The sequence below is a fragment of the Streptomyces sp. NPDC093097 genome, assembly GCF_044754325.1.
Classification (GTDB): domain Bacteria; phylum Actinomycetota; class Actinomycetes; order Streptomycetales; family Streptomycetaceae; genus Streptomyces.
This window is the reverse complement of record NZ_JBIVOW010000023.1, coordinates 1-57,671: the sequence shown is the minus strand read 5'-3', so window position 1 is coordinate 57,671 and position 57,671 is coordinate 1. Positions and strand designations below refer to the sequence as shown.

The 57,671-nt window shown below is 74.9% G+C and carries 32 protein-coding genes (1 of these 32 running past the window's edge); 29 read left to right on the top strand and 3 right to left on the bottom strand.

Annotation, left to right across the window (positions count from 1 at the left end; all coding sequences use genetic code 11):
- From ACIQE0_RS31080 to ACIQE0_RS31045, 8 genes are all read left to right on the top strand, one after another.
- Positions 1–796, top strand: partial view of an aminoglycoside phosphotransferase family protein gene (locus tag ACIQE0_RS31080; protein WP_402338570.1) — the 3' portion only. The gene continues 107 nt to the left of window position 1, outside the view; 796 of the gene's 903 nt are visible here — the last part of the coding sequence; its start codon lies beyond the left edge, outside the window; the stop codon is at positions 794–796.
- 206 nt (positions 797–1,002) lie between these two features.
- Positions 1,003–1,470, top strand: a complete 468-nt coding sequence (locus ACIQE0_RS31075) for a hypothetical protein (protein WP_402338568.1) — start codon at positions 1,003–1,005, stop codon at positions 1,468–1,470.
- A gap of 257 nt (positions 1,471–1,727) precedes the next feature.
- Positions 1,728–2,387 (top strand): class I SAM-dependent methyltransferase, encoded by a 660-nt coding sequence (locus tag ACIQE0_RS31070; RefSeq protein ID WP_402338566.1) that lies wholly within the window; start codon positions 1,728–1,730, stop codon positions 2,385–2,387.
- 530 nt (positions 2,388–2,917) lie between these two features.
- Positions 2,918–4,330, top strand: a complete 1,413-nt coding sequence (locus ACIQE0_RS31065; protein WP_402338564.1) for an amidase — start codon at positions 2,918–2,920, stop codon at positions 4,328–4,330.
- Positions 4,331–4,500: 170 nt separating this feature from the next.
- Positions 4,501–5,946: an argininosuccinate synthase gene (gene argG, locus ACIQE0_RS31060; RefSeq protein ID WP_402338562.1), complete on the top strand. Its 1,446-nt coding sequence runs from the start codon at positions 4,501–4,503 to the stop codon at positions 5,944–5,946.
- Between the two features lie 199 nt (positions 5,947–6,145).
- Positions 6,146–6,796 (top strand): class I SAM-dependent DNA methyltransferase, encoded by a 651-nt coding sequence (locus tag ACIQE0_RS31055; RefSeq protein WP_402338560.1) that lies wholly within the window; start codon positions 6,146–6,148, stop codon positions 6,794–6,796.
- Positions 6,797–7,130: 334 nt separating this feature from the next.
- Positions 7,131–9,512: a molybdopterin cofactor-binding domain-containing protein gene (locus ACIQE0_RS31050; protein WP_402338558.1), complete on the top strand. Its 2,382-nt coding sequence runs from the start codon at positions 7,131–7,133 to the stop codon at positions 9,510–9,512.
- Between the two features lie 103 nt (positions 9,513–9,615).
- Positions 9,616–10,092, top strand: a complete 477-nt coding sequence (locus ACIQE0_RS31045) for a (2Fe-2S)-binding protein (protein WP_402338556.1) — start codon at positions 9,616–9,618, stop codon at positions 10,090–10,092.
- Positions 10,093–10,256: 164 nt separating this feature from the next.
- Here the strand turns inward: ACIQE0_RS31045 and ACIQE0_RS31040 are convergent, their stop codons facing one another.
- Together ACIQE0_RS31040 and ACIQE0_RS31035 are read right to left on the bottom strand one after the other, a co-directional pair.
- On the bottom strand, positions 10,257–10,607 hold the full coding sequence (locus ACIQE0_RS31040; RefSeq protein ID WP_366332092.1) for a metalloregulator ArsR/SmtB family transcription factor: 351 nt from the start codon (positions 10,605–10,607) through the stop codon (positions 10,257–10,259).
- A 310-nt stretch (positions 10,608–10,917) separates the two neighbouring features.
- Positions 10,918–11,559 (bottom strand): hypothetical protein, encoded by a 642-nt coding sequence (locus tag ACIQE0_RS31035; protein WP_366332093.1) that lies wholly within the window; start codon positions 11,557–11,559, stop codon positions 10,918–10,920.
- Positions 11,560–12,031: 472 nt separating this feature from the next.
- Here ACIQE0_RS31035 and ACIQE0_RS31030 point away from each other — a divergent pair, with 472 nt between their 5' ends.
- The 3 genes from ACIQE0_RS31030 to ACIQE0_RS31020 all read left to right on the top strand — a co-directional run bounded on the left by ACIQE0_RS31030 (position 12,032) and on the right by ACIQE0_RS31020 (position 16,285).
- A complete protein-coding gene (locus ACIQE0_RS31030; protein ID WP_402338554.1) occupies positions 12,032–12,568 on the top strand; it encodes an ATP-binding protein in 537 nt (178 codons plus the stop codon).
- Between the two features lie 80 nt (positions 12,569–12,648).
- Complete coding sequence (locus tag ACIQE0_RS31025; RefSeq protein ID WP_366332095.1) at positions 12,649–12,828, top strand: DUF6126 family protein; 180 nt, start codon at positions 12,649–12,651, stop codon at positions 12,826–12,828.
- A 466-nt stretch (positions 12,829–13,294) separates the two neighbouring features.
- Entirely contained in the window at positions 13,295–16,285 is a 2,991-nt protein-coding gene (locus ACIQE0_RS31020) for a BTAD domain-containing putative transcriptional regulator (protein ID WP_366332096.1), read from the top strand.
- An 80-nt stretch (positions 16,286–16,365) separates the two neighbouring features.
- Here the strand turns inward: ACIQE0_RS31020 and ACIQE0_RS31015 are convergent, their stop codons facing one another.
- Positions 16,366–16,548: a hypothetical protein gene (locus tag ACIQE0_RS31015; protein WP_402338551.1), complete on the bottom strand. Its 183-nt coding sequence runs from the start codon at positions 16,546–16,548 to the stop codon at positions 16,366–16,368.
- 444 nt (positions 16,549–16,992) lie between these two features.
- On the opposite strand from ACIQE0_RS31015, the gene ACIQE0_RS31010 reads away from it, so the two are divergent.
- The 18 genes from ACIQE0_RS31010 to ACIQE0_RS30925 all read left to right on the top strand — a co-directional run.
- On the top strand, positions 16,993–18,024 hold the full coding sequence (locus ACIQE0_RS31010; RefSeq protein ID WP_402338549.1) for a BTAD domain-containing putative transcriptional regulator: 1,032 nt from the start codon (positions 16,993–16,995) through the stop codon (positions 18,022–18,024).
- 310 nt (positions 18,025–18,334) lie between these two features.
- A complete protein-coding gene (locus ACIQE0_RS31005) occupies positions 18,335–21,112 on the top strand; it encodes a penicillin acylase family protein (RefSeq protein ID WP_402338547.1) in 2,778 nt (925 codons plus the stop codon).
- A gap of 491 nt (positions 21,113–21,603) precedes the next feature.
- Entirely contained in the window at positions 21,604–22,662 is a 1,059-nt protein-coding gene (locus ACIQE0_RS31000) for a ketoacyl-ACP synthase III family protein (protein ID WP_402338545.1), read from the top strand.
- Complete coding sequence (locus ACIQE0_RS30995) at positions 22,659–24,230, top strand: class I adenylate-forming enzyme family protein (RefSeq protein WP_402338543.1); 1,572 nt, start codon at positions 22,659–22,661, stop codon at positions 24,228–24,230. The genes ACIQE0_RS31000 and ACIQE0_RS30995 overlap by 4 nt, the downstream gene beginning before the upstream one ends.
- Positions 24,220–25,563, top strand: coding sequence for a type III PLP-dependent enzyme (locus ACIQE0_RS30990; RefSeq protein WP_402338541.1), 1,344 nt, complete (start codon positions 24,220–24,222; stop codon positions 25,561–25,563). The genes ACIQE0_RS30995 and ACIQE0_RS30990 overlap by 11 nt, the downstream gene beginning before the upstream one ends.
- Before the next feature lie 5 nt (positions 25,564–25,568).
- A complete protein-coding gene (locus ACIQE0_RS30985) occupies positions 25,569–25,838 on the top strand; it encodes a phosphopantetheine-binding protein (RefSeq protein WP_366332103.1) in 270 nt (89 codons plus the stop codon).
- 37 nt (positions 25,839–25,875) lie between these two features.
- Positions 25,876–26,868, top strand: a complete 993-nt coding sequence (locus tag ACIQE0_RS30980; protein ID WP_366332104.1) for a clavaminate synthase family protein — start codon at positions 25,876–25,878, stop codon at positions 26,866–26,868.
- A gap of 198 nt (positions 26,869–27,066) precedes the next feature.
- The gene (locus tag ACIQE0_RS30975; RefSeq protein WP_402338539.1) at positions 27,067–28,260 is read left to right on the top strand and encodes a hypothetical protein; all 1,194 of its coding nucleotides are present in this window, start codon (positions 27,067–27,069) and stop codon (positions 28,258–28,260) included.
- Between the two features lie 264 nt (positions 28,261–28,524).
- Positions 28,525–28,749: an MbtH family NRPS accessory protein gene (locus tag ACIQE0_RS30970; protein WP_366332106.1), complete on the top strand. Its 225-nt coding sequence runs from the start codon at positions 28,525–28,527 to the stop codon at positions 28,747–28,749.
- Positions 28,750–28,868: 119 nt separating this feature from the next.
- Positions 28,869–34,277 (top strand): amino acid adenylation domain-containing protein, encoded by a 5,409-nt coding sequence (locus tag ACIQE0_RS30965; RefSeq protein ID WP_402338537.1) that lies wholly within the window; start codon positions 28,869–28,871, stop codon positions 34,275–34,277.
- Complete coding sequence (locus ACIQE0_RS30960; RefSeq protein WP_402338535.1) at positions 34,277–35,632, top strand: cysteate synthase; 1,356 nt, start codon at positions 34,277–34,279, stop codon at positions 35,630–35,632. The genes ACIQE0_RS30965 and ACIQE0_RS30960 overlap by 1 nt, the downstream gene beginning before the upstream one ends.
- On the top strand, positions 35,629–39,000 hold the full coding sequence (locus ACIQE0_RS30955; protein WP_402338532.1) for an amino acid adenylation domain-containing protein: 3,372 nt from the start codon (positions 35,629–35,631) through the stop codon (positions 38,998–39,000). Before ACIQE0_RS30960 ends, ACIQE0_RS30955 begins: the two co-directional genes overlap by 4 nt.
- A complete protein-coding gene (gene glyA, locus ACIQE0_RS30950; RefSeq protein ID WP_402338529.1) occupies positions 38,997–40,355 on the top strand; it encodes a serine hydroxymethyltransferase in 1,359 nt (452 codons plus the stop codon). Before ACIQE0_RS30955 ends, glyA begins: the two co-directional genes overlap by 4 nt.
- A gap of 33 nt (positions 40,356–40,388) precedes the next feature.
- Positions 40,389–44,951, top strand: a complete 4,563-nt coding sequence (locus ACIQE0_RS30945; protein WP_402338526.1) for an amino acid adenylation domain-containing protein — start codon at positions 40,389–40,391, stop codon at positions 44,949–44,951.
- A 71-nt stretch (positions 44,952–45,022) separates the two neighbouring features.
- Complete coding sequence (locus tag ACIQE0_RS30940; protein WP_402338524.1) at positions 45,023–51,415, top strand: amino acid adenylation domain-containing protein; 6,393 nt, start codon at positions 45,023–45,025, stop codon at positions 51,413–51,415.
- 57 nt (positions 51,416–51,472) lie between these two features.
- Positions 51,473–52,573, top strand: coding sequence for a capreomycidine synthase (gene vioD, locus ACIQE0_RS30935; RefSeq protein WP_402338522.1), 1,101 nt, complete (start codon positions 51,473–51,475; stop codon positions 52,571–52,573).
- 125 nt (positions 52,574–52,698) lie between these two features.
- The gene (gene gntD, locus ACIQE0_RS30930) at positions 52,699–53,730 is read left to right on the top strand and encodes a guanitoxin biosynthesis L-enduracididine beta-hydroxylase GntD (protein WP_402338519.1); all 1,032 of its coding nucleotides are present in this window, start codon (positions 52,699–52,701) and stop codon (positions 53,728–53,730) included.
- Positions 53,731–53,820: 90 nt separating this feature from the next.
- Positions 53,821–57,671, top strand: a 3,851-nt coding sequence (locus ACIQE0_RS30925; RefSeq protein ID WP_402338516.1) for an amino acid adenylation domain-containing protein, incomplete at its 3' end; no start/stop codon positions are given.

Sequence of the window (57,671 nt, the reverse complement as noted above, 5' to 3'; positions counted from 1 at the left end):
GTTCCCGTCCGGCGGCACGGTCAACGCCATGTACCGGCTGGGCGACGACATGGTCGTCCGGCTGCCGCTGGTGCAAGGGGGCGTGGCGGACATGTCGTCGGAGCGGGAGTGGCTGCCCCGTCTGGCGTCGCGGTTGCCTGTGGCGATCCCGGCGGTGCTGGGGGCCGGCGAGCCCGCCGAGGGGTATCCGTGGCCGTGGTCGGTCTACCGGTGGTTGGCCGGGGAGACGCCTCGGGTGGCGGCGCTGGTCGAGCCGGTTTCGCTGGCCGAGGATCTGGCCGCGTTCGTGGCGGCGATGCGGCGCGTCGCCCTGCCCGGGGCGCCGCCGGCCCACCGCGGCGGGCCGCTCACCTCGCTGGACGCCTTGACCCGCGCGGCGATCGAGGAACTGCGGGGGATCTCGGAGGAGGGGATCGACTGCGACGCCGCCGTGGCGGTGTGGGACGAGGCGGTCCGGGCCCCGGGGTGGGACGGACCGCCGGTGTGGCTGCACGCCGATCTGATGCCGGGCAATCTGCTGGTGGCCGGCGGCCGGCTGGTCTCGGTGATCGACTTCGGGTGCACGGGGGTGGGCGATCCGGCCTGCGATCTTTTCCCGGCGTGGAATCTGCTTCCGGCCGATGCCAGGCATGCCTTCCGCAGGGCGCTCGACGTGGACGACGCGACCTGGCAGCGCGGCCGGGCGCGGACGCTGTCCCAGGCCCTGATCGCGCTGCCGTACTATCGGAGGACCAACCCTGCAATGGCGCACAACGCCCGGCACGTCGTCCGGGCGGTGTTGTTGGGAGAGAACTGAGATTGCCGGCGCGGGCCGCACAGCGCGGCCGGAGCGTCGGGATCCCGGCGGCCCGTCGCCTGCTGACCGGCTGCCCGGCCGACCGCCCGCGCCCGGTCCTCCTGTCTGTGAGGCGCCCCACCGCAACCACATCACCGTCCGTGTGCGTCTTTGCCGACAGCAGCACTCCGCAGTCAGCAATCAGCACGACAGAAAGCCCGGCAGCCATGCCCCCTCAGCCCCGTCGCGTCTCCCGCGGCAGCCTCTACCTCGCGGCGAGCGGACTGTTCCTGGCCTGCCTCATGGTCGGCGGCGGGTTGTGGCTCAAGTACCACACCGGGTGGCTCAATCGGATGGACGGCGGGAACGCCTGGGCCCTGACCTACGAGGCCGATGCCGTCGGTGGCGAAGGTCACGCCTCGGCCGTGCGCTACCGGTTCAACCTGGACAGGTACGAGGAGCCGCACCGCTTCGGGCGGGTCGGCCGCACCCAGCTGCCGTGGAGCAAGCACGTCCTGGTCAACACCGGTCAGCCGGCCCTGGTGGAGGTCGACCCGGAAGGCGACACGGTCGCCACGTGCCGGATCCTGCTCGACGACGTCCGCGTGGTCGCCGAGGGCCGCTCCCCCGCCCCCGGCCGCCCCGCCGTGTGCCACGTGACCACCAGCAGCACACCGGAGAAGTGGCCACGCTGAGTAAGGACGGCGGGAGACCGGCAGCCGAGGACGTCAGCCCGGCGCACTCGCGCCCCGGGTCCGGCGCACGAGGGGAAAGACGCAGACGCTGCTGCAGGCCCGCTGACGACAGCACGCCCGACGGCACCTGCTCCGCCGGTCGGCTCGCGGCGGAGGCGCGGCTCGACAGCGCCGACGCCGAGGAGTTCCCGCCGGCCGGCGGGTGGTGGGCCCGCTGACGGGTGTGTCCTCGGGCGGGTTCCTCTAGAGTCGCCGGCATGTCTGAGCCTTCCTACCTCGCCGCGGTCCGGGAGTCGTACGACACCGTCGCCGGCGCTTATGCGGAACTGGTCAAGAAGCCGGCGGAGTTGGATCCGCTCTCGCGTGCGACGCTGGCCGCGTTCGCCGAGGTGGTGCGGAGGTCCGAGCGGGGGCCGGTCGCGGATCTGGGGTGCGGGCCCGGGTACCTCACGGCGCATCTGGCGGAGCTGGGGCTGTCCGCCTTCGGCGTCGATCTGTCCCCGAAGATGGTCGAGTTGGCCCGCCACGCCCATCCGGGCCTGGACTTCGCCGTGGGGTCGATGACCGCGCTGGCGCTCCCGGACGACGGGCTCGGCGGCATCCTGGCCTACTACTCCACCCATCACACGCCGCCGGACTCCCTGCCCGTGGTGTACGCCGAATTCCATCGCACCCTGGCGCCCGGCGGTCATCTGATGCTGGCCGGGCACGTGGGAGAGCACGAGCATCTCCGTCCGACCCAGGCGTTCGGCGGCCATCCGGTGTCCTACGAGTCCCATCTGCTGCCGTTGGAACGGATCGTGGAGCTGTTGGAGCGGGCCGGGTTCGTCGTCACCGCGCGCCTGGTGCAGCCACCGGGCACGGGCGCCAAGAGGACGGTCGGCACGTGTCTGGCCCGGAAGCCGGAGCGGGCATGAACGTCCGGGCGACCGGCCGCGCCGCCGATCGTGGCGAAATGCGGTGCGCCGAGGGCGAGTTGGAGGCGGAGGTCAGGCCGGCACCGCCTCGGCGGACCGCTTCTTGATGCCGTCGCGGTGCGGACGTGCGCCCGCTCGCCACTCGCCCACCGACGCGCTCGCCCACCATGGCGAGCATCTTCCGCCCGGTACGGAAGCGGCGTTGGCCCGCGCCCGTCGAGAGGCCGGTTGGCGTCGCGGCATCGCGCGAGGGCGGGCACGCCCCTCCATGCCGCCGGCGGCGAACGCGCACGCCTCCGCTACACCCTGAGGCCGCCGCTTCGCGCGGTCCGCCTGCCTGGCGTGGGCGCCCCTCACCACCCTCGTAGTAATGCGCTTGCATCGCTTCCCTGTTTAGGATGTGATGCAAGCGCATCGAAACAAACGGGCAGCCGGCACCATGGCCCGACGCGGCGTGGCACGGCATGGAACGAAGAAGGGGGCAGGGGTGCGCGCTCATTGCAGGGCGGAGCGAGCAGCCCGGCGACGCGATGAACACTGAACTGTGGAAGCTGAACGCGACCGCGCTGGGCGTCGCCGTCGCCCGCGGCGAGGTCCAGGCGGCCGAGGTGGTGGAGAGCCACCTGGAGCGCATCGCGGCGGTGAACCCGGCCGTGAACGCTGTCACCCAGCTCATGGCGGACAGCGCCCGCGAAGCCGCGCGCGCAACCGACCGGCGCCGCGCGGCCGGAGAGCGCCTCGGCCCGCTGGCCGGAGTGCCCTTCACCGTCAAGGAGAACATCCATGTGGCGGGGTGGGCGACCACGCACGGCGTGCGGAAGTTCCGCGATCATGTGGCCGAGGCCGACTCCCCGCCGGTGCGCCGGCTCCGTGCCGCGGGAGCGATCCCGATCGGCCACGCCAACATGCCCGACCTGGCGATCTCCTCGGACCCGGCGAGCCAGCTGTACGGCAGGACGTACAACCCCTGGGACCGGTCGAAGACCCCGGGCGCGAGCAGCAGCGGCGACGGGGTCGCGGTGGCGGTCGGCATGGCGGCGCTCGGCCTCGGCAACGACTCGGGCGGCTCGGTGCGCATGCCCGCGGCCTTCAACGGAGTGGCGGCACTGAAGCCGAGCCACGGCCGCTTCGCCGCCGACCACCGCGTCATGGGCCAGGAGCCGATGCTGGCCTCCCAACTCATCCCCGTCGACGGCCCTATCGCCCGCTCGGTCGACGACCTGCGCGCGGCCTACGAGGCGCTGGCGGGCGCGGACCCGGAGGACCCGCGGGCGGTCTCGGTACCCGCATACGGACCCCGCCCCGCCGGGCCCCTCAAGGTCGGCGTCGTGGCCGACCCGGCCGGGGCCGGTGTCCACCCCGAGATCCGTGCCGCCGTCGACGAGGCCGCCACCGCGCTGGAGCAGGCGGGCTACGCCGTGGAGGAGGTGCAACTGCCCCGGCTGATGGAGACGTTGGAGTGCTACGGCACGCTCATCATGACCGAGTTCGGCGTGAAGTGGCCGCGCATCAGGCAGTTGCTCAGCGAGAAGGGCGCCCAGCACCTCGACCTGTTCATGGAACGCACCCCGCACACCGAGCTCGCCGAGTTCCTCCGGCAGACCGGCGTCCGGCTCGGCATCCAACGTGACTGGGCCGAGCTGCTGGAGACCCACCCGCTGCTCCTCGGGGCCACCTGCCCCCAGCCCGTACCCGGGGCCGATCTGCTCCCCGACGACACCGACGCCGAGAGCCACGCCCAGATGATGCTGGCGGGAGCCCTGTGCACGGTGACCTCGCTGGTCGGTGTGCCCGCGGTGAGCGTGCCCACCGGGTTCGCGGACGGCATGCCACAGGGCGTCCAGCTCATCGGTCAGATGTACCGCGAGGACCGGTGCCTGGAGGCGGCCGAGGTGATCGAGGGGCACTTCGGCGTGCTCGCCCCCATCGACCCGCGCCCGTAGCCCGAGCCGGCACCGGCGTCCGCCCTGGCGACGGGGCAGGGCGGACACCGGCCCCGTGACCGGCCCGAGAACGCCGCGGATTCCGCCCCCGCAGCCTCGGCCGACCCCCGTCACCGGGGCGCCACATCCCCGCGTTGCATGAACATGCGTGATGATGCATACTTTTCCTCATGTCAAAGGTCCTCACCTCCCTTCCCGGCGGCGAACGCGTCGGAATCGCCTTCTCCGGCGGCCTCGACACCTCGGTCGCCGTCGCGTGGATGCGCGACAAGGGCGCCATCCCGTGCACCTACACCGCCGACATCGGCCAGTACGACGAGTCCGACATCGCCTCGGTGCCGGGCCGCGCCAAGACCTACGGCGCCGAGATCGCGCGCCTGGTCGACTGCCGCGCGGCGCTGGTCGAGGAGGGTCTGGCCGCGCTCACCTGCGGGGCGTTCCACATCCGCTCCGGCGGGCGGGCGTACTTCAACACCACGCCGCTCGGCCGGGCCGTCACGGGCACGCTCCTGGTCCGGGCCATGCTGGAGGACGACGTCCAGATCTGGGGCGACGGCTCCACCTTCAAGGGCAACGACATCGAGCGGTTCTACCGGTACGGCCTGCTGGCCAACCCCAACCTGCGGATCTACAAGCCCTGGCTCGACGCGGACTTCGTGACCGAGCTGGGCGGCCGCAAGGAAATGTCGGAGTGGCTGCTCGCCCACGACCTGCCCTACCGCGACAGCACCGAGAAGGCGTACTCCACCGACGCCAACATCTGGGGCGCCACCCACGAGGCCAAGACCCTGGAGCACCTGGACAACGGTGTGGAGACCGTGGACCCGATCATGGGCGTGCGGTTCTGGGACCCGCACGTCGAGATCCTCACCGAGGACGTGACGATCGGCTTCGAGCAGGGCCGACCGGTCACGATCAACGGCAAGACGTTCGCCTCCGCCGTCGACCTGGTCATGGAGGCCAACGCGGTCGGCGGCCGGCACGGCATGGGCATGTCGGACCAGATCGAGAACCGGATCATCGAGGCCAAGAGCCGCGGCATCTACGAGGCGCCCGGTATGGCCCTGCTCCACGCCGCGTACGAGCGCCTGGTCAACGCGATCCACAATGAGGACACCCTCGCCCAGTACCACAACGAGGGTCGGCGCCTGGGCCGGCTGATGTACGAGGGCCGCTGGCTGGACCCGCAGGCCCTGATGGTGCGCGAGTCGCTCCAGCGCTGGGTCGGCGCCGCCGTCACCGGCGAGGTCACCCTGCGGCTGCGGCGCGGCGAGGACTACTCGGTCCTCGACACCACCGGCCCGGCGTTCAGCTACCACCCGGACAAGCTGTCCATGGAGCGCACCGAGGACTCGGCGTTCGGCCCGGTGGACCGGATCGGCCAGCTCACCATGCGCAACCTCGACATCGCCGACTCCCGCGCCAAGCTGGAGCAGTACGCCGGGATCGGCCTGATCGGCACCGCCAACCCCGCCATCGGTGCCGCCCAGGCGGCCGCGACCGGGCTGATCGGCGCCATGCCGGAGGGCGGCGCCGAGGCCATCGCCTCCCGCGGCGTGGTCTCCGGCAACGACGAGCTGCTGGACCGTGCCGCGATGGAGTCCGGCACGGACTGACGGTCCCGAGCGCGGAGGGCCGGCTCGATGCCTTGGGCGTCGAGCCGGCCCTTTCCGCTGTGCCGGAGCACGAGAACGGCGGTGACCAGGCCGATCCGGTCACCGGTCGGCCGGCTCCGCCCTCCCTGCCTGACGGGCACGGAACGGCCGACGGGAGAGGTGACGACAGGGCATCGGACACGTCCTAAGGTCCTCGCTTGTGACGGAAACTTCCTCGTACCTCGGCGTGACTGCGGATGCCTACGACGCCATCGCCGTCGTCTATGCCGATTTCGCCCGCAATGAGCTTGACGGCCTTCCCCTGGATCGCGCGGTGCTCGCCGCGTTCGCCGAACTGGTGCGGGCCGGTGACCCCGGTGCCGTCGCCGAGTTGGGGTGCGGTCCCGGGCGCGTGACCGCGCATCTGCGCGATCTGGGGCTGGACGTCTTCGGCGTCGATCTGTCGCCGGTGATGATCGATCTCGCCCGCGAGACCTACCCGGACCTGCGGTTCGAGGTCGGTTCCATGGACGCCCTGGACCTGGCCGACGGCGCACTCCAAGGCATCGTGTCCTGGTACTCGGTGATCCACACCCCGCCTCGGGAACTGCCGCCGTACTTCGATGAGTTCCGGCGGACACTCGCGCCCGGCGGTCACCTCCTGCTCGCGTTCTTCGAGGCGGAGGGCGGGCCGGTCGCACCGTTCGACCACAAGGTGGCGACGGCCTACCGGTGGCCGGTCGACGACCTCGCGGAGCTGGCCGGCCAGGCGGGATTCGTCGAGGTCGGCCGGATGCTGCGCGAGCCGCGCGAGGGGGAACGGTTCCGTCGGGGCCATCTGCTGATGCGCAAGGGCGACCAGGTCGGATAACCGTCCGCCTGTGGTGGGGTGTTGGGCACGTCGCAAGTGGGGCCCGACGCCTGGGGCGAAGGTGACGGTTCGTCGTGCGGTGACAGTTCGCCACGCGGTGAACCGTCACCCCCGCGCCCTGGAGCATGGGAAGTCCTGCGGCATTTAACGACGTTGGCCGCGTTGGCCGCGTTGGCGGTTTGTCGATGGCGTTGGTGGCGTTGGTGGCGTTTGCCTGGCCAGTCATCAGGGGCCTGGGAGGGTGAGGGCGGAGCCGCCGGACCCAGAGTTTTGTCGTGAGCATGCTTTCGCTACCATCCGGTACGCCGATCAATGAAGCTCCGCGAAGGGACAGATGATGGACGCGCACGATCGTCTGCCGCAGGAGCATGTCGAGAGAGCCGCGCCAGGCACCCACGACGCCCCAGGCACCCCGCGCGCCGAAGGCGGGATCGGCCGACGGCGGTTCCTCGGCTACGTGCTGGCCGCGCCGACCCTCGCGGTGGCCGCCCAACTCGGTGAAGCGACCGCGGGGGCCACCCCGGCGCAGGCCGCGGCCCCCGCGCTTCCCGAAGTGACCGAGATCTTCGACCTCAACGACGTGCTCACCGCCGCGGCGCTGCCGACGTCCGGCCTCCTCACCATCCATCTGCACGCCGACGGCACGGCCTCGTTCGCGCTGCCGCGTGCCGAGGTGGGCCAGGGCATCACCACCTCCACCGCGATGCTGATCGCCGAGGAGCTGGATCTGCCGCTGGAGAAGATCCAGGTCACCCTCGCGGACGCGCGCCCTGAACTGATCTTCAATCAGCTCACCGGCGCCTCCAACACCACCATCTCCACGTACACGCCGGTCCGCGTCGCCGCCGCGATCGCCAAGAAGCGCCTCCTGGAGGCCGCCGCCGACCTGCTCGGCGCCGAGATCTCCACGCTGACCAGCAAGGCGGGGGTGATCAGCGCCCCGAACGGCCGGAGCGCGACCTACGGTTCGCTCGCGGAGAAGGCCGCGAGCGGGAAGACCCTGAAGATCGCCACCGACCTCAAGCCGGCCTCCGAGTTCTCGGTCATCGGCACCTCGCGCAAGCGGGTCGACGCGCTGGCGAGCGTGACGGGCCGCAAGCAGTTCGCCATGGACGTGCAGGTGCCGGGCGCGGCGCCGACCATGGTGTGCCGGCCGCCCACGATCAACGGCACGGTGCGGTCCGTGGAGAACCTCGCGGCGGTGCGGGCGATGCCCGGCGTCACCGATGTCGCGACCATCTCGACGGGCGTGGCGGTGCGCGCACGGACCTTCGGGCAGTGCATCGACGCGGTGCGTGCGCTCAAGGTGTCCTGGGGTCCCGGCACGGCGGAGCGGGCGTCCGACGACACGGTGCTGCGTGAGCTGAAGGCGGCGGAAATCCCGCTTGCGATACCGAAGTTGGACCCGTTGGCCAAGACGGTCGAGGGCACCTTCACCTTCCACTTCGCCAGCAACAGCGCGCTGGAGCCCAACTGCGCGGTGGCCGATGTGCGGTCGGGCGGCGCCGAGATATGGGGCTCCCTGAAGTCGCCGATCGTCGCCCAGGAGAAGATCGCGGCGAAGCTGGGCCTGCTGCCGAGCGCGATCACGGTCCATGTCACCGAGGGCGGCGGCTCGTTCGGCCGCAAGCTGTTCTCCGATGCCGCACTGGAGGCCGCCGAGATCTCCAAGGCGATGGGCAAGCCGGTCAAGCTCATGTGGCACCGCACCGACGAGTTCCGGCAGGGGCGCACGCATCCGATGGCCACCTCGCGCGTCCGTGCGTCGTTCGCGCACGACAAGGTGCTCACCTACGAACAGCGGCACACCTCGGTGTCCACCGACTTCGGCCACGGACTGGGCGAGATCATCACCGCGTCGGCCGCCAAGCTGCCCGTGGGCGACCTCACCTTCTCCGAGACGATCTTCACGCTCACCCAGCAGTCGCCCTACCGCCTCGGGCTCACCACCCAGCTCCTCAACGAAGTGGACAAGGGCTTCAACACGGGCAGCATGCGCAACATCTACTCGCCCAACATCCGGTGCGCGCAGGAGCTCGTCATCGACCGGATCGCGGACGAGATGGGCAAGGACCGCCTCGCACTGCGGCAGCAGCTCATCAAGAACGACCAGGCAAAGGCCGTACTGGACAAGGTCGCCGAAGTCGGTGACTGGGGACGGAAGTTGCCGGCCGGTATGGCGCAGGGCATCGCCGTGCACCCCGAGTACCACGCGGTCGTCGCGGTGCTCGCCGAGATCGACTGCCGTCCGCAGACCACCGGGCGGCACGTCCCCGACGCCTACACCGGGCCGCGCGTCACCAAGGTCGTCTGCGCCGTCGACGTCGGTCTCGCCGTCAACCCGAAGGGCCTTGAGGCCCAGATGATGGGCGGGATCATGGACGGCATCGCCATCACCCTCTCCTCGGGCCTGCACCTCAAGGACGGAGCGTTCCTGGAGGGCAGTTGGGACAACTACTTCTACACCCGCCAGTGGAACACCCCGCCCGAGCTGGAGATCGTGGTGATGCCGCCGACCAGCGACAAGCCCGGCGGTGCGGGGGAACTGGCCGTCGGTGCCGCCTCGGCCGCGGTCGCCTGCGCGTACGGCGCGGCCACCGGCACCATGCCGACGACCTTCCCCCTCAACCATTCCGGCCCGCTCGGCTTCGAGCCGCTGCCGACCGTCCCCCCGATCCCGCAATCGCCGACCGACGGCCTGGACCGCGCCTACTAGCGCCGCGGCAGGCGACGTTCGCCCGCGACGGGGCGAACGTCACCTGTTGCGGGCACTAGCAACGGCCTGCGAGAAAGGGCCTACCAGAGCGCAAGGAGCGACCGTGCCCGAACACACCTTCATCCTCAACGGCAAGCCCGTCACGGTGGACGTCGAGGACGATGTGCGGCTGCTGTGGGTGCTGCGCGACGTCCTGGGCGTCACCGGGCCGAAGTACGGCTGCGGCCTGGGCGTCTGCCAGGCATGCACCAGCCACATCAACGGCAAGGCGTTCAACCCTTGTTCCGTCCCGGTCAAGAGCGTCGCGGCGGACGACGAGGTCACCACGATCGAGGGCCTGCCGGCCATCGTCGGCAAGGACCTGCACCCCATGCAGGAGGCCTGGCTGGAGTACGACGTCGCCCAGTGCGGCTACTGCCAGCCGGGCCAGATCATGGCCGCGGTGGCCAAGGTCAAGCAGGCCCGGGCCGCCGGCAAGGAGATCACCGAGGCCGATCTGGACGAGATCCGCAACGTCTGCCGCTGCGGCACCTACCACCGCATCCGCGAGGCGATCATGGAGGGCGCGAAGCACTTCTGAGGCATCGGGCCAGGGCGGCTCCGTGTGCACCAGTGGTGCGCGGTGCCGCCCACGGCCCCTGATCGCCCCGCACCGCCGCTCCGTCCGCCGCGGGAGGCGGCCGTCCCCCGTCCGCAGAGCGCTGTCCGGACTTCCGGGAGACGGCCGCCGGTCGGGGGCCGCCGTCACGTCGGCGGTTTCGGCTCCTGCGCTCTGTCCTGGAGGTCGGCGAGCAGTTCCGCCTGCCCGGCCAGTACGCCGGACAGGATCGTCCGGGCCACCTTCAGCAGTTCGGCCACGTGCGGGCTGGTCAGCGAGTAGTAGACGGTCGAGCCCTGCTTGCGGGTGGTGACCAGGTTCATCCGGCGGAGCACGGCCAGCTGCTGGGAGAGGTTCGCCGGTTCGACGCCCACCTCGGGCAGCATCTCGGCCACCGCGTGCTCGCGCTCGCTCAGCAGCTCCAGGACGCGGATGCGTACGGGGTGCCCGAGCGTTTTGAAGAACTCGGCCTTCAACCGGTACAGCGGCGTACTCATCGAGCCGTCGCCCCCTCGGGCTGCCGACCCGGCACCACCGGTCGGACTTGCGTGCATCGCGCCCACCCACTCGTGAAGATCATGTGGCCCATCCTCGCGTGCGGAACCGGGCCGAACCACACCCGGGGGACCGGCCCGCTGCCTCCCGTAGTAAAGATCTCAACGATTGCGGGCGTCGGGAAGTCCGGAGGGCGCATGGGGCGGGAGAACCTGCGGAGGCCGCTTGCCCGCTCCCAGGCCGCGGAGCGGGAAGTCGCTGTTCGGCCGGGCCCGTCTGGTGTGCGGTCGCCCCTGCGGGCCCGTGCCGGACTCAGGTGTTCACGGTGTGGAGGTACGACGCGTCGGCGTCGCTGCCCGTCGCGCCCTGCCAGACCAGAACGCGCAAGGGGTGGCCGTTGACCTTGGAAGCGCCGTTCCGCGCCGCGCGGTGGGCCACGTCCAGCTCCTTCACGAAGCGGCGCTCGGCGATCTGCTCGCCCTCGTCGACCGGGCGCCACAGGCCGAGGGAGTCTTCCACGTCGAGTCGCCAGGTGTACCGGACGTAGCGACTGAGGACGTCGTAGACGCGTGCGGGTGCGAGGCCGATGGCCTGGGCGATCGCCGGCGCCCGCATGCCCCGGTGCGCCGCCTGGAGGATCACGGCCGGGGTGGCGGCGACGGCGGCCTCGCCGGCGACGCGCAGCACCCGCACGTCGTAGAGTTCGAGCTCGTCGGCGAGCCGGTCCAGGTGGGTCTGCAGGAGCTCGGGGTCATGGCGCCGCTTCTCGTAGTTCTCGGCGATCCACCGCACATGGCCCAGCGGGTCGTCGCTCTCGTCGGGGTTGCCGCCGGCTTCGATGATCGCGGCCCGGCGGTCCCGCGCGTACTGGTCGAATGCGTCTATCACCCGTGCCATCAGGCGGTCGGTCGGCGCGGTGGATGGCACTCTGGCGGTGTCGAGCTGGTCGGCCATGCAGGCGATGCTACGGCCTGTCCTGCTGGCATATGGGGGGAATGTGGCGGTGTCGGCGCCACGGAAGTGGGCGGCGTCGACGCGCACTTGACGCCCCCGGGTCGACTCCGGCCAACTCTCCTTGCCCGTAGGGGAGTTACGGGGGCCCGGCGCCCGCGGGCGCGCCCCGCACGTCAAGGCCCTCACGGGGCGCCTCCCCCTCATGCTGTTGACTCCCGTGCGGCCGGGCCCGGCGCATCGGCCGACCGGTGACCGCAGTCGATCCACCGGGCGGCGGCAGCGACGGCCGGGGGCGCCGGCGTGCGCGCCGGATGCGCACGAGCCCCTGCCCCCGAAGCCACCGATCCTGCCCTCGATGTCATGGCCGCCCTCCCCCGGCGCCCCTCCCCCTCGGCGACCCACCCCCTAGACTGGGGGCACACTTGCAGAGTTCTTTAATTCGCTAGTTGTTGCAATTATCAATCGTTCAAGCGTGGAGGTAGAGCGCGCCGGTGAGGACGTCATGATCCACGCGGAGTGGTTTCCGCCGTGGCGCAGGCCGCGCGATCCGGCCACCGCCGGTGCGGACGCCCGGCCGCCGGAGCGGCGGGATGTGTTCACGGTGGTCGCGGGCCCCGGGGCGGTGCTCCGCGCCCGGGAGGAGACGGCGGCACGATTGGCCCGGTGCGGGATCGCCACCGGCTCGGCGCTCTCGGACGCGGCGCTGCTGGTGGTGAGCGAGCTGGTGGCCAATGTCCTCCGGCACACCGCCGACCGGTCGCCCACCGCGGATGTCATGGTCGAGACGGGTTCCGGGCAGCTGGTCGTGGCGGTGGCCGACCGGGACCCCCGGCTCCCGGCGATCGAGACGGCGACGCCCGGGACGGGGTTGGGTACCGTGGTCGAGCTGACCGCCTGGTACGACGGCGACCTCAGCGTGGAGCCCGACTGGGCCGGCCAGGGCAAGCGGGTCCTGGCCAGCTTCCGCATCCCCGAGGCCGATGCCCGGCCGGGCACGGAAATCCGGTGAGGCGCGAGGGCGCCCCCGCGGGCACACCCGGCTCACCACGCCATCGAGTCCCGATACCAGCAGACCCCAGGAGTACAGCGATGTCCGATGCCCCGACCGATCACCAGCCACCTTCCGCACCGTCGTTCGGCGGCGGGATGTCCGAGCAGGGGAAGGAACGGGGCGCCTCCTGGCGGGTGTTCATCTACATCGCCGGAAGCCACCTGCTGTTGGCGTTCATGGCGCTGCTGTTCTACCTCGGCAGCCACGCCGGCAAGTAGGCGGACGGAACGGGCGTACGTCGGCCGTGACCCCTGCGCCCCCTCGGGCCGGGGATGGTCAGGTCACGCTCCCGGGCCGGCGCCCCGTCCCCCACCGTGCCGCCCGCCCCGCCACGGGGACAGGCTCACGACGCAACAGAGCCGTAACAGCACGGGGTGCGAAGGGAGTTGGCCGCGCTGCCATGGCGGAGCGTCGGCGCACCGGGTGCGCCACCGTCTGTGGCGCACCCGTGGCGGGGGGTGATCCGGTCCGGGTCGGGTGACTTCTCGCAGGTCCATGCGCTGTGGGACGGTGGCGCGCGGGCTTTGGCGCAGGTGACCATCCGGTATCGCGCCGGGCTCGCGTCCTGGGCGATGCCCTGCCACTTGGTGTGATATATCGAGCCTTGACCGTTGCGGCTGTCGGGGGGCGTCCACACCGGTGGCACAACCAGTGGGGGCCAGTCGCGGAAGGAAAACGGGACCTATGGGGGAGGACATCCGGTTCACCGTGCTCGGAGCCGTACGGGTCGTCCGGGACGGGGGTGTTCTGACCACCGGGTCGCCGCAGCAGCAGGCGCTGCTGGCCGCGCTGCTGCTGCGGGCCGGGCGGGCCGCGCCCGCGCATGAGCTGATCGCCGCCGTCTGGGGCGAGGAGGCGCCGGACTCCGCGCTGTCGAGCCTGCGCACCTACGCCTGGCGGCTGCGCCAGATCCTGGAGGAGGACCGTTCCGCGCCCAAGGTCCTGGTGTCGCTGCGCGACGGCTACCAGCTGCTGGTGCCGCGCGGGTCGGTGGACGCGCTGTATGCCGAGGAGTTGGCGGCAGGTGCGGCGCGGGCCCGGTCGGGGGGTCAGGAGGAGGAGTGCGGGAGGCTGCTCGTCGAGGCGCTGGGCCTGTGGCGGGGCGAGCCGCTGGCGGGGGTGCCGGGGCCGTTCGCCGATCAGCAGCGTTCGCGGCTGACCGCGCTGCGGCTCACGTTGATGGAGGAGCGTTTCGCGCACGACCTCCGGGAGGGCCGGCATGCGCTCGTCATCCCGGATCTCATCAGCTTCACCCATGAACACCCGCTCCAGGAGCGGCCGTACGGCTTCCTCATACGGGCGCTGTACGCGACGGGGCGGCAGGCCGACGCGCTCGCGGCGTTCGACCGGGCCCGCCGGGTCCTGGCCGAGGAGCTGGGGATCGACCCGGGGCCCGAACTGACCGCGCTCCACGAGCGCGTCCTGGCGAACGACCCGCTGCTGATGGGCCAGGTGGCCGGCGTCGGGGGGCAGGCCGCCGACGGCGCCGGGCCCGAGCCGGAGGCGCCCGTGGAGGCGCCCAAGGAGATGCCCGCGCCCACCCGGCCGGCCCAGCTGCCCGCCGACATCCCCGACTTCATCGGCCGCACCGATCAGATCCAGGCCCTCTACCGGGCCCTCACCGACCCCGGCCGGCCGTCCCTGGCGGTGGTGTCGGTCACCGGCATGGGCGGCATCGGCAAGAGCACCCTGGCCCTCCAGGTCGCCCATCAGGCCAAGCCCGAGTTCCCCGGCGGCCAGCTCTACGCGGACCTGCGCGGCAACGGCCTGGAGCCCGCCGACCCGGGAGCGGTGCTCGGCAGCTTCCTCACGGCGCTGGGCGTGCCCGGTCCGGTCCTGCCCGCCTCGACCGAGGACCGCGCGCTGCTGTTCCGCACGACCCTCGACGGGCGCCGGCTCCTGGTCGTGCTGGACAACGCCCGTGACACCGCGCAGATCAGGCCGCTGCTGCCGGGTTCCGCCGACTGCGGCGTGATCATCACCAGCCGGGCCATGCTCTCCGGGCTGTCCACCACCATCCAGAGCGACCTGGACGTCTTCGACACCGCCGAGGCGCTGGCCCTGCTGCGGGCGATCGTCGGAGCGGAGCGCATCGACGAGGAACCCGAGGCCGCCGCCGAACTGGTCGCCCTGTGCGGCCATCTCCCGCTCGCCGTGCGCATCGTGGCGGCGCGGCTCGCGGCCCGGCCCAGGTGGCGGGTGGCGACGATGACCGGCCGCCTGGCGGACGAGCGGCTGCGGATCGGCGAGTTGCGCGCCGGCGACCTGGCCGTGGCGGCCGCCTTCGAACTGGGCTACCGCCAGCTGCCGCGGCCGCAGGCGCGGGCGTTCCGGCTGCTGGCGCCGGTGGCCCGGCAGGGCATCGGGACGGCCGCCGCAGCGGCGGCGCTGGGCCTGGACGCGTACGACGCCGAGGAGTTGCTGGAGTCGCTGGTCGACGCGGCCATGCTGGAGGCGCCGCTGCCCGGCCGCTACCGCTACCACGACCTGGTGCGTTCCTTCGCGCTCCAACTCGTGGTGTCCGAGCAGCCGGAAGCCGAGTGCGCGGAGGGCGACGAAGGGGGCGCGGCGCTGGGGCAGGTCCTGGACTACCTGCTGGACGGGGCGTGTTCGGCGTTCCAGACGATGGTGCCCGGGGACCCGGTCGGCGCGATCCTCGGCGGCCGGCCCGCGTCGGGGCCGCGCTTCGCCGCGCTCGCCGAGGCGCGCGCCTGGGTGGCGGAGGAGTTCGACTGCGCGGCCAACGCGGCGGCGCTGGCCGCGCAGAGCCCCGCGGGCAGCGAACCGAGGATCCTGCGCACCGCGAGCGATCTCCTGGTCGCCCTCAGTCCCTTCGGGCGGGAGATCCCGTATCTGCAACTGGCCGTCGCCGCCCGCAAGGTGGCCGACACCGCGGCGGCGCGCGGTGACGACCAGGCCGAGGCGCGGGCCCGCTTCGTGTGCGGCAACGCGGCCCTCCAGTACACCCAGCTCGCGGAGGCGGAGCTGCACACCCGGCTGGCGACCGAGGCGTGCCGGCGGGCCGGGGACGAGATCATCCTGCGGCAGATCCTCAACGACCGGGGCCTGATCGCCCAGTGGCAGTGGCGCTTCACGGACGCGGTGGACTTCTACGACCGTGCGATAGAGCTGGCCCGGCGACTGGGGCACCGCTCGGGCGAGCTGGCCACCGAACTGAACGCCGCGCAGGCCCGGTTGCGCAGCGGCCGGGCCACCGAGGCGGTGGGGGTGTGCGAGGCCGCCCTGGACCGGCTGCGCGCGCAGCAGGACCCGCACGGGACCTCGTACGCCTGGTACGTCCACGGGATGGCGCTGCACGAGCTGGGGCGGCACGCGGACGCCGTCGCGAGCTACACCGCGTGCCTGGGGGTCTGTGCCGCGGCCCGGCTGCGGGGGCGGGAGGCGCAGGCGCGGTTCCGGCTCTCCGAGAGCCTGCGGGACCTGGGCAGGTACGACGAGGCGCTGGCGGAGGCGAAGCGGGCGCTGGCGCTGAGCGAGGAGCTGGGTGCGCAGCGGGAGCGCGGGCACTGCCTGCTCGCCCTGGCCCGCGCACTGGCCGCGACCGGTGACGGCGCGACGGCGTCGGCCCGGGCCCGCCAGGCCCATGAGGTGTTCACCGCCCTCGGGCTGCCCGACGCCGGCCTGGCCGAGGATCTGGTGCGGTCGCTCGGCTAGGGCAGGTGAGCGGCCCGGCGACGGGGGACACCGGGCCGCTCGGTCTGTGAAGCCGCCCTCGGCGGGCGGCGGGGGCCGGTTCAGCCCTGGCTGTTCCACTCGGACGGCGGGATCGTGTGGCCGGCGCGGGCGGAGACGGTGCGCTGCGACGACGGAGCCTCGCCGGGCGAGACGGCCACCGAGAACAGCGAGGCGGCGGCGCACCCGACGGTGACCAGGATCGCGGCCTTGCGCAGGATCAGGGACTTGGTGGATCGCTTCATGAGATGCCGTCCGCTCCGTGGTTCGTTGCCTGGGTGGGGAGAGCGCCGGTCCCGTTCGTGGCGGTTTCGGCTCGCTCGACAACTACCTTGGTCCAGGCCGATCTACAGCGGATATATGCGGGATAAGTGGCTCCCCGCCCGTTCCCGTCAGGCGTGAAGAGCCTGCGTATATGTGTCCCGTGCAGCATTCCTTTCAGGTGGTGGCCGGCCCCGGCCCCGCCGCACGACGTCGAAGACGCGAACCAAGGGAGTGGCATGGACGGTGGCGAACCGGTGTCCGGCTTCGGGGAACCGCTCGGGCTTTGGGCACGAGCGGACCGGACCGGCCCTTCGGCGCCCGGCCGGTCACATGACATGGGCACCGCAACCGCACCGCCCCGGCCCGCACTCCCCCGACTCTCCTCACACCACCACGCGATGGACCCCGGCCCGGCGGAGGTTGCCATGACTCCCTCTCTCCCTCTCTCCTTCTCGACCGCCCACCCGGCCGGCCTCAGCTTCGAACTGCTGGGTGAGGTCCGGGGCTGGCGGGACGGCGCGGAGATCCCGCTCGGCGCGCCGCGCCAGCGCGCCCTGCTCGCCGTCCTGCTGCTGCGCGCGGGCTCGCCCGTCAGCCGTGATCACCTGATCGACGGGATCTGGGGCGACGCCGCCGTGACGGACGGCCCCAACCTGGTGCAGGCCTACATCTCCAAGCTGCGCAGGCTCTTCGAGCCCGACCGGGCGCCGCGCACCGCCGGCGGCGTGCTCACCCGGATCGGCGCCTCCTACCGGCTCTCCATCGGCCCCGAGCAGTACGACCTCGGCCGGTTCGAGCGGTCGGTGGCCGAGGCCCGGGAACGGCGGGCAGCCGGCCAGCCCCAGGCCGCCGAACGCATGTTGACCGCCGCCCTGGCCGCCTGGCCCGGCCCCGCGCTCACCGGCGTGACCGGTCCGCTGCTCGACGTCGAACGCGCCCGGCTCGCGGAGCTGCGGCTGGCGGTCGTCGAGGAGCACGCCGAGCTCGCGCTCCAACTCGGCGGCCACGCCCGGCTGGTGCCCCACCTCTTCGTCCTCACCGCCGAACACCCCTACCGCGAACGGCTCTGGGCGCTGCTCATGATCGCGCTCTACCGCGGCAGCCGGCAGGCCGACGCACTGGCCGCCTACCAGCGGGCCCGCCACACCCTGATGGAGAACCTGGGTCTGGTACCCGGGCCGGAACTGCGCCGGGTCGAGGAGGCGATCCTCGCCGGACGCCCCGATCCGCTCGCGCTCGCCGCCCCTGCCGAGTCGGCCGGCGCCGCCTCGGGCCACGACGGACCGGGCGACGGCGGGCTCGGCGGCGTACCGGCCGGGCCGCACGACGCGGCCGCCGATGCGGCGCCCGCGCGCCCGCGGCTGACCCTGGTCGGCTCGGTGCCGGCCACCGGGCCCGTCCCGCGTGCCGCCGCCGGCGGCCCCTGGGCCGACGGAGCGGCCCGCCCGGCCCGCTGAGGCGGCGGCCCGAGCACCGCCGAACCGCCGGGCCATCGGACCGCCCCAGGGGCGGGTGGCTGCAACTCCCCCGTCCCAGAGGTCCGTTGACCGCCGCGCGGCGGCACCACGGCGCCTCTCCGCGGCCTGCCCTCCCCCCTCCTCTCCCCCGCCATCGTGCGCCGCGCCTTCGCGGCCGCGTACGGCGGGACCCGGCCCTGTCGTGACCCTCCCGTGTCTGCCGCCCGGCCCGCCCTCCGGGCGGACAACGGGAGTTCGACGACAGGGCCTGGCCATGCCCGGAATCCCGTCGAGACAAGGAAGCGCCCCCATGACAGCCCAGACCGATCCGGTCCCGCCGGACGATCCCCGTCCGGCCCCCGAAGCGGAGACCGGCGGCCGGCCCGCGGCCGGGCCCGCCCCGCAGGCCGAGACCCCGACCGCCCCCGCGGCCGCCGACGGCGACCCGCCCGCGCCCACGTCACGCAGCCGGCGCCGGCGCGTGCTGCGGATCCTCAAGCGCACCGCGGTGACCCTCACCGCGCTGGTCCTGCTGGCCGCCGGCAGCCTGGCCGGTTACGCGTACTGGACGGTGCAGCGCTCGCTGCCGCAGCTGTCCGGCAGCGTCAAGGTGCCCGGTCTGCGGGGCGAGGCGCGGATCGTCCGGGACGCCTCCGGCATCCCGCAGATCTACGCCGACACCGCGCACGACCTGTTCCTGGCCGAGGGCTATGCCCAGGCCCAGGACCGGTTCTGGCAGATGGACACCCAGCGGCACGTCACCGCCGGCCGGTTGGCCGAGATGTTCGGCCCGGGCCAGGTGCAGACCGACAAGGTGGCGCGGACCTTCGGCTGGTACCGCGTGGCCGAGCGGGAGGTGGCCATGCTGTCACCGCAGACCCGGCAGTATCTGCGGGCCTTCTCGGACGGGGTGAACGCCTATCTCGCCGAGCACCAGGGCGCCGAGCTGTCGGTGGAGTACCCGGTGCTCGGCTTCGTCTCCGGCGACTACCGGCCCGAGCCGTGGACCCCGGCCGACTCGGTCTCCTGGCTCAAGACCATGGCCTGGAACCTCAACACCGGCATGATCGACCAGTTCCAGCACGCGATGCTGGCGGCCCGGCTGCCGGCCGGCACGGCCGACGACCTCTTCCCCGGCTACGACTACCGGCGCTGGTCGCCGATCGTCCCGGACCGCTCCCCCGCGACCACGGCCTCGGCCCGGCCGCCGTTCGCGGCCTCCCCGGCGCCCGCCGCCGCGCCCGCCGCGCCGTCCGGCGGTGCCCCGTCCGGCGGCGCCGGCGCGGCGGCGCCCGCCCTCCCCGCCGGAGCCGCCACCGCGCTGGCCGACAGCGCGGCGGTGCGCACCGTGCTGGCCTCCGTCCTCGGCCCCCAGGGCACCGGTATCGGCTCCAACTCCTGGGTGGTGGCCGGCAGTCGCACCACCACCGGGAAGCCGCTGCTGGAGAACGACCCGCATCTGACCCCGTCGCTCCCGGGCGTCTGGTACCAGGTCGGTCTGCACTGCACCCGCACCGGCCCGGAATGCCCCTATGACGTCAGCGGCTTCACCTTCGCCGGTATGCCGGGCGTGGTGATCGGCCACAACGCGGACATCGCGTGGGGCTTCACGGACCTGGGCGCCGCCGACTCGGACCTGTTCGTGGAGAAGGTCAGCGGTTCCCGCTACGCGTACCAGGGCAAGCAGCTGCCGCTGACCGTCCGCCGGGAGCAGATCAAGGTGGCCGGTGGCCGTCCGGTCGACCTGACCGTCCGCTCGACCCGGCACGGTCCGCTGATCTCGGACGTGCTCAAGTCCGCCGACGAAGTGGCCGGCAAGGGCACGGAGCCGGGCGTTCCGCCGCCCGGCGCGCGGGACGGCTACGCGGTGGCGATGCAGTGGACCGCGCTCGACCCGGCGCCCACCGTGAACGCCCTCTTCGCCCTGGACCGGGCCAAGGACTGGAAGGACTTCCGGGCCGCCGCCGCGGACTTCGCCTCCCCGGTGCAGAACATGATCTACGCGGACACCGCCGGCAACATCGGCTACCAGACGCCGGGCCGCATCCCCGTCCGCAAGGCCGGGGACGGCCGCCACCCGGTGCCGGGCTGGACCGGGGGCTACGACTGGACCGGCTACCTGCCCTTCGACCAGCTGCCCACGAGCCTCAACCCGCCCGAGGGCTACATCGTGACCGCCAACAACGCGGTGGTCGGCCCCCGTTACCCGCATCTGATCGGCAGCGACTGGGGCACCGGCTACCGCAGCCAGCGGATCGCCGAGCTGATCCAGCGGGCCGGCAAACTGGACGTCGCGGCGATGGAACGGATCACCCAGGACACCTGGAACGGCAACGCCGCCACCCTCGTGCCCCATCTGCTCAGGGTGAAGGTCGGCGCCCAGGCCGCGTCGGCCCAGGACCTGCTGCGTGACTGGGACTTCGCCCAGGGCGCCGACTCGGCACCGGCCGCCTACTTCAACGCGGTCTGGCGCGAGCTGCTGAAGGAGGCGTTCACCGACCGGCTGAGCAAGGCCGGGGTCAAGGGCTATGCCTATCCGGACGGCGGCGGTCGGTGGTTCGACGTGGTCCGCGGGCTGCTGGACAAGCCGGACAGCCTCTGGTGGACCAGTGCCACCGACCCGTCCGTCCGCGGCCGGGACGCGATGCTGCGCCGGGCGATGGAGCGGGCCGCCGCCGACCTGCACAAGCGGCTCGGCGACGCGCCGCGGAAGTGGCGCTGGGGTGCCCTGCACACCCTGACGCCGGAGAACCCGACCCTGGGCACCGCCGGCCCGGCCCCGTTGCGGTGGCTGCTCAACGCCGACCCGGTCGGCGTCGGCGGCGGCACCGACGCGGTGGAGGCCAACGGCTGGGATCCGCAGAAGGGCTTCGAGGTGATCTGGGTGCCCTCGATGCGGATGGTGGTGGACCTGGCGGACTTCGAGCGCTCCCGCTGGATCAATCTGACCGGCGCCTCCGGCCATGCCACCGCGGACACCTACACCGACCAGATCGAGCTCTGGGCCAAGGGCGGCAGTCTGCCCTGGCCGTACAAGGCGGCGGCGGTGGACACGGCGGCTCGCGACCGTCTGCGCCTGACCTCCTGAGTCCGTCCCGGTTCCGTCCCGGGGGTTCTTCTCCTGGTGCCCGGCCCCGCCTCTGCGGCGGGTCCGGGCACCGTCGCGTGCGTCGCCGGGACGCCGGGATGACGGGATGACGGGATGACGGGATGACGGGCGGCCGCGCACGCGACGGACCGCGCCGGGCCCACCGCGCCGGTGGGCCGCGGCCGTTGCGGTGGCATCAGACGGGCTTCAGTCCGGCTTCAGTCGGCCGCCAGTGGATCGTCAGCGGGCCGTCGGCAGGGGCTCCGCGGCCGGCCAGCCGCGGGTCAGTGCGCTGCCGTGCCCCCGTCAGCCGGCCGTCAGCCGGGCGCCGGTGTGCGGTCAGCCGGGCTTCCGTCCGGCGTCAGGCGGCGGGCAGTGCGGCACCGACGGGGTGTCAGTGGAGGGCAACCGCGCGGCAGGCGGCGAGCGGAAGCATCGTCACCGACAGTCGCCCCCTGACGTCCTGCCACGGGGCCGGAGATCGGAGAGACATGCGCTGGGAGCAGGTGTACCTGGCCGGCACGGGTACCTGGTTGGCCGACCGCGCGGACGCCGCGGCGGCGGTCGCGGCCGGTGCGTACGACGCCGAGGAACACGCCGCCAACCAGATCCACTCGGTCAGCTCGGTCACGGCCGGCGGGCCGGACGACCTGCCCGCCCCGGAGATGGCGGTCCGCGCGGCCCGCACCGCGCTCCGCCGGGCCGGCCGGGCGGCGGAGCGGGTCGGCACCGTCTTCCACAGCTATCTGTGGTTCCAGGGCGCCGAGTTGTGGCCGGCCGCCGCCTACGTGGCACAGCACACGGTCGGCTCGGCGGTGCCCGCCTTCGACCTGTTGCAGCAGTGCAACGCCGGACTGGCCGGGCTGGAGCTGGCCGCCCGGCAGCTCCAGGCGCGGCGGCCCGGTGCGGACGAGGCGGTGCTGCTCACCACGGCCGACCGCTTCACACCGCCGGCCTTCGACCGCTGGCGGGCCGAGCGGGGCATGGTCTACGGCGACGGCGGCACCGCGCTGGTGCTGAGTTCCTCACCCGAGGGCGCGGCCGGCCGGCTGCTGGCCACCGCGACCCGGGTGGACAACTCGCTGGAGGGCCTGGCCCGGGGCGAGGGGTTCCGTTCCGGTCCCGAAGAGGCCGACCGGCCGGTGGACCTGGGGGCGCGGGCCGAGGAGTACTTCCGCGCGCACCGCAATCTGCGGGCCGCGACGCTGCGCACGGCGGAGGTGGCGGCCGAGTCGATCCGGGCCGCGCTGGACGATGCCGACACCTCCAGGGAGCGCATCGACCGGGTGGTGCTCAACGCCACCGGAAACCAGCGGTTGCGCTGGCAGTTGGAGCACCAGTTGGGCGTCGAGGAGAAGTTCTCCAACTGGGAGTTCTGCCGCGAGGTGGGGCACCTGGGTGCCGGGGACCACTTCGCCGGACTGAACGAGCTGCTGGAGACCGGCGAGGTCGCCGAGGGCGACCGGGTGCTGCTGGTCGGCGGCGGCACCGGCTACAGCTGCACCAGCGCGGTCGTCGAGATCACCGACGCCTCGGACTGGTGCGCATGAGCACCGCGGTGCCGACCGGATCGGACATGGCCCGTTCCGCGGACCCGTCGGACGACGACACCCTCGTCGTCGATCTGCTGGACGCGGCCGCCGCGGCCCGCCCCGCCGCGACCGCCGTGCGGGATGACGGCGGCGCCTGGAGCTACGCCGAACTGGCCGACGCCAGCCGGACGGTGGCCGCCTGGCTGCGCGGGCCCGGGGGCGTCGCGCCGGGTGACCGGGTGGTCCTGCGGCTGGGCAACCGGCGGGAGTTCGTCGCGCTGTACTACGGCGTGCTGCGCGCCGGGGCCGTCGCGGTGCCGCTGAACCCGGAGATGAAGCCCTTCGTGCTGCGCGGGGTGCTGGCCGATGCCGCGCCCGCCGTGGTGGTGCTCGACCCGTCCGAGGCGGAGGCGGTCCGCGCGGCGGTCGCCGCCTGCGGCGCCCGGCCGGCCGGGCCCGCCGAACTCCTGGCGTCGGATGGGCACTTGGCCGGCCGTGTCGCGGAGACCGGTTCCGGCCGTGCGCCGGACGAACGCCCGTCGGCCGGGGCGGTCGCCCAGCTGATCTACACCTCCGGCAGCACCTCCGCGCCCAAGGGCGTGGTCTGCACCCATCGCCAGGTGGTCTTCGCCGCCCGCGCGATCGCCCGCCGGCTCGCCTACCGGCCCGACGACGTGGTCCTCGCCGCGCTGCCGCTCTCCTTCGACTACGGCCTCTACCAGCTTCTGCTGGCCGCCCTCGGCGGTGCCGAGGTGGTGCTGGCGGACGCGGCCGCGCCGGTGCGGGTGCTGACCGTGCTGCGCGAGTGCCGGGCCACCGTGGTGCCGGTGGTGCCGTCGCTGGCGGAGATGCTGTGCCGGCTCGTGGCCCGCGGTACGCCGCCGGGGCACGTCCGGCTGTTCACCAACACCGGTGCGGCGCTGGCCGGTTCGACGAGCCGGGCGCTGCGCGCCGGGTTCCCGGGCGCGGCCGTGGTGGCCATGTACGGGATCACCGAGTGCAAGCGGGTCACGATCGCGGAGCCGGACGTCGACCGCGAGCGCCCCGGCTCGGTGGGCCGGGCCCTGGACGGCACCACCGTGGACGTGCTCGACGAGCAGGGCCGGGCGCTGCCGCCGGGCGCGGTGGGCGAGATCGTCGTCGGTGGGCCGCATGTGATGGCCGGCTACTGGAACGCGCCCGAACTCACCGCCCGCCGCTACCGCCTGGACCCGCGCACCGGGCGGGTCCGGCTGCACACCGGTGACCACGGCCGGCTGGACGCGGACGGCCATCTCTACTTCACCGGGCGCCGCGACGACCAGTTCAAGCGGCGCGGGGTGCGGATGGGCACGCCGGAGATCGAGGCCGCCGCGCTGGACGTGCCGGGCGTGCGGGCCGCGGCCGCGCTGCCGCCGAGGGACGGGCTCGATCTGCGGCTGGTCGTCACCGGCGAGGACCGGCTGTCCGCGCACCGGGTGATCGAGGGCCTGGCGCAGCGGCTGGAGGCGGCGAAGGTGCCGGCCTCCTGCCGGGTCCTGGCCCGGATGCCGCTCACCCCCAACGGCAAGATCGACCGGAAGGCGCTGGAGACCGATGCGCACTGACCCGCCCCCCACCGGACCGGCCGCGGCGCCCGGGACCCCCGGGGAACCACCGCCCGCCGAGGACCTGTTGGCCGCCGAGCTGGTGCGCCGCTACGGCAGCCCGCTGTACGTCTACGACCTGGCCCGGGTCGAACGGGCCGCCGCCGACCTGCGCGCGGCCCTGCCCGAGGGCGCCCACCTGTACTACTCGCTCAAGGCGAACCCGCACCCGAAGCTGGTCCGCACCCTGCGGCTGGCCGGCTGCCGGCCGGAGATCTGCTCGACCGGTGAGCTCGCCGCCGTGCTGGAAGCCGGTTTCGACGGTGCCGACTGCCTCTACGGCGGGCCGGGCAAGACCGCCGAGGAACTGGGCGAGGCGCTGGCCGCGGGGGTGCGCACCTTCTCCGTCGAGTCGCCGGCGGATCTGCGCCGGGTCGGCGCCCAGGCCCGGGCCCGGGGCGTGACGGCGCGCTGTCTGCTGCGGATCAACGGCGCGGGGGCGGGTGCGGGCGTCGGTCTGCGGATGACCGGTGGTGCCTCCCAGTTCGGTCACGACATCGCGGACGGCCTGCCCGACCTCGCGGAATTCACCGTGGACGGCACCGAGTTGCACGGGCTGCACTTCTTCCCGCTGACCAACGCCGCCGATCCGCAGGGGCTGCTCGCCGAGGCGGTCGCCTCGATCCGTACCGCCGCCGCGCTGGAGGCCCACTGGGGCCTGCCGTTGCGGATGCTCGACCTCGGCGGCGGCTTCGCCTGCCCGTACGCGGCGCCGGGCGAGCGGCCGCGCTACGACGCGTTGCGCGAGCCGCTGACGGCCGCGCTGGATGCGCATCTGCCGGGCTGGCGGGGGCGGTTGGAGCTGGCCTTCGAGTCCGGCCGGTATCTGGTCGGCGACAGCGGGCGGCTGGTCTGCACCGTCACCGAGGTCAAGGAGAGCCGCGGCACCACGTACGGCGTGCTGGACAGCGGGATCAACCACCTCGGCGGGCTCTCCGGGGTCGGCCGGCTGCCGTCGCTGCGCGCCGAACCGCTGCGCCTGGCGGACCCCGGCGCCGGGGACGAGGCCGACGGAACCCGCCGGGTGGCCCTGGTCGGTCCGCTGTGCACGCCCGCCGATGTGATCCGCCGGGCCGCCGAGGCCGTGCCGCCGCGGCCCGGCGCGCTGCTGTCCGTGCCCAACGTCGGTGCGTACGGCGCCACCGCGAGCCTGCTCGGCTTCCTCAGCCGCCCGGCCCCGGCCGAGATCACGGTGCGGGACGGCCGGGTGGTCGGCGCCGACCGGCTGGCCCTCCGGCGCGAGCCGCTGCCCGACCACGACCACGACCCCGCTGTACACGAAGCAAGGAGCTGAACACCGTGACCACACACGACCGTTGGGACGAGCGCTACGAGACCGTCCTGGCCGGCCTGCTGCCCCGGCTCGCCGAGGAGCGGCCGCTGTCCGCCGACTGCGGGCTGCGGGCCGCCGGGCTGGACTCGATGGCGATCGTCGAGCTGCTGGTGCAGCTGGAGGACGCCTACCAGGTGGCCCTTCCCGATGAGGAGTTGGGCCCCGAGGCGTTCGAGACCGTCGGCAGCCTGTGGGCCGTGGTCGCCCGGCAGCTGGCCGCGGCCGCCCCGCACTGACCGCCCGACCCGACCGCTTCGAGAAAGGCTGGCACCCGTGCCGGTTTCCCTGGACATCACCCTCTCACCGCCGGACCTGGTCCTGACCGGGGCCGAGACGGCCGCTGCCGAACGGGTCGCCGGGCAGCTGAGCGACCGGCCGCCGGCCCTGGTCGACGAGCCCGCCTGGGTGGCCTCGGCCCGCGACCTCTGGGAGGACCTGCCGGTCCGGCTGCGCCGTACCCTGCGGGCCTTCCGCCGCGACCCCGGACCGGGTGGCGCGCTGCTGGTGCGCGGGCTGCCGGTCGCCGCGCCCGCGCTGGGCGGCACGCCGCTGGCCGAGGGCTCGGTGCAGCGCACCGCCACCGTGCCGGCCTCGATGCTGGTGCTCGCCGCCTGCGGGCTGGGCGACCCGGCCGCGTTCCGGCCGGAGAAGACCGGTGCGCTGGTGCAGGACGTCGTCCCGGTGCCCGGACGGGAGGAGTTCCAGGGCAACGCGGGCTCGGTGCTGCTCACCTTCCACACCGAGAACGCCTTCCATCCGCACCGGCCGGACTTCGTCATGCTGCTCTGTCTGCGTGCCGACCCGGACGGGCGGGCCGGGCTGCGCACCGCCTGCGTGCGCGAGGTGCTGCCGCTGCTGGACGAGCGGACCCGGGCGGTGCTGCGCCTGCCGGAGTTCCGCACCGCGCCGCCGCCGTCGTTCGGCGCCGCCGACGGCCCCGCGGCGCCGCACCCGGTGCTCACCGGCGCGCCCGAGGACCCGGACCTGCGGGTCGACCTGGCCGCCACCGAGCCGCTGACCGACCGGGCCGCGGCCGCACTGGCCGAGCTCCAACGGCTCTTCGAACGCACCGCCAGGACAGCCGTGTTGGAGCCGGGTGATCTGGCCGTCGTCGACAACCGGATCACCGTGCACGGGCGCACCGCGTTCAGCCCGCGCTTCGACGGCACCGACCGCTGGCTCCAGCGCACCTTCGCCCTCGCCGACCTGCGCCGCTCGCGCGCCCACCGGGCGGGCGACGGCTATGTGCTGGCCGATCCGGCCTAGGGACTGTCGTCACCTCCCGTCTGCCGTCCGGCGTCCGGCGTCCGGCACGCCGAGAGCACGCAACGGCCCCCTCCCGCGGCTGATCCGCCGCATCCCCGCAGCCTGGCCGCCGCGGCCTTCGGGTCCGCGCCGGCCAGGCTGCGCCGTCCTGCCCGCCGGGCCGGTTCCGGCCCGGCCGCCCACCGAACGGAGCGCCCCGTGACCACAGCCCTCTCCCCGGCCCGCGCCGCCGAGCCCGCACCCGCCGACGACCCGGCCGGCACGCCCGGCGTCGGCGGACCCAGTCTGGCCGCCGCCCGGCCGGACCCGGACGACCTGGATCCGCGCCGCGCCCTGCGCGAAGTGGCGCGCTGGCAGCGCGGCGACCGGGACGCCGCCCGCTTCCCGTACCGGGCGGTGCTCGGCCACTACCGGGCCGTCGGCAAGAACGCGGTCGGCGAGGAGGTACTGACGGCCCTGCGCGCGGTCGAGCCGGCCCCGGCCCAGGCCGCCGAACCGGCCGCGCGGCTGCTCGGTGACTGGCTGCCGCAGGTGGTGGACGGCCGGCAGGGCGACTACGACAGCTATCTGGGCAGTCCGGTCTACGCCTCGCTGACCGAGGCCGGCGCGCGCACGCAGGAGGTGCTGACCGCGCTGCTGGCCGATGTGGTGGAGATCGAGAGCGCCACCCTGGCCGACGTCCCGGCCGGTCTGGCCCGGACCCGGGCGGCCGTGCGCGCCCTCACCGCGGTGGCCGGGCTCCCGGCCGCGTACGGCACGGCGGCCGCGCCGGGGGCCGCGGACGAGGTGGCCGACCTCGTCCGCGCCGCGGCGGAGGCGGTCGCCGCGGCGCGGGACGCGGTCCCGGCGGGGGTGCTGCGGGCGGTGGAGCTGACGCTGACGCCGACCACCCGGAGCCACGACGAGCAGATGTTCATCCGGGTGATCCAGATATTCGAGGCGGTCTTCTCCGCGGTGGGCCGCGCCGTGCAGGTGGCCACCGAGGCGGTGGCCGCCGGCCAGACGGACCTGGCGCGCGGGTTGCTGGAAGGCGCGACCCGGCAGGTGGCCGGGACGTCCGGGGTGTTCCGGGTGCTGACCACCATGCCCAAGGACGCCTTCGCGGTGATCCGGGCCAACACCGACGGGCGCAGCGCGGTCCAGTCCCGGAGCTACCGGACGGTCGAGCGGTCCTGTCCAACGCTGCACCTCACCGTGCAGCGCGGCGACCTTCCCGCGGACGGACTCCGGTCCGCCATGCGGGAGTTGGACACCGCCTGGTGTGCGATGAAGCGCACCCACTGGGGCATCACGGTGAAGATCATCGGCGCGGTGCGCGGTACCGGCGGCACCGCCGGCGCTGCCTACCTCCGCGAGGCCGCCGAGGCCCGCCTCTTCCCCGCGCTCGACTGACGTCACCGCGCCGGCCGGCGGCTTCAGTCGGCGTTCAGTGAGCCGTCAGTACGGCGCCGGTGGGGCACCGGAGGCCCGTCCGCGTCCGCCCAGCCCGGGGCCAGGACGGACCCAGGACCGGCCCAGACCCCGGTCAGGGCGTGCCCAGGGCGCGGTCAGCGCGGAACGACAGCATCGAAGACAGCTCGGCCGGGCGCGTACGGCCCGCGTCGGGCGGCGGCAGGACCCGCCGCCGTAATCCATCCATCGAATCGGAGCGCAGTGATGAGCAGCGAGGACACCACCGTCTACCAGGTCGTCGTCAACCACGAGGAGCAGTACTCGATCTGGCCGGCCGACCGGGAGCTGCCGGCCGGCTGGCGTGCCGAGGGCACCCAGGGCGAGAAGGCGCAGTGCCTGGCCCATATCGACGAGGTGTGGACCGACATGCGGCCGCTGAGCCTGCGCCGGGCGATGGAGCAGCAGGCCGCCGAGGCCGCCGCCGGCTGACCGCGGGCGCCTGAGCAACACGGCCGCCGCACCGGAACCGCCGGGGCCGGCGGGCAGCGCCCCGGCGACGGCGGCGGCAGGAACAGGGCATCGGACACCGAACGGTGAGGGAAGAACGCGTGGACCCGCGACTTGAGCATCAGGACTGGATCTCGGCGATCGCCGCCACCGCGGCGGCGGATCCGGACCGTACGGCCTTTACGTTCTCCGGGAAGGAGGACGCCCCGGCCGAGCACTTGAGCTACGGACAGCTCGACCGGCGGGCCCGGGCCGTCGCCGCCCGGCTGCAACGGCGCGGTCTGACCGACCGTCCGGTGCTGCTGCTCCAGCCGCCCGGCCTGGACTACGTGGTCTCCTTCGTCGGCTGCCTGTACGCGCGGGCGGTCGCGGTGCCGGTGTACCCGCCCAACCGCCGGCCCCGTTCGCTGGAGCGGCTGGTCGACATCGTCGCGGACTGCGGGGCGACGGTGGCGCTCACCACCGCCGCCGTCCGGGACCGGCTGCTGCCCGACGACCCGGACGGCGCGGTGATGGACGTGCTGCGGCTGCTGGCGACCGACCGGGTGCCCGAGGAGGAGGCGGAGGGCTGGGTGCGTCCGGAGGTGGGCGCGGAGACCGTGGCGTTCCTCCAGTACACCTCCGGCTCCACCTCGGCGCCGCGCGGCGTGGTGCTGACGCACGGCAACCTGCTGCACAACTCGGCACTGATCCAGCGGGCGTTCCGCACCACCGGCAGCACCCGCGGGATGTCCTGGCTGCCGCTCTTCCACGACATGGGTCTGATCGGCGGCATGCTCCAGCCGCTGTACTACGCCGGCTCCTGTGCGCTGATGGCGCCCACCGCGTTCGCCCAGGACCCGCTGCGCTGGCTGCGCGAGATCAGCCGCACCCGGGCCACGGTGAGCGGCGGCCCCAACTTCGCCTACGACCTGTGTGCCGACCTGGCCACCCCCGAGGTGCTGGCCCAACTCGACCTGAGCAGTTGGGAGGTGGCGTTCAACGGTGCCGAGCCGGTGCGCGCCGAGACCTTCCGGCGCTTCGCCGCCGCCTACGCCCCGGCGGGTTTCCGGGCCGAGGCCCTCACCCCGTGCTACGGGTTGGCGGAGGCCACGCTGATCGTCTCCTGCAAGCCGCACGGCACCGCCCCGGCCCGCTACGCGGCCCCGAACGCGCTGCTCGCCGGCGTCTGTGACGGGACGGTCGGGACCGAAGAGGCGGACGGGACCACCGAGTTGGTGAGCAGCGGGCGTCCGGACGACTCCCAGCGGCTGGAGATCGTCGACCCGGTCACCCGCCGGCCGGTGCCCGCCGGCGCGATCGGCGAGATCTGGCTCTCCGGCCCGAGCGTGGCCCAGGGCTACTGGAACCGGCCCGAACGCAGCGCGGCGACCTTCGGCGCCCGCCTCGCCGCCGACGGGAGCGGCGACGACGCCGGCGGGGAGGCCGCCGAGTCCGGCCCGGCCTTCCTGCGCACCGGTGACCTGGGGCTGCTCCGCGAGGGCGAGTTGTACGTCACCGGGCGGCTCAAGGACCTGATCGTCATCCGCGGCCGCAACCACTACCCGCAGGACATCGAGCAGACCGTCACCGCCGTCCACCCCGCGCTGCGCGCCAACTGCGGCGCGGCCGTCCAGGTCGAACTGGCCGGCGCGGCCGAGCTGGTGATCGTCCAGGAGGTGGCCCGCGACCACCAGGACAGCGACCTGCCGGCGCTGGCCCGCGCGGTGCGCGAGGCCGTCGCCGAGGCGCACGGGGTACGGCCGGCGGCGGTGGTGCTGATCCGCGCCGCGACGCTGCCGCGCACCTCCAGCGGCAAGGTGCAGCGCCATGTGTGCGCCGCCTCCTACCGCGCCGGCGAGCTCACCGCGCTGGCGCACAGCGGCCGTCCGCAGGGGGCCGCGGCGCAGCCCTCGGTGGCGTTGGACGCCGCGGCGCTGCGGGCGGCCGACCCGGCCGAGCGCCCCGCGCTGCTGCTGGCCGCGCTGCGCGCGCTGCTCGCCGCCCGGCTCGGGCTGGCCGAGGAGGACCTCGCGCCCGAGCAGCGGCTGGCCGAACTGGGCCTGGACTCGCTCGGTGCGGTCCGGCTGCGGCACGAACTGCACACCGCCCTCGGGGTCGATCTCGCGCTGACCGAGGCGCTCGCCCTGGACCTGGCCGGGCTGGCCGGGCTGTTGGCCGAGCGCTTCGAGGAGGCGCCCGAGGCGGCAACGGAGGCTGCGGCCGCCGAGGACACCGAGCCCGGTGACCACCCGCTCTCCCCCAACCAGGCCGCCCTCTGGCTGCTGCACCAGGTCGCCCCGGAGAGCCCCGCCTATCTGGTCTCCACCGCCTTCCGGGTGCACGGCGCGCTCGACCCGGCCGCGCTGCGCGCCGCCCTGGCGGGTCTGGCCCAGCGGCACGCGGTGCTGCGCAGCACCTTCCCCCGGAGCGCCGCCGGCCCGGTGCAGCGGGTGCATGCCGCCCTGCCGCCCGCCTTCGAGCAGGTCGACGCCTCCGGTTGGAGCGCGGCCGAGCTGGCCGAGCGCCTGACCGAGGCGGCCGAGCAGCCCTTCGACCTGGCGGCCGGACCGCTGCTGCGGGCGCGGCTGTTCACCGGCGCCGAGGACGGCCACCGGCTGGTCCTGACCGCCCACCACCTGGTGGCCGACCTGTGGTCGCTGTCGCTGCTGCTGGCGGAGCTGGCGGCCGGCTATCCGGCGGCGCTGCGCGGCGAGCCGCTCGGCACCGTCGCGCCTGCCCCGGGCACCGCGGCGCCGTTCGCGGCGTTCGCCCGCCGGCAGGCCGAGCTGCCGGCCACCGCGGCCGGGCAGCGTCAACTCGACCGGTGGAAGGCGGCGTTGGACGGTGTCCGCGCCGGCACCTCGCTGCCCGCCGATCTGCCGCGGCCCGAGCGCCAGCGGCTGCGCGGCGCGGCCGTGCCGCTGGCGGTGGACGCCGCCACCACCGAGGCGCTGACGGCGCTGGCCCGGCGCGAGGGCAGCACGCTGTACGCGGTGCTGCTGGCCGCCTTCCAACTGCTGCTGGCCCGTTGGACCGGCGAGTCGGACGTGGTGGTCGGCACCCCGACCCACGGCCGGGCGGACGCCGCGTTCGCCGGCACGGTCGGCTGCCTGGTCAACACCGTGCCGCTGCGCACCAGGATCGAGGCCGGCGAGCCGTTCACCGCGCTGCTGGCCCGGGTCCGCGACGGTGCGCGCACGGCGCTGGACGGCGCTGAAGTGCCGTTCCCGGCGCTGGTCGAGCTGGTCCGGCCGGACCGCGACCAGGGCGGCCGGCCGCTGGTGCGCAGCCTGTTCAGCCTCCAGCAGGCCCCGGGCGAGCACGCCGAGGCGCTGGTGGCGATGGCCACCGGGCGAGACGGTGTCCCGTTCACGCTGGGTGCCCTGGACTGCTCGACGCTGGCGCTACCGGTCGGCGGCAGCCAGTTCGACCTGCAGCTGACCCTGGGTGCGGCCGGGGACGGGCTGGCCGGTTCGGTCCGCTATGACACCGATCGCTATCTGCCGGCGACCGCCGAGCAGTTCGCCGCCCGCTTCGCCACCCTGCTGGCGCAGCTCGCGGCCGATGCCGCCCGCCCGGTCGGCGCGCTGCCGCTGCTCGCCCCGGCCGAGCGGCGGGCCGTCCTCGCCGAGGGCAACGACACCGCGCTCGGCTACGACCCGGCCGAGGGCGTGGTCCGCCGCTTCGAGGCGCAGGCCGCCCGGACCCCGCTGGCCGTCGCGGTCCGTGCCGCCGGTCCCGACGGCGGCGCGGAGTTGGACTACCGCACCCTGGACCGGCTGGCCGACGGCGTCGCCGCGCGGCTGCGCGCCCTGGGCGTCGGCCCCGGCCGGACGGTCGCCGTCCTGCTGCCGCGCACCCCGCGGCTGCTGGCCGCGCTGCTGGGTGTGCTCAAGTCCGGTGCCGCGTACCTGCCGTTGGACCCCGGCCATCCGGCCGAGCGGCTGGCCCTGGTGCTGGCCGACGGCGGCGCCGCCGCGGTGCTGACCGACCTGCCCGCCGACCAGGTGCCGGCCGGTGAGTGGACGGTGCTGCCGATCGACTCGCTCGGCGAGGCGCGGCGCGAGGCCGACACCGTGATCGCCCCGGAGTCGGCGGCGTATGTGCTGCACACCTCCGGCTCGACCGGCCGTCCCAAGGGCGTGGTGGTGCCGCACCGGGCGCTGGCGAACCTGCTCGCCTCCTTCGGGCGCGATCTGGCGCTCGCCCCCGGTGCCGGCTGGCTCTCGGTCACCACCCCGGCGTTCGACATCGCCGCGCTGGAGTACTTCCTGCCGCTGGTCCACGGCGCGACCGTGCACCTGGCGGACGCGGCGACGGCCGGCGACGGTTCGCGGCTGCGCGACTGCCTGGCGGCCGGCGGGGTCAGCCACCTCCAGGCCACCCCGGCGACCTGGCAGTTGCTGCTGGACTCGGGCTGGGGAGACGCCTGCGGGCTGACCGCGCTGTGCGGCGGTGAGCGACTGCCGGCCGAGCTGGCCGCCGCGCTGCTGGCCCGCGGTGTGCGGCTGTGGCAGGTCTACGGCCCGACCGAGACCACCGTCTGGTCGGCGCGCGGCGAACTGACCGCGGCGGACGGGGAACTTCCGCTGGGCACGCCGGTCGCCAACACCCGGCTCTATCTGGTCGACGCGTCCCTGGAGCCGGTTCCGGCCGGGGTCGTCGGCGAGCTGCTGATCGGCGGCGACGGTCTGGCCGACGGCTATCTGGGCCGGCCGGGTCTGACCGCCGAGCGCTTCGTGCCGGACCCGTTCGGCACCGCGCCGGGCGGGCGGCTCTACCGCACCGGCGACCTGGTGCGGCGCGGGCCGGACGGTGCGCTGCTCTTCGTCGGCCGCGCCGACACCCAGGTCAAGGTGCACGGGCACCGGATCGAACTGGGCGAGATCGAGACCGCGTTGGAGCGGCTGCCGGCGGTGCGCCGGGCGGCGGTCGTGGTGGACGGTGCGGGTGCGCGCGCCCGGCTGGTCGGGTATCTGGAGCAGCACGGGACGCCCGTGGCGCCGGCCGCGCTGCGCGAGGAGCTGCGGCGCACCCTGCCCGGCTACGCCGTCCCCTCGCTGCTGGTGACGCTGGACGAGCTGCCGCTGACCGCCAACGCCAAGGTCGACCGGCGGGCGCTGCCCGCGCCGGAGGCCGCGCCGACGGCGGGCGCCCTGGAGGAGCCGGTGGGGGCGACCGAGCAGCGGATCGCCGCCCTGCTGGCCGAGTTGCTCGGGGCCGAGCGGATCGGGCGGCACGAGGACCTCTTCGAGCGGGGTGCGCACTCGCTGCTGCTGGCCCGGTTCGCCGAGCGGATCCGGGCCGAGTTCGGCCAAGCGCCGCCGCTGCACCGGCTGTTCGAGCGGCCCACGGTGGCGGCCGTGGCCGCCCTGGTGGACACCGCGGTCGAGCGGCCGGCCCAGGACGCGCCGACCGGCCGGCCGGCGCTGGCCCGGGTGGACCGCGCCCGCTACGCCGTGCGGCGCGGGGCGGACGGTGTGCTGCGCCCGGCCCTCACCGGTGCGGTCCCCGGTGGGGAGGCGTGATGACCTCCGCCCCCTACCTTCCGGCGGCGCCGGCCGACCGGCCGGCGTCCGGCCCCGGCGCCGCCCCGGTGGACCGCCCGTACCTGCTGCGCTGTCCGGTCTGCCGGGTGAGTTATCAGGACGACGGGCTGCGGCTGGACTGCGCGGCGGCGCACCGGCCCGGTCTGCTGAGCACCGAGTACGCCACCGCCTTCGCCCCCGGCCCCGGCGGCGGCCCGTTCCGGTACCGCTGCTGGCTGCCGACCGCCGGCCGGGCCCTGCCCGAGGGCAGCGGCGGCACCACCTACCGGGCGGAGCGGCTGGGCCGCGCACTGGGACTGGCCGAGCTGTGGGTGGCGTTCAGCGGCTACTGGCCCGAGCGCGGCGCGGCCCTGGCCACCGGCAGCTTCAAGGAGTTGGAGGCCCAGGCGGTGCTGGCGCGGCTGCCCGAGCGGCCGCCGGTGCTGGTGGTCGCCTCGGCCGGGAACACCGCCGCGGCCTTCCTGCGGGCGTGCTCGCAGCAGCGGGTGGAGTGCGTGCTGGTGGTACCGGATGCGGCGCTGTCCGCGCTCGGCGTGGCCGGTGAACGCGCCGACTGCGTACGGCTGGTGACGGTGGCCGGCGACTACACCGACGCGATCGAGCTGGCCGACGCGATCGCCGCGCGGCCCGGCTTCCAGGCCGAGGGCGGCACCCGCAACGTGGCCCGGCGCGACGGTCTGGGCACCGCGTTGCTGGCCGCCGCCGAGACGCTCGGCCACCTGCCCGACCACTATGTGCAGGCGGTGGGCAGCGGGGCCGGTGCGCTCGCCGCGCACCAGGCGGCCCGGCGGCTGCTGGCGGCCGGCTTCCCGGCGTCGGACGGGGCGGCGGCCGCGGCCGGCGGCCTCCCGCGGCTGACGCTCTGCCAGAGTGCGCCGTTCGCGCCGATGGTCCGCGCCTGGGAGGACGGCCTGGCCGAGCCGGTCATCGGCTCCGGTCCCGCCGTGCGGGCGGCGGTGGCCGCCGCCTACGCCCAGGAACTGACGACCCGCAAACCGCCCTACGCGGTGGCCGGCGGGGTGCGCGAGGCCCTCGCCGAGAGCGGTGGGGAGCTGCGGGCGGCGGACAACGCCGAGGCGGCCGCCGCCGGGCGGCTGTTCGCCGACGTCGAGGGCATCGACGTCGAGCCGGCCGCGGCGGTGGCGCTGGCCGGTCTGCGGCAGGCGGTCGCCGCCGGCCGCATCGGGCCCGGGGAGACCGTGCTGCTGCACGTCACCGGCGGCGGCCGGGCCCACCGCGCGGCCGGCCATCCGCCCCTCCCGGTCCACCCCGACCTGCGTATCCCGGCCGGTCTGGGTGCCGAGGCCGCCGCCTACCTGGTGACCGGCGCATGACGGCGCCCGGCCCCGGCCCCCTCCGCGACACCGCCGGCCCGGATCACCTCACTCCCGTCCCCGGCACCGCCCCCGTCCCCGTCTTCGCCCCCGCCTCCTCCGGTCGGCAGAGAGCAGAGCAGACCATGCAGCAGTTCGCCTTTCCCGCCACCTCGGCCCAGCGCCGGATCTGGCTGGTGGAGCGGCTGGTCCCCGGCACCAGCGCCTACCACCTGCCGTTCGCCCTGCACCTGGACGGCCCGCTCGACACCGCCGCGCTCGCGGCCGCACTGACCGCGGTGGTCCACCGGCACGAGTCGCTGCGCACCAGCTTCGAGCAGGTGGACGGCGAGCTGGTGCAACTGGTGGGCGAACCGGCGCCGTTCGCGTGGGAGGCCCGCCAGACCGCGGCCGCCGGTCTGGACGCCGCACTGGCCGAAGACGCCGCCCGCCCCTTCGACCTCGCCGGCGGTCCGCTGCTGCGCGCGGTGCTGCACCGGCTGGCGCCGCAGCGGCATGTGCTGGCGGTCACCGTGCACCACCTGGTGGCCGACATGTGGTCGATCGGCATCCTGCTGGCCGAGCTGGCGCAGGCCTACGCCGGCCGGGCCGGTGAGCTGCCCGAACTCCCCGTCCAGTACGGCGACTTCGCGGTCTGGGAGGGCGAGGCCCAGGCGGCCGGCGACGAGCGGGACCAGGCATACTGGCGCGGCGCACTGGCCGGCGCGCCCGAGCTGCTGGAGCTGCCCTGCGACCGGCCGCGGCCCGCGGCGCAGTCGCTGCGCGGGGCCGCGCTGCCGGTGGAGCTCCCGGCGGAGCTGTCGGCCGGGGTGCGGACGCTGTGCCGGCGGGCCGGGGTCACCCCGTTCATGGCCCTGCTGGCCGCCTTCCAGGCGGTGCTGGCCCGGCACAGCGGCGGCGAGGACATCGTGGTCGGCACCGGCGCCGCGGTGCGCCCGGCCGAGGCCGAGGCGCTGATCGGCTGCTTCATCAACATCCTGCCGGTGCGCACCTCGCTGGCCGGCGACCCGACCTTCGCCGAGCTGCTGGACCGGGTCCGCGCGGCCTCGCTGGGCGCCTTCGAGCACCAGGGGCTGCCCTTCGAGCGGATGCTCCCGGAGCGGGCGGCGGGCCCGGCGCTCAGCCACAACCCGCTGGTGCAGTCGCTGCTGCTGGTGCAGAACGCGCCGCTGACCATGCCCGAGCTGCCCGGTCTGACGGTGGCGGTGCGGGAGGTGCCGCGCGGCGGCGCGCAGGTGGACCTCAACCTCCAACTGCGCGAGGTGGACGGTGCGTTCGGCGGAACGGTGGAGTACGCGAGCGACCTGTTCGACGCGGCCACGGTCGAGCGGCTGCTGGGGCACTGGCGCACCCTGCTGGCCGCCGCCGTGGCGGCTCCCGACACCCGGCTGTCGGCGCTGCCGATGCTGACCGCGGCGGAGCGGCACCGGGCCCTGGTGGAGTGGAACGACACCGCGCACCCCTACCCCAGCGGCGGGGCCTGCCTGCACGAGCTCTTCGAGGAGCAGCGGTCCCGGAGCCCGCAGGCGCCGGCCGTCATCGCCGCCACCGGTGAGCTGAGCTATGCGCAACTGGACGCGCTCGCCGAGCGCATCGCCGGCCGGCTGGCCGGGCTGGGCGTGGGCCCGGACACCCCCGTCGGGCTCTGCCTGGCCAAGGGCCCGACACTGGTGGCCGCCGTGCTCGGCGTGCTCAAGGCCGGCGGCGCCTACCTGCCGCTGGACCCGGCCTACCCGGCGCAGCGGCTGGCCTTCATGCTCCGGGACGCGGCGCCGCCGGTGGTGCTCACCGAGCGTGCGCTGGCCGGGCTGCTGCCGGCCGTCGGGGCGCAGGTGCTGGAGGTCGAGGACGCGGAGCAGTGGCCCACCGCCGGGCCGCGCCCGGCCGCGCCGGACCCGGACCACCTGGCGTACGTCATCTACACCTCGGGCTCCACCGGTACGCCCAAGGGCATCGCCGTCCCGCACCGGGGCGTCGTCAACAACCTGCTGGATCTCAACGGCACTTACGGCATCGAGCCCGGCGACCGGGTGCTCGGCCTCTCCTCCCCCAGCTTCGACATGTTCGTCTACGAGACGCTCGGCATCCTGGCGGCCGGCGGCGCGGTGGTCGTGCCGCACCCGGACCGGGCCCGCGACCCGCACCACTGGGTGGACCTGGTGCGCCGCCACAAGGTGACGGTGTGGAACTCGGCCCCGGCACTGGCCGACGCCTTCGTACGGGCCGGGGAGGAGCGCAACGTCCGCCTGCCCAGGCTCAAGGCGGCGTTCCTCGGCGGCGACTGGATCCCGGTGCCGCTGCCCGGGCGGTTCCGTCGGCTGGCGCCGCGGATGGCCTTCCTCGCGCTGGGCGGCGCCACCGAGGCGTCCATCCACTCGATCACCCATCCGGTCACCGAGGTCGATCCGGCCTGGACGAGCATCCCCTACGGCCGTCCGATGGTGAACCAGCAGGCCGTGGTGGTCTCCCCCGCGCTGGAGCCGGCCCCGGTCGGGGTGCCGGGCGAACTCTGCCTGGCGGGCACGGGATTGACCCGGGGGTACCTGGGCCGTCCGGGGATGACCGCGGACCGCTACCGCCCGCACCCGGGCGCCGGGACCGGCCCGGTGCCGGCCGGCGCGCGGCTCTACCGCACCGGCGATCTGGCGCGCACCCGCGCCGACGGGGTGATCGAGCTCATCGGGCGGCTGGACCACCAGGTCAAGCTGCGCGGTCTGCGGATCGAGCTGGACGAGATCGAGGCGGTGCTGCGCCGCCATCCGGGGATCGAGCGGGCGGTGGTCACGGCCCGCGGCAGCGGCGACGAGCGGCGCCTGGTCGGCTACCTGGTGCCCGCCGAGGGCGCCGGGGCCGCCCCGTCCGCCGCCGAGCTGCGCGCCCTGCTCAAGGCCGAGTTGCCCGAGTACATGGTCCCGGCGGTCTTCGTGACGCTGGACGCGCTGCCGCTGTCGCCCAACGGCAAGGTGGACCGCGCCGCGCTGCCGGAGCCCGACGGAGCCGCCGACCGGGCCGGCGCCGCCTACGTGGCCCCGCGCAACGACGTCGAGGCGGTGCTGGCCGCGCTCTGGGCCGAGCTGCTGGAGGTCGACCGGGTCGGCGCCGAGGACGACTTCTTCGCGCTCGGCGGGCACTCGCTGCTGGCCACCCGGCTCGCCTCGGCGGTGCTGGAGACCTTCGGCGTCGAGCTGCCGCTGCGCGACCTGTTCGAGGCGCCGACCGTCGCCGAGCAGGCGGTGCGGCTGGTCGCCCTGGGGCGTGCGACGGGCACCGACGTCGCGGCGGTGGCCCAGATCGCCGCGGGACTGCTGGAGATGACCGACGAGGAGGCCCACGGGCTGCTCGCCGACCACGAGGAGAGCAACGCATGAGCACCACCGCCACGAGCCCCGGCGTCCTGGCCGGCTACGCCGGTCTCGGCGCGCACCGGCTGGCCGCCGCCGACCCGCTGCTGTCGGGGCTGCTGGAGCGCGAGCACGCCCGGCAGAACGAGACCCTGGCCATGGTGGCCGCCTCCAGCAGCGCCGATCCCTCGGTGCTGGCCTGCGCCGGCGCGACCATCTCCAACGTCACCACCGAGGGCTACCCGGGCGCGCGGTACCACGCGGGCTGCGAGGTGGTCGACGAGGTCGAGCGGCTGGCGGTGGCGCGGGCCTGCTCGCTGTTCGGCGCGCGGTACGCCAATGTGCAGCCGCACTCGGGCAGTACCGCCAACCAGATCGTGCTGTGCACCCTGATGAAGCCCGGCGACACCCTGCTGGGCATGGAGCTGAGTGCGGGCGGGCATCTGACCCACGGCTCGCCGGCCTCGGTGTCGGGGCGGTTCTTCCGCGCGATCGGCTACGGCACCGACGCCGCCGGGCTGCTGGACTACGAGCAGGTCGCCGCGCTGGCGCGCGAGCACCGGCCCAAGGTGATCGTGTGCGGCGCCAGTGCCTACCCGCGCACGGTGGACTTCGCCCGGTTCCGGCGGATCGCCGACGAGGTCGGCGCCTTCCTGCTCGCCGACATCTCGCACATCGCCGGCCTGGTCGCGGCGGGGCTGCACCCGAGCCCGGTGGACCATGCGCACGCCACCACCACCAGCACCTACAAGCAGCTCTACGGGCCGCGCGGCGGTCTGATCCTGCTCGGCCGGGACGCCGACCTGCCGCTGCCGGGCACCCGGCGCACGCTGGCCCAGGCGGTCGCGCACGGCACCTTCCCGTTCCTCCAGGGCACCCCGGACCTGGGCGCGGTGGCCGCCAAGGCGCGCGCCTTCGACATCGCCGCCCAGCCGGAGTTCAAGGTGCTGGCGCAGCGGGTGGTCTCCGGCGCCCGGGAACTGGCGGACGCCTTCGGGGGGCTCGGTCACACCCTGGTCACCGGCGGCACCGACAACCACATGGTGCTGCTGGACGTCGGCGGCCGCGGCCTGACCGGCGCGATCGCCGAGTCCGCGCTGGCCGACTGCGGGATCGTGGTCAACCGCAACCGGATACCGGGCGACCCGCACGGCCCGCGGGTCACCAGCGGCATCCGGCTGGGCACCAACACCCTCGCGCTGCGCGCCATGGGCCCGGCCGAGATGCGCCGCTGCGCCGCGCTGGTCGACCGGGTGCTCACCGCCGTGGTGCCCGACGGCGCGCGCACCTTCACCCTCGATCCGGCCGTACGCACCGAGGTGCGCGGCGAAGTCGCCCGGCTGTGCCGGGAGTTCCCGCTGCCGCACCATCTGCCGGCCTGACCCCCTCCACGCCTCCGACCGCCCGGGATCACCATGAGCCAGTCACCCCAGCGCTCCGCGCTCTCCGCCGACAAGCGCCGTCTGCTCGCCAAGCTGCTCCAGCAGCAGGGCCTCGCCCGCGCCGGCGCCGCCGCCCTGATCGCCCGCCGCCCCGAAGGGGCCCGGCTGCCGCTGTCCTTCGCCCAGCAACGGCTGTGGTTCGTCGAGCAGTTCGCCGGCCCGAGCCCGCTCTACAGCATCGCCTGCACCGTCCACCTGACCGGCTGCCTGGACGCCGCCGCCCTCGAACGGGCCCTGGGCCGGGTGGTGGCCCGGCACGAGGCGCTGCGCACCACCTTCCACGCCGAGGACGGCCGGCCCGAGCAGGTCGTGCACGCCCACGTCGAGGTCGCGCTGCCGCTCACCGACCTGTCCGCGCTGGCCGACGGCGCCCGGCAGGCCGCGCTCGCCGAGCTGACCGCGCAGGAGAGCCGCCGTCCGTTCGACCTGGGCGCCGGTCCGCTGCTGCGCGGCCGGCTGGTCCGGCTGACGGACGAGGAGCACCTGCTGGTGCTCGCCGTCCACCACATCGTGGCGGACGGCTGGTCGCTGGACATCCTGGTGCGCGAACTGGCCCACCACTACCGCCCCGACGCGGCCGAGCTGCCCGAACTCCCGGTGCAGTACGCCGACTTCGCGCTCTGGCAGCACGAGCGGGTGTCCGGTGACGCGCTGGAGGCGCAGCTGGCGCACTGGCGCGAGCGACTGGCCGGCGCGCCCAGCACCGTGGACCTGCCCACCGACCGGCCGCGCACCGCCCGGCAGAGTTTCGCCGGCGCCTGCTTCCCGTGGCGACTGGACGGCGACCTGGCCACCCGGCTGACCGCGCTGGCCCGCGCGCACGACGCCACCTTGTACATGGCGCTGCTGGCCGGCTTCACGGCGGTGGCGCAGCGCTGGAGCGGGCAGCACGATCTGGTGGTCGGCTCGCCGGTGGCCAATCGCAACCATCCGCAGACCGAGGGCCTGATCGGCTTCTTCGTCAACATGCTGCCGCTGCGCACCGACCTCTCGGGCAATCCGACCTTCCGCGAACTGCTGGGCCGCGTCCGGGAGTCCGCGCTCGCCGCCTACGCCCACCAGGACGTGCCGTTCGAGCGGATCGTGGAGGAGACCCGTCCGGATCGCGACGCCGGCGGGCGCACCCCGTTCGCCAATCTGCTGCTGGTGTTGCAGAACACCCCGGAGACCAGCATCGAGCTGCCCGGGCTGCGGATGGACGTGGCGGCAGTGGACACCGGTACCGCCAAGTTCGACCTGCACCTCCAGGTCACCGAGACGCCGGAGGGCCTGACCGGGCTGGCCGACTACAGCACCGAGCTGTACGAGGAGCGCACCGTGCGCCGGTTCATCGACCAGTGGCTGCATCTGCTGGCCGCCGCGGTCGCGGCCCCGGACACCCGCCTGGACGCGCTGCCGCTGCTGGACGGGGCCGAGCGCGGGGCCGAGTTGGCGGCCGGTGCCGCGCGGCGCGCCGCCGTCGTGCCGGCGCGCAGCCTGCCGGCGGCCTTCGCCGAGCAGGTCCGGCTGCGGCCGGCGGCGATCGCGGTCGGCTGCGGTACGGAGCGGCTGAGCTACGCCGAGTTGGACCGCCGTTCGGACGCGCTGGCCCGGCGGCTGCGGGAGCTGGGGGTGGGTCCGGAGAGCCGGGTGGCGATCTGCGTCGAGCCGTCGGTGCGGCTGGTGACCGGGATCCTGGGCATCCTCAAGAGCGGCGGCGCGTACGTCCCGCTCGATCCGCGGCATCCGTCCGAGCGGCGGGCCTTCACGCTGGCCGACTCCGGTGCGGTGGCCCTGGTCGCCGACCCGGAGCACGCCGAACTCGCCGACGGCGTCCCGGTGGTGGCGGTCGACCAGCCGCTGTCGGCGGAGCCGCTGGAGCCGGCCCCGCTGGGTCCGGACCACCTCGCGTACGTCATCTACACCTCCGGGACCACCGGGCGCCCCAAGGGCGCACTGCTCACCCACGCCAATGTGCTGCGGCTGTTCGACGCGGCCGCGGCGGACGTGCCGTTCGGCCCGGACGACGTCTGGTCGCTCTACCACTCGGCCGCCTTCGACTTCTCGGTGTGGGAGATCTGGGGGGCGCTGCTGCACGGCGGCCGGATCGCCGTGGTGCCGCAGGAGGCCCGGCAGAGCCCGGCCGCCTGCCGGGCGTTGGTGGGCGCGGAGGGCGTGACGGTGCTCAGCCAGACGCCCACCGCGTTCCGCCGGTTCGCCGACGCCGACGCGGCGGACGGCGGGCCGGTGGACCGTCCGCTGGCGCTGCGGCACGTGGTGTTCGGCGGTGAGGCGCTGGAGCCGGGCGCGCTGCGCTCCTGGGCCGCCCGGCACCCCGACGGGCCGCGGCTGGTGAACATGTACGGCATCACCGAGACCACCGTGCACGTCACCGCGCACGCGCTCGGCCCGGCCGAGCCGGCCGCGCCGGGCAGCGTGATCGGCCGCCCGCTCGCCGATCTGGCGGTGCATCTGCTGGACCGGCGCGGCGAACCGGTGCCGCCCGGGGTTCCCGGCGAACTGTGCGTCGGCGGAGCGGGCCTGGCCCGCGGCTACCTGGGCCGTCCGGGGCTGACCGCCGAGCGCTTCGTGCCCTCCCCGCTCGGCGGCGGCGAGCGGCTGTACCGCAGCGGCGATCTGGCCCGCCGGCTGCCCGACGGCACGTTGGAGTACCTGGGCCGGATCGACCAGCAGGTGAAGGTGCGCGGGCACCGGGTGGAGCTCGGCGAGGTCGAGGCGGAGCTGGGCGCCCACCCGGGCGTGCGGCATGCGGCGGTGCTGCCCCGCGAGGCGCCGGACGGCGGCATCGGGCTGGTCGCCTACCTGGTCCCCGACGCGGCGGCCGGCGAGGATGCGGCGGCCGGGCCGGGCCGGGCGGCCGACGCCACCCAGGTCGCCCGGTGGCGCACCGTCTTCGACACCGCCTACGACGAGTACGAGCAGGTCGGCGGGGCCGATCCGACGTTCAACATCCGTGGTTGGACCAGCAGTTACACCGGTGAGCCGATTCCGGCCGAGGAGATGCGGCGCTGGGTGGCGGACACCGTCGACCTGGTACGGCGCACCGGGCCGCGGCGCGTCCTGGAGATCGGCAGCGGCACCGGACTGCTGCTGTTCCGGCTCGCCGGCGACTGCGCGCAGTACACCGCCCTGGACCTGTCCGACAGCGCGATCGCCCATGTGCGCCGCCACCTGCCGGCGGGCTGGGACCAGGTGCGGCTGGAGCGCCGGGCCGGACACGAGCTGGACGACCTGCCGGCCGGCGGCTTCGACACGGTGATCGTCAACTCGGTGGCGCAGTACCTGCCGAGCGCCGGCTATCTGGTCGAGGTGCTCACCAAGGCCGCCGAGCGGCTCGCCCCGGGCGGGCGGATCGTGGTCGGCGATGTGCGGCACCTGGGGCTGCTGGACGCCTTCCAGGTCTCGGTGCTCCGGCCGGGCCTGCCGGCGGGGACGGGCGATGCCGAACTGGCCCGCCAGGTCCGCCAGGCGGTACGGCAGGAGGACGAACTGCTGCTGGATCCGCGGTTCTTCGAGGCGTTGCGCCGGGAGATCCCGCGGATCGGCCGGGTGGAGGTGCGGCTCAAGCCCGGGCGCGACCGCAACGAGATGACCCGATACCGCTACGACGCGGTGCTGCACCTGGACACCGAGCCCGCCGCCGCGGCGGTGCGCACCGTGGCGTGGACCGGTGGCGAGCCGACGGCCCTGCTGGACGGCTCCCCGGTGCTCGTCACCGGTATCCCCAACGCCCGGGTGCACGCCGACGCCCGCATCGCCGCGCGGCTCGCAGGCGGGGCCGGCGAAGCGGAGGGTGCGCAGGAGCCCGACGCGCTCGACCCGCAGGAGCTCCGTGAGGCGGCCGAAGCGCTCGGCTACGCCGTCGACCTCAGCTGGGCGGCCGGCGACCCGCTCGGCCGCTTCGACGCCGCCTTCCGCCCGGCCGGCACCGAGCCGGCGGCGGTGCTGCCGCCCGCCGGGGACTGCGCGGATCTGCCGTGGCCGCACTGGGCCAACGATCCGCACCGCGGCCGTGCCGCCCGCGGCCTGGTGCCCCGGCTCCGTTCCCAGCTGCGGGAGCGGCTGCCGGACTACATGGTCCCGGAGGCGTTCGTCACGCTGGACGCGCTGCCGCTGACCGCCAACGGCAAGCTCGACCGGGCCGCGCTGCCGGCACCGGACTGGTCCGCCGGCTCGACCGCGCTGCTCGCCCCGCGCGATGAGACCGAGCGGGCGCTCGCCGAGATCTGGAGCACCGTCCTGGGCGTGGCCCGGATCGGCCTGGCCGACAACTTCTTCGACCTGGGCGGCCATTCGCTGCTGGCCGTCCAGGTGACCGCCGCGGTGCGCGAGGCGCTGGGCCGCGAACTGCCGGTGCGGGCGCTGTTCGAGGCGCCGGTGCTGGGCGAGTTCGCCGAGGCGGTGCGGCGCGCGCCGGCCGCCGAGGCGCCGGAGGCGACGGCCGGACCGGTGCGCGAGGCCGTCCCGGCCGACGGCGCCGGCTTCGACGACCTGTCCGCCGAGGAACTGGCCGAGCTGATGGGCGGGGAGCTGTGACGACCACCCCCGCGAGCAGTCGAAGTACCACCACCCCCGTCCCCGACCGCGTCCCTGTGAAGGAGCCTCCCGTGGCCACCGCCCCCCGTACCGCCGAGGTGCTGCCGGCCTCCGCCGCCCAGCGCCGGTTCTGGCTGATCGACCGGCTGGAGGGCCCCAGCGGCGTCTACAACACCGCAGCCGCGCTGCAGCTGCGCGGCCCGCTGGCCGTCGAGCAGCTGCGCGGGGCGTTCCAGCTGCTGGTGGACCGGCATGAGGCGCTGCGCACCGTGTTCCCGGCCCGGGCCGGCGCCCCGGTGCAGCTGGTGCTGCCGCGCCGTACCTTCGAGTTGGGGGTGACCGAGGCCGCCGGGGCCGGCGAGGACGAGGTCCGTGAGCTGGCCGGCCGGCTCGCGGAGCAGCCGTTCGACCTGGCCAAGGGGCCCCTGATGCGGGCCGAGCTGCTCGTGCTCGGGCCGCAGGAGCATCTGCTGGTCGTGGTGCTGCACCACATCGTGGTGGACCGCTGGTCCTTCGGCCTGCTGATGTCGGAACTCTCCGCGTGCTACGACGCGTTGACCGGCCAGCGGCCGGTGCGGCTGCCGGAACTGCCGGTGCGCTACGCCGACCATGTGGCGGGCCGGCAGGCGGTGCTGGACGGCGGGCTCGGCGAGCGGCTGCTGGACTACTGGCGCGGGCAACTGTCCGGTGCGCCACAGGCGTTGGAGCTGCCGGGTGACCGGCCGCGCCCGGCGGTGCGCAGTTTCCGCGGTGGCAGCGTGCCGGTGCGGTTGGACGCGGCCACCTCGCAGGCGGTGCGCGATCTCGGCAAGGCGGCGGGGGCGACGCCGTTCATGGTGCTGCTGGCCGCGTTCCAGGCGGTGCTGGCGCGGCATGCGGGCACCGAGGACGTGGTGGTGGCGACCGGGCCCGCCACCCGTGCTCCGGGCACCGAGCTGCTGGTCGGCTCGCTGGTCAACACGGTGCTGCTGCGCACCTCGCTGGCCGGCGACCCGGGCTTTGGCGAGCTGGTCGAGCGGGTGCGGGGCACCGCGCTGGACGCCTTCGACCACCAGGAGCTGCCCTTCGACCGGCTGGTCGAGGAGCTGGCGCCCAGCCGTGACCTGTCGCGCAATCCGCTGGCCCAGGTCGGTTTCGTGCTCCAGAACGCGCCCGCCGCCACGCCCGCGCTGGCCGGTCTGGCCGTCGAGGCGGTGGCCGTGGCCCGGGACAGCGCGCACCTGGATCTGGACCTGCAACTGACCGAGGAGGACGGCTGCTTCACCGGGTTCGCCGAGTTCGCCCGCGACCTGTTCGAGGCCCCGACCGTGGCCCGGCTGCTGGGCCACTGGACCACCCTGCTGGGCGCCGCGGTCCGCGCGCCGGACACCCGCCTGTCCGCGCTGCCGCTGCTCACCGAGGCCGAGCTGGAGCAGGAGCTGCACGGCTGGAACGACACCGACGGGGAGTTCCCCGCCGGGCTGCGGGTGGACCAGCGGTTCGCCCGTCAGGCGGCCCGCACCCCGGAGGCGGTCGCGGTGATCGACGCCGGCGGCACGGTCGACTACCGGACGCTGGACGCCTGGGCGGGCCGGATCGCCCACCGGCTGCGGCAGGCCGGCGTCGGGCCGGACGTGCCGGTGGCGCTGTGCCTGGAGCGCGGCGCCGGGCTCAGCGCCGCCATGCTCGGCACGCTGCGCGCCGGCGGCGCCTTCCTCGGGCTGGACCCCTCGTATCCGGCCGACCGGCTGGCGTTCATGCTCGCCGACGCCGGGCCGGCCGTGGTGCTGGCCCACCGGTCCACCGCGGGCGCGCTCCCGGCCGGCACCGAGGTGCTGCTGCTGGAGGAGATCGCCGCCGACGGACCCGAGTTCGGCCGTGCCGACGGCGAGTCCGCCGATGCCTGCGAGGCCCATCTGGCCTATCTGGTGTACACCTCCGGCTCCACCGGGCGGCCCAAGGGCGTCGCCGTCACCCACCGCGCGATCGTCAACACCTTCACCGGGCTGGCCCGTTCGCACGGCTTCGGTCCCGGCGACCGGATGATCGCGCTGCACTCGCCGAGCTTCGACCCGGCCGTGCACGACTGCCTGGCCCCGCTGGTGGTCGGCGCCGCCGCCGTCTTCCCCGAGCAGGATTCCGCCCGCGATCCGCGGCACTGGGCCGAGCTGGTGGCGCGCCACCGGGTGACCGTCTGGTCGATCGGGCCGGCCGGCACCGAGGCGATGCTGGCCGCCGCCGAGGAGCACGGCCTGCCGCTGGACAGCCTGCGCTCCGCGATGATCGGCGGCGACGTCCTGCCGCCCGCGCTGCCGCCGCGGCTGCGCGCCGCCGCCCCCGGCTGCCGGGTGGTCAACTCGGCCGGTGTGGCCGAGGCCGCGTTCTGCAACAACGAATACCCGGTGCCCGAGGACGCCGGTCCGGGCCCGGTGCCCTACGGCCATCCGCTGCTCAACCAGCGGCTGTTGGTGCTGGACGGGCGCTTGCGTCCGGTGCCGGCCGGAGTGCCCGGTGAGCTGTGTGTGGCGGGCGAGGGACTGGCCCGCGGCTACCTGGGCCGTCCCGGTCTGACCGCCGAACGCTTCGTACCGCACCCGTACGGCCGGGTGCCGGGCGAGCGGCTGTACCGCACCGGCGACCTGGCCCGCCGACGGGCCGACGGCGAGCTGGAGCTGCTCGGCCGGGCCGACCACCAGGTCAAGATCCGCGGCTTCCGGGTCGAGCCGGGCGAGGTGGCCGGGGTGCTGCTGGAGCACCCCGCGGTGGCCGAGGCGCTGGTGGTGGCCCACGAAGTCGCCCCGGGCGACCGCCGGTTGGCGGCCTACTGGGCGCCCGCGGTCCGCACCGCCGGCCCGTCGACCTCCAGCGCCGAGCTGGCCGCCTGGCTGCGCGGGCGGCTCCCCGGCCATCTGGTCCCCGCGCTGTGGACGGAGCTGGCGGCCCTGCCGCTCTCCCCCAACGGCAAGGTGGACCGGTCCGCGCTGCCCGCCCCGGCCGCGGCGGCCGACCTCACGGACCGGGTCGCCCCGCGCACCGCCGACGAGGCCGCGCTCGCGGCGATCTGGCAGCGGCTGCTGGAGCTGCCCGAGATCGGCGTGCTGGACGACTTCTTCGCCCTCGGCGGCCACTCGCTGCTGGCCAACCGGCTGGTGAGCGCGGTGCGTTCGGAGTTCGGTGTGGAGGTGCGGCTGCGCGAGGTGTTCGCCGCGACCACGGTGGCCGCGCAGGCCGAGCTGGTCGGGCGGCTGCGCTCCGGTGCGGGCCCGGCATCGGACGTCGCGCCGCTGCCGCCGGTCACGCCGGTGGACCGCGCCGGCTCCCTGCCGCTCTCCTTCGCCCAGCAGCGGATGTGGCTGTTCGACCGCTTCGCCCCGGGCAATCCGGCGTACCACGTGCCCACCGCGGTGCGGATCGGCGGTGCGCTGGACCCGGTGGCGCTGGCCACCGCCCTGCGTGCGCTGATGGCCCGGCACGAGGTGCTGCGCACCGTCGTCGCGGAGGTGGACGGCGCGCCGGCGCAGCGGGTGCTGCCGGTCGGCGAGGCGCCGCTGACGGTCCGCGAACTCGGCCCCGGCGAACGGGCCGAGACGGTGGTCGACGCCTTCGTCACCCGCCCCTTCGATCTGGCGGCGGAGGTGCCGCTGCGCGCCCTGCTGCTGCGGACCGCCCCGGACGAGCACGTGCTGGTGCTGGTGATCCACCACATCGCGCTCGACGGCTGGTCGATGGGCGTACTGGTCGAGGACCTGGGCGCGCTCTACGACGGCCGCGAGCTGCCGCCGCTGCCCGTGCAGTACGCCGACTACGCCCGCTGGCAGGCCGACCGGGCCGCCGAGGGCCGCTGGGAGGCACAACTGGCGTACTGGCGCGAGCGGTTGGCCGGTCCGCTGCCGGTGCTGGAGCTGCCCGCCGACCGGCCGCGGCCGGCCACCCCGAGCCTGGCCGGCGCGGTCCACGAGTTCACCCTGTCCGCCGAGCTGACCGAGCGGCTGCGGGCGCTCGGCGCCCGGCACGGCGCCACCTTGTTCATGGTGCTGCTGGCCGGCTACCAGGCGCTGCTGGGCCGGCTCTCCGGTGCCGAGGAGGTGCTGGTCGGGACCCCGGTCGCCGGCCGCGGACAGCGTGAACTGGACGGCCTGGTGGGCTGCTTCGTCAACAGCCTGGCGCTGCGCGGCGACCTGTCCGGCGACCCCGCGTTCACCGAGCTGCTGGCGCGCACCCGCACCCGTGCGCTGGCCGACTTCGACTGCCAGGACGTGCCGTTCGAGCAGGTGCTGGACGCCGTCGGTGCCGAGCGCGACCCCGCCCGGCACCCGGTGTTCCAGACCATGCTGACCCTCCAGAGCGCCCGTCCGCCGCGGGCCGGATTCGGCGGGCTGCGCGTCGAGCCGCTGGCCGCGGAGACCGGCTCCTGCCTGATGGACCTGATGTTCACCGCCGTCGAGCAGGACGGGCGGCTGGCCTTCACCGTGGAGTACGCCACGGACCTGTTCGAGGCGGCGAGCATCGCCCGGCTGGCACACCGCTTCGGCGTGCTGCTGACGGCCGCCGCCGACGCCCCGGAGACGGTACTGTCCCGGCTTCCGCTGCTGGACGCCGCCGAGCGCCGCACCGTGCTCACCGACTGGAACGCCACCGCCCGTCCGCTCCCGGCCGGCGGTCTGCACGACCTGGTCGCGGCGGCGGCCGCCCGTACCCCCGGTGCCCCGGCGCTGGAGCACGCGGGCCGCACGACCAGCTACGCCGAACTGGAGGCCGCCGCCGAGCGGTGCGCCGCCCGGCTGCGCGGGCTGGGCATCGGCGGGCAGAGCGTGGTCGCGGTGCACGCGGCCCCGACGCCGCAGCTGGTCACCGCCCTGCTCGGGGTGCTGAAGGCGGGTGCGGCGTTCACCACGCTGGACCCGGCGCTGCCCGAACAGCGGCTGCGCCTGCTGCTGGAGCTGTCCGGCGCACAGCTGGTGCTCACCGACGGCAGCGCCGCCGACCCGCTCCTGGCCGGGCTGCCGACCGCCCCGATCGAGGCGCCCGAGGAGCCGGCCGGACCCGCCCCGGCGCACCCGTCCGGGACCGAACCGGACGCGCTGGCCTGTGTGTTCTTCACCTCCGGCACCACCGGCGCGCCCAAGGGCTCGATGTTCACCCACCGGGGCCTGGTGAACTTCACCCTGACGATGGCCGAGCAGTTCCGCCTGGCCCCCGGCGACCGCTTCCTCCAGCTGGCGTCCACCGGCTTCGACGTCCTGGTGGAGGAGCTGTTCCCGGCGCTGGCGGCCGGCGCCACCGTGGTGCTGCCCGGCGCCCGGCTGCTCGCCGACGGCGTCGACCTGACCGGCTATCTGGCCGAGCACCGGATCACCGGCCTGGAGCTGACCACCGCCTACTGGCACGACTGGACCGCGGAGTTGGTGCGCACCGGTGCCGCGCTGCCGTCGAGCCTGCGGTTCGTCGCGATGGGCGGCGAGCGGGTGCGCCGGGACCGGCTGGCCGCCTGGCAGCGGCTCGGGGTGCCGCTGGTGCACGTGTACGGGCTGACCGAGGTGACCTGCACCTCGACCACCCTGCGGGTGACCGATCGGCCGGTGGACGGGGACGGGCTGCCGATCGGCCGCCCGCTGGCCAACACCGCCGTCTACCTGCTGGACCCGGCCGGGCAGCCGGTGCCGATCGGTTCGCCGGGCGAGTTGCACCTGGGCGGCGCCGGACTGGCCCGCGGCTACCTGGGCCGTCCGGGCCTGACCGCCGAGCGCTTCGTCCCGGACCCGTTCGGCGAGCCCGGCGCCCGGCTCTACCGCACCGGCGACCTGGCGCGCCACCGGGCCGACGGGCAGGTGGAGTTCATCGGCCGCGCGGACCAGCAGGTGAAGATCCGCGGGCACCGGATCGAGCCCGGCGAGGTGGAGGCGCAGCTCGCCGAGCGGCCCGAGGTCGGCGCCGCCGCGGTGGTGGTCCGCGAGGACGAGCCGGGCGAGAAGCGCCTGGTCGGCTATGTGGTGGCGGCCCCGGGCACCGAGCCGGACGTCTTCGAGCTGCGCGCCGCGCTGCGCGAGCGGCTGCCCGAGTACCTGGTGCCGACCGCGCTCGTGCTGCTGCCCGAGCTGCCGCTGAACGGCAACGGCAAGCTCGACCGGGCCGCGCTGCCCCGGCCCGGCCGGGCCGAGCTGGCCGGCGGCGCCGCGGTGGCCCCGCGCACCCCCGCGGAGCGGGAACTCGCGGAGCTGGCCGGCGCGTTGCTCGGCCTGCCGGCCGTCGGCGTCCACGACAACCTCTTCGATCTGGGCCTGCACTCGCTGCTGGCCGCCCGGTTCGCCGCCCGGGTGCGGGAGTCCTGCCAGGTCGAGGTGCCCCTGCGGGTCTTCTACGAGGCGCCCACCGTGGCCGAGTTGGCCCTGCGGGTGGTGCAGCTCCAGGCCCAGGGGACCGACCCGGACGACCTGGCGGAGCTGCTCGCCGAGCTGGAGGCCGAGGACGGCCTCACCTCCGCCTGACCCCGGCCCCTCCCGTCCGCCCCCGAAAACCGACCGACCCGGCCCTTGGAGGTCCCCATGCCCATCGCCCCGGCCCTGCTGGAGGACTGGCTCCGCGAGCGCTACTTCACCACCACCTACGACATCAGCAGCAGCGGTGTCGAGAACTACACCGTCGACCAGGTCCTGGCGCTGGCCGGCACCAGCGCCGCCTCGCTCGGCGACATCCTGTTCCGCGACAGCCACTCGCTGGGCGGTGAGCCGCTGCGCGCCGCGCTCGCCGAGCGGCACGGCACCGACCCCGGCTCGGTGATCGCCACCCAGGGCTCCAGCGAGGCCATCTACCTCGTCATGCAGGCCCTGTTGAAGCCCGGCGACGAGGTCGTGGTGCAGGCGCCCGCCTACCACGCGCTGGTCGAGGTGGCCGCCTCGCTGGGCTGCCGGATCGTCCCGTGGGCGATGCGCACCGAGCACGGCGTGGTCACCAACGAGGACGAGCTGCTGGCGCTGATCGGCCCGGCCACCGCCATGGTGGTGGTCAACTTCCCGCACAACCCCACCGGCGCCACGGTCACCGAGGACCAGCAGACCGCGATCGTCGACGCCTGTGCGCAGCACGGTACTTGGCTCGCCTGGGACAACGCCTTCCAGCACCTGGTGTACGACCGGGCGCCGCTGCCCGACCCGGCCCCCGGCTACCCCCGGGCGATCTCCTTCGGCACCCTGTCCAAGGCGTACGGGCTGCCGGGCCTGCGGGTCGGCTGGGCGCTGGCCGCGCCGGAGGTGCTGGCCGGCTGCGTGCGCCGCCGCGACTACACCAGCCTGGCGCTCTCCCCGCTGGTCGAGGCGGTGGCCACGCACGCCGTCCGGCACGCGGACGCACTGCTGCGCCCCCGGCTGGCGCAGGCCACCGCCAACCGGGCGGTGCTGGCCGACTGGCTGGCCGCGCACCGCGACCGGGTGGCCGCCGACCTGCCGGCCGGCGGGGTCACCGCCTTCCCCGAGCTGACCACGGTGGCGGACGTGACCGCGTTCGCCGACCGGCTCGACCGTGAGCACGGGGTGCTGGTCGTGCCCGGCGCCTGCTTCGGTGCCCCGCGGCACATCCGGCTCGGCTTCGGCGGCTCCTCGAAGGAACTGGCCGCCGGTCTCGACCGGCTGGCCGCGCTGCTGCCCTGACGCCCCGTCGCCGAGGTCCCCTTGCCTGCCCGCAGGGCGGGAGCTCGACGACAGGCCCAGCCCACCGATCCCGCCTGCTCCTGCCGAGCCCTCTGCACTCCCCGACCACCGAGGTGATCCACCCCATGCACACCCTCACGCTCGACCCCGCCGACGCCGACGCGGTCGCCGCCCTCCTCGACGAGCTGGCCGACCGGCACGACAGCGTCGAGGACCAGGCCCTCCAGGACGAACTGACCGTCCAGTCCCACCGGTTGCCCCGCGCGCTGCGCCGCTTCCTGACCGACTTCCGGCTGCACGAGCCGGCCGGTGCCTGCGTGGTCTCCGGCTACCGCGTCGACCAGGACCGAATCGGCGCCACGCCGGCGCACTGGCAGCACCGCACCGCGGTCTCCCCCGCGCTCCGCGAGGAGATCTTCCTGCTGCTGTGCGGGGCGCTGCTCGGCGAGCCGCTCGCCTGGGCCACCCAGCAGGACGGCTATCTGGTGCACGACGTCCTGCCGGTCAAGGGCCACGAGGACGAGCAGATCGGCACCGGCAGCAACCAGACCATCTTCTGGCACGTCGAGGACGCCTTCCACCCCTACCGGGGCGACTACGTGGGCCTGCTCTGCCTGCGCAACCCGGACCGGGTGCCGACCACCTTCGTCGGCGTACAGGACCTGGAGATCTCCGCCGAGGACCGGCGGGTGCTGGCCGAGCCGCGCTTCTACATGCTGCCCGACAACTCCCACCTCCAGATGCTCGACGGCGGGCCCGGCCGTCCGCTGGCGGGCGGGGCCGAGCTGCTGGACGCGGCGTACGAGCGGCTGAAGAAGATGCGCGACGACGCCGCGCCGGTGCCGGTGCTGTTCGGCTCGCCGAGCGACCCGTACCTGTGCCTGGACCCGTACTTCATGGACCTGGACCGGCTGGACCCGGAGGCCCGCGGCGCGCTCGGACGCCTCTCGGCGGAGATCGACCGCGGGCTGGGCGGCGCCGCGCTGGCCCCCGGCGAGATCGTCTTCGTCGACAACTACCGCGCGGTGCACGGCCGCAGCTCCTTCGCGGCGCGCTTCGACGGCACCGACCGCTGGCTCAAGCGGATCAACGTGGCCCGCGATCTGCGCAAGTCCCGCGACGCCCGGGCCGCCGCCGGCTCCCGCGTCCTGTTCTGACCACGGCCCGCCGGCCCCGTCCGCCGCCGGCCGAACTCCGTCTTCCGTCCTTCGCCTTCGGGCCCGCCTGACCTTTCCGGGGAGAGCACCGTGAGCACCACCCACACCACCGCCGCCGAGGCCTCCGGCGGCCACGCCGCCGAGGCCGCCACCGCCGACACCGCCGCCCGGATCGCCGCGCTGTCGCCCGAGCAGCGGGCCAGGCTGGAGGCCCGGCTGCGGGAGCGGCTGGCCCGGCGCCCGGCCGCGCCGGCCGGTGTGCCGCGCCGCGCCCCGGGGGCTTCTGTGCCGCTCTCCCTCGCCCAGGAGCAGATCTGGCTGGCCCAGCAGCTCGCCCCGGAGTCGGCGGCGTACAACGTGCCGATGGCGGTGGCCTGTTCCGGACCGCTGGACGCCGAGCGGCTGGCGGGGGCGTTCCGCGCGGTGCTCGCCCGGCACGAGGTGCTGCGCACCACCTTCGCCGCCGGGCCGGACGGCCGGCCGGCGCAACGGGTGCACGAGGAGGCCGGGTTCGCGCTGCCGGTGACCGACCTGCGGGGTCTGGCGGCGGACGAGGCCGAGGCGCGGGTGCGCACGCGACTGGCGGAAGAGGCGCACACCCCGTTCGATCTGGCGGCCGGGCCGCTGCTGCGGGCCGCGCTGCTGCGCACCGCCGAAGCCGAACACGTCCTCCTGCTCACCCTCCACCACATCGCGGCCGACGCCTGGTCGGTGAACGTGCTGCTGGGCGAGGTCGGGGCGGCCTACCGGCTGTCGGACGGGCCGGCCGGCGCGGCGCTGCCGCCGCTGCCGGTGCAGTACGGCGACTTCGCCGCCTGGCAGCGCGGCCGGCTCGACGGCGCCGCCTACCAGGAGAGCCTCGGCTACTGGCAGCAGCGGCTGGCCGGCCTGAGCGACACCCCGCCGCCGGCCACCGCCACCGGTCGGCCGGCGGGCGGCGCGGGCGCCGGCACGCACGGCCTGGAGCTGCCCGCCGAGGTCGCGGCCGGTCTGCGGGCGCTGGCCGCGCGCCACCGGACCACGCTCTTCACGGTGGCGCTGGCGGCGCTCCAGGTGCTGCTGCACCGCTACGGCGGCCAGCCGGACCCGGTGGTGGCCACCCCGGTCGGCGGCCGCGAGCGCACCGAACTGGAGGGCCTGATCGGCTGCTTCGTCAACACCCTGCTGCTGCGCGGCGACCTGTCCGGCGAACCGACCTTCGCCGAGCTGCTGGACCGGGTCACCGAGGCGACCCGCCGCGACTTCCAGCACCAGGAGGTGCCCTTCGAGCAGCTGGCCGCGCAGCTGCGGGCCGACTCGCCGGACGGGCTGGCGCGCACCATGCTCGTCCTGGACCAGGCCGCCCCGGAGACCGCCGGGGGCGCGGCCGCCTCCGGCGAGCTGGTGCTGCGCCCCCTTCAGGGCGCCGGTCCGGCCGACGCCAAGCGGGACCTGACCTTCACCGTCTCGGAGACCGGCGACACCCTGGCGCTGACCCTGGTCCACCGCACCGACCGCTACGAGGAACGCTCCGCCGAGCGCCTTCTTGCCCACTACGCCACGCTGCTGCGCGAGGTCTGCGCCGACCCGCACCGTCCGATCGGCCGGCTGCCGCTGCTGACCGCCGCCGAACGCGAACTGGTGCTGGACACCTGGAACTCCACCGCTCTTAAGGTGCCGGCCGGCACCTTCCACGGCCGCTTCGCCGAGCAGGCCGCCCGCACCCCGCAGGCCGTCGCGGTGGTCGGTGCCGACGGCACCCACCGCTACGCCGAGCTGGACCGGCTGGCCAACCGGCTGGCCCACCATCTGCGCGGGCTCGGCGTCGGCAGCGAGACCCCGGTCGGCATCTGCCTGGAGCGCGGCGCCTGGACCGTGGTCGCGCTGCTCGCGGTGCTCAAGGCCGGCGGCTGCTACGTCCCGGTCGACCCGGCCCAGCCGCGGGAGCGGATGGCGATGATGCTCGCCGACACCGCCGCCCCCGTGGTGCTCACCCGCGCCGCCTTCGCCGGTCTGCTGCCGGCCGGAGTGCGGGCGGTCGTGGTGGAGGAGCTGGTGCTCGACGCGCTGCCCGACACCGCCCCGGAGGTGGCCGTCGACCCGGGACAGGCGGCCTATGTGCTGTTCACCTCGGGGTCCACCGGGCGGCCCAAGGGCGTGGTGGTCGAGCACCGGCAGGTGCTCAACTACCGTGCCGCGGTGGTGTCCGCACTGGGCCTGGCGGCAACGGCCGGGTACGCGATGGTGCAGCCGTTCACCTTCGACTCCTGCGTCACGGTGCTCTCGGCCGCCCTCCTGGGCGGCGGCACGCTGCACATGGTGGACGCCGAGACCGCCTCGGACGGGCGGCTGCTGGCGGCCTACTTCGCCGAGCACGCGATCGACTACCTCAAGATCAGCCCCTCGCACCTGGCGGCGCTGGAGGGGCCGGCCGCCGAGCACCGGGTGCTGCCCCGCCGGGGCCTGATCGTGGGCGGCGAGGGCTCGAACAGCACCTGGGTGCGCGAGCTGCTGGGCCGCGCCGCGTGCGAGGTCTTCAACCACTACGGGCCGACCGAGACCACCGTCGGGGTGACCACCCACCGCCCGCGGACGCGGGAGCTGGACGCCACCTCGACCGTGCCGATCGGCCGCCCGCTGGGCAACGTCCGCGCCTACGTCCTGGACGGCCGGGGCGAGCCGGTGCCGGTCGGGGTGCCGGGCGAACTCCTCATCGGCGGCGCCCAGGTGACCCGCGGCTATCTGGGCCGGCCGGGCCTGACCGCCGAACGCTTCGTCCCCGACCCGTACGGCGAGCCCGGCGCCCGGATGTACCGCACCGGCGATCTGACCCGCCGGCTGCCGGACGGCGCGGTCGAGTTCCTGGGGCGGCTGGACGACCAGGTGAAGATCCGCGGCTTCCGGATCGAACTGGGCGAGGTGGAGGCGGCGTTGACCGCGCTGGAGCCGGTGGCGGCGGCGGCCGCGGTGGTCCGCGAGGACCGGCCGGGCGATCGGCAGCTGGTCGGCTACCTCGTGCCGGTGCCCGGCACCGACCTCGAACCCTCCTTTCTGCGCCGCGAGTTGACCAAGGCGCTGCCCGGCTACATGGTGCCCTCCGCGCTGGTGGTGCTCGACGCGCTGCCGCTGACCGCGCACAACAAGCTGGACCGCCGCGCCCTGCCGGCCCCGCCGCGCCAGGAGGCCGCGGCCGGGCGGGCCGCGCGCGACGAGCGGGAGGCCGCCCTGTGCCGGATCTTCGCCGAGGTACTGGGCGCCGCGCACGAGCCGGGCATCGACGAGAGCTTCTTCGACCTCGGCGGCCACTCCCTGCTGGCGATGCGCCTGGTCGCGGCCGTCCGGGCCGAGTTCGACGCGGAGGTGGGCGTCCGCGACGTCTTCGAAGCACCGACCGTCGCCGCCCTGGCCGAACGCCTCGCTACGGCCCGGCCCGCCACCGCACTGCCGCCGCTGGTCAGGGCGGAGCGTCCAGAGGTGCTGCCCCTCTCCTTCGCCCAGCGCCGCCTGTGGTTCCTCAACCAGATGGAGGGCGAGACCAGCGCGTACGCGATGCCGGTGGTGCTGCGGTTGGGTGAGGCGGTGGATGTCGCCGCGTTGCAGGCCGCGTTGGACGACGTGGTCGAGCGGCACGAGACGCTGCGCACCACCTTCCCCGAGAGCGACGGCGAACCACGGCAGCACATCCACCCCGCCGCTCCCGCGCTCGTACCCCTCACCGTCGTCGAGGCCGACGAGACCGAGGCCCGCACGCAGATCGCGGAGCTCTGCTCCCGCCCCTTCGACCTGGTCGACGAACTGCCGCTCCGTGCGGCGCTGTTCACCCTCGCGCCCGGGGAGCACCTGCTCGCCCTGGTGCTGCACCACATCGCCGGTGACGGCTGGTCCATGCGCCCCCTCACGGACGACCTCACCACCGCCTACCAGGCCCGCGCCCACGGCCACGCCCCCGCCTGGGACGCCCT

What these genes read in the sequence shown, in the direction of transcription:
- ACIQE0_RS31075 (WP_402338568.1), top strand. Translation starts at nt 1,003, where the DNA reads ATGCCCCCTCAGCCCCGTCGCGTCTCCCGCGGCAGCCTCTACCTCGCG.
- ACIQE0_RS31070 (WP_402338566.1), top strand. Translation starts at nt 1,728, where the DNA reads ATGTCTGAGCCTTCCTACCTCGCCGCGGTCCGGGAGTCGTACGACACC.
- ACIQE0_RS31065 (WP_402338564.1), top strand. Translation starts at nt 2,918, where the DNA reads ATGAACACTGAACTGTGGAAGCTGAACGCGACCGCGCTGGGCGTCGCC.
- argG (WP_402338562.1), top strand. Translation starts at nt 4,501, where the DNA reads ATGTCAAAGGTCCTCACCTCCCTTCCCGGCGGCGAACGCGTCGGAATC.
- ACIQE0_RS31050 (WP_402338558.1), top strand. Translation starts at nt 7,131, where the DNA reads ATGATGGACGCGCACGATCGTCTGCCGCAGGAGCATGTCGAGAGAGCC.
- ACIQE0_RS31040 (WP_366332092.1), bottom strand. Translation starts at nt 10,607, where the DNA reads ATGAGTACGCCGCTGTACCGGTTGAAGGCCGAGTTCTTCAAAACGCTC.
- ACIQE0_RS31035 (WP_366332093.1), bottom strand. Translation starts at nt 11,559, where the DNA reads ATGGCCGACCAGCTCGACACCGCCAGAGTGCCATCCACCGCGCCGACC.
- ACIQE0_RS31025 (WP_366332095.1), top strand. Translation starts at nt 12,649, where the DNA reads ATGTCCGATGCCCCGACCGATCACCAGCCACCTTCCGCACCGTCGTTC.
- ACIQE0_RS31020 (WP_366332096.1), top strand. Translation starts at nt 13,295, where the DNA reads ATGGGGGAGGACATCCGGTTCACCGTGCTCGGAGCCGTACGGGTCGTC.
- ACIQE0_RS31015 (WP_402338551.1), bottom strand. Translation starts at nt 16,548, where the DNA reads ATGAAGCGATCCACCAAGTCCCTGATCCTGCGCAAGGCCGCGATCCTG.
- ACIQE0_RS31010 (WP_402338549.1), top strand. Translation starts at nt 16,993, where the DNA reads ATGACTCCCTCTCTCCCTCTCTCCTTCTCGACCGCCCACCCGGCCGGC.
- ACIQE0_RS31005 (WP_402338547.1), top strand. Translation starts at nt 18,335, where the DNA reads ATGACAGCCCAGACCGATCCGGTCCCGCCGGACGATCCCCGTCCGGCC.
- ACIQE0_RS31000 (WP_402338545.1), top strand. Translation starts at nt 21,604, where the DNA reads ATGCGCTGGGAGCAGGTGTACCTGGCCGGCACGGGTACCTGGTTGGCC.
- ACIQE0_RS30995 (WP_402338543.1), top strand. Translation starts at nt 22,659, where the DNA reads ATGAGCACCGCGGTGCCGACCGGATCGGACATGGCCCGTTCCGCGGAC.
- ACIQE0_RS30990 (WP_402338541.1), top strand. Translation starts at nt 24,220, where the DNA reads ATGCGCACTGACCCGCCCCCCACCGGACCGGCCGCGGCGCCCGGGACC.
- ACIQE0_RS30970 (WP_366332106.1), top strand. Translation starts at nt 28,525, where the DNA reads ATGAGCAGCGAGGACACCACCGTCTACCAGGTCGTCGTCAACCACGAG.
- ACIQE0_RS30960 (WP_402338535.1), top strand. Translation starts at nt 34,277, where the DNA reads ATGACCTCCGCCCCCTACCTTCCGGCGGCGCCGGCCGACCGGCCGGCG.
- ACIQE0_RS30955 (WP_402338532.1), top strand. Translation starts at nt 35,629, where the DNA reads ATGACGGCGCCCGGCCCCGGCCCCCTCCGCGACACCGCCGGCCCGGAT.
- glyA (WP_402338529.1), top strand. Translation starts at nt 38,997, where the DNA reads ATGAGCACCACCGCCACGAGCCCCGGCGTCCTGGCCGGCTACGCCGGT.
- ACIQE0_RS30945 (WP_402338526.1), top strand. Translation starts at nt 40,389, where the DNA reads ATGAGCCAGTCACCCCAGCGCTCCGCGCTCTCCGCCGACAAGCGCCGT.
- vioD (WP_402338522.1), top strand. Translation starts at nt 51,473, where the DNA reads ATGCCCATCGCCCCGGCCCTGCTGGAGGACTGGCTCCGCGAGCGCTAC.
- gntD (WP_402338519.1), top strand. Translation starts at nt 52,699, where the DNA reads ATGCACACCCTCACGCTCGACCCCGCCGACGCCGACGCGGTCGCCGCC.